The sequence below is a fragment of the Pseudomonas cavernae genome (assembly GCF_003595175.1).
Lineage (GTDB): Bacteria > Pseudomonadota > Gammaproteobacteria > Pseudomonadales > Pseudomonadaceae > Aquipseudomonas > Aquipseudomonas cavernae.
The window spans coordinates 227,253-282,674 of record NZ_CP032419.1; the positions used below are offsets into that span (position 1 = coordinate 227,253).

Below are 55,422 nucleotides of genomic sequence, written 5' to 3' on the forward strand. Positions count from 1 at the left end.
AGTACCAAACGGTGCTCGCCGGGCTGTTCGAGCAGTCGGCGGCGCTGGGCCTGCCGACGCCCTGGCACCTGTGCGGGCAGAGCACCGGCGGGGCGATCCTGATCGACTACCTGCTGCGCGGCGAGGTGCGCGAGGAAGTGGCCGAGACGCTGTTGCTGGCGCCGCTGGTACGGCCGCGCGCCTGGTGCTGGTCGAAGTTCAGCTATCGGCTGCTCAAGCCCTTCGTCGCCAGCATCCCGCGGCGCTTCAGCGCCAACTCCAACGATGCGGAATTTCTCGAGTTCATTCAGCGTGACCCGTTGCAGCCGCTGACCCTGCCGACCGCCTGGGTCGGCGCGCTGGCGCACTGGGTGCCCTATATCGAGGCGGCGCCGCCCAGCGGCCGGCGGCCGCTGATCGTCCAGGGCGAGGCCGACGAGACGGTGGACTGGCGGCACAATCTCGACGTGCTGGAGGACAAGTTCGCCGGCCCCGAGCTGCTGCTGCTGCCCGAGGCGCGCCATCATCTGGTCAATGAAAGCGCGCCGTTGCGCCGGTGCTACCTGGACTTCCTGCGCGAACGCCTGGCGTAGGGTGGGTTGAGCTCCGCGATCCCCATGGTTGCCGGCCGCTACGCCACTTGCTGAGTATCGCTGCGCTCAACGCCAGCCTACGGACGCGTCGACCGTCAGATGCTCGGCTGCGCCGGCGCCAGATTGGCGCTGCTCTGGCCCACCGCCAGGCCGGCGCGTATGGCCGCCAGGGCGGCCTGATAGTAGGCCTTGCCTTCGGCGGATTCGGCGAAGGTGGCGAACTCTTCCAGTTCCGGATCGGACAGCTCGCGATAGACGTGCAGCAGGGTATTGTCCAGGTCGGCGCCGATCTGCTCCATCAGCCGCTGGCGCTGGCTCTCCAGCAGGCCCTGGGCCTGAGCGCCGCCGAGCAGGCCGGGCATCATCTGGCTGAGGCTGTCGGCGGCGACGCCGGCCAGCGCCAGGCTGACCTCGGCGCCGGCTTCCTTGGCCGGCAGGGCCCGGGACAGGTGATTGATCAGCAGGCGCCGGGTGGCGTCGGCTTGGATCTTCGGCAGGCCATTGGCGTTCTGCAGCAGCTGTTCTTTGCTGGTGGCCTTGACCTCGGCGGCGACTATCTTGCGTCCCAGCGGCGACTGGAAGAACTGCAGGGCCGGGCGCGGGTCGCCGAGCTGCTGGCGCAGCATGGCCTGGGCGCGTTGGTCCATGGCCTGGGCGGCGAAGCGCTGGTTGCTGTTGTCGACCAGGGCCTGGTATACCGCCGGCGGCAGCGTGCTGCGGTAGCGCTGCTGGGCGGCCTGCAGGGCGGCGCTGAAGTGCGCGCGCTGCTGCGGCCAGCCGGCCACCTGATAGAGCTGGGAATGATCGTCGGCCAGGCTGGGCAGACTGAGCAGCAACAACACACAAGCGAGAAGGGCACGCATTAGGGACTCCTGTCGGGCAGGGGGCTATTTTCAGCGGCAGCACTGCGGCTTGTCGAGGCGCATGCGTGGCGCTGATAGAATCGGCGGCATGCCTATGAACGCCAACCACCCGCTATTTCTACGGATCGCCGACGACCTGGCCACGTACGGCTGGTCGCACCAGAGCATCTTCTTGCCTGAGGATCTGACCCGCGAACTGGCCTCGGAGTGCCATAGCCGCGCGCAACAGGGCGCCCTCAGTCCCGCCGGCATCGGCCGCGGCGCCGGTCAGCAGGTGCGCGAAGGCGTGCGCGGCGACCGCATCCAGTGGCTGGAGGCCGGCCAGTCGGCGGCCTGCGACCGCTACCTGGAACTGATGAACGGCCTGCGCCAGGCGCTCAATCAAGGCCTGTATCTGGGCCTGGCGGATTACGAAAGCCACTTCGCCTGCTATGCGCCGGGGGCGTTCTATCAACGCCATGTCGACCGCTTCCGCGACGACGACCGCCGCGTGGTGTCGGTGGTGCTCTACCTCAACCACGGCTGGCTGCCGCAGCAAGGCGGCGCTTTGCGCCTGTACCTGCCAGCGGCGGCGGGTGAGCGCAGCCACGAGATCGCCCCGCTGGGCGGCAGCCTGGTGGTGTTCCGCTCCGAACTGCCCCATGAAGTGCTGCCGGCCAGCCGCGAGCGCCTGTCGCTGGCCGGCTGGTTCCGCCGCCGCGGTGAGGGGCCGCTGTAGCCTGGGGTCAGTGGCCCCAGACTCTGATGGTGCCGCGCAGGTCGGTGATGTCGCGGATCGCTAATGTCCCCAGGCGGCTGTCGCCGACGTACAGGTCGCCTTCCACGCGCGCGCGGATGCGCAGCGGCGGCAGGCCGCTTTGCAGCATCTGCTCGTTGATGGTGGTCAGATCCGGCAGGGTTAGCTGCAGCCGCTGCTGGCCGTTGGCGGCGGTGACCACATCGACCTGCAGGGTCGGCACGTTGATGCCCAGGATTGGCACGCTCGCCCCGAGCTGCGCCGGGCCGAAGGCGAAGCTGCCGCCGGCGCCGTTGGGGCAGTCGCCGGGATTGACGCAGCCGTTGTCGATCTTGATGTTGCGCAGCGACAGGCTGCCGCCGTCGTCGTTCCAGCGGATCTGGCTGATCTGCGCCTGCAGGTCGATGCGCAGGTTGATCCCGGCTTGGCCGGCGATGGCGCTGAGGCTCTGGTTGTCGAGGTCGAGCAGCGCCGCCTGGCTAGGGCCGGCCAGCAGCGCGGTGAGACAGGCGACTGCGGGCAGCAGCGGGCGGAGCTGAAGTATGCTGGGCATGGCGGCGTTTCCTTCGCGGGTTCGCGGGAGTGCGCCGCAGTCTGGTCCTCTGCGCCGGGGCTGGCCATGGCTGGGGAACGCTTCCCGCCGAAGGATAGGTCGGGTGCGACCTGCGCCGGGCGGGACGGGCCGCTGCGGGCGGCAATCCGCGCCGCCAGCCTTACCTTAGTTCGGCCGTGGCGTTGGGCCGCAGGGCGGGATTGTTACGGCGAGTGACCGGATGGGCGCGGCGCCAGATGAAGAGGAACAGCGATGCACAAAATCCTGGTCAGCCGCTGCCTGCTCGGCCAGCGGGTGCGCTATGACGGCGGCGCCCACGGGCCCTTCGACCTGCTCGCGCAGTGGCAGGCGGAGGGCCGGCTGGTGCCGATCTGCCCGGAAGTGGCCGGCGGCCTGCCGACTCCGCGGCCGCCGGCGGAGATTCCCGGTGGTCAGGGCGGCGCGGTGCTCGACGGCCGCCAGCGGGTGCTGACGGCGGACGGCACGGATGTCAGCGCCGCCTTTGTCGACGGCGCCGAGCAGGCGCTGGCGCTGGTGCGGGCCCATGGCATCCGCCTGGCGGTGCTCAAGGCGCGCAGCCCGTCATGCGGCAACCGGGAGAATTACGACGGCAGCTTCAGCGGCCGCAAGGTCGCCGGCGAAGGCGTCACCGCCGCCCTGTTGCGCCGCGCCGGGGTGCAGGTGTTCAGCGAGGAGGAGTTGCCGGCGGCCGCCGAGGCGCTGGCGGCGCTGGAGGCGCAGGGCGGCTAGCGGGTTTTTTCCGGCCATGAAAAAGGGAGGCCGAGGCCTCCCTATTTCATATCCACCAGCCTTAAAACGGTTCTCAAAGCGTCGCGAGCGCCTGTCAGCTTGGGGCGGCCGGAGCACAGGAACCGCAATGTACTTCAGTACATGAGGATTCCGAGCACCGCCCGCACCGAGATCACGGGCGCGCAGCAGCTTTGTGGACTGTTTTTTAGAACAGCACGCGGCTGCGGATGGTGCCGGTGACGTGCTGGATCTTCTCCAGGGCCAGGTCGGAGTACTCGGCGTCGACGTCGATCACCACGTAGCCGACCTTGTCGTTGGTCTGCAGGTACTGGCCGGAGATGTTGATGCCGTTCTCGGCGAACACCTTGTTGATTTCGCTCATCACACCCGGGATGTTCTCGTGGATGTGCAGCAGGCGGTGCTTGCCCGGGTGAGCCGGCAGAGCCACTTCGGGGAAGTTCACGGACGATACCGAGGTGCCGTTGTCGCTGTACTTGACCAACTTCTCGGCCACTTCCAGGCCGATGTTGGCCTGCGCCTCGGCAGTCGAGCCACCGATGTGCGGGGTGAGGATCACCCGGTCCAGGCCCCGCAGCGGGCTCTCGAACTCTTCGTCATTGGACTTCGGCTCGACCGGGAACACGTCGATGGCTGCGCCGATCAGATGCTCGTCCTTGATCGCGGCGGCCAGGTGATCCAGCTCGACCACGGTGCCGCGCGCGGCGTTGATCAGGATGCCGCCCTTCTTCATCGCGCGGATTTCCTGCTCGCCGATCATCCACTGGGTCGACGGCAGTTCCGGCACGTGCAGGGACACGATGTCGGCCATGCCCAGCAGCTCGTGCAGGTTGCCGACCTGGGTGGCGTTACCGAGCGGCAGCTTGGTCACCGTGTCGTAGAAGTACACCTGCATGCCCAGGGCTTCGGCGAGCACCGACAGCTGGGTGCCGATCGAGCCGTAGCCGACGATGCCGAGCTTCTTGCCGCGGATCTCGAAGGAGTTGGCCGCCGACTTGATCCAGCCGCCGCGGTGGCAGGAGGCGTTCTTCTCGGGGATGCCGCGCAGCAGCAGGATGGCCTGGGCCAGCACCAGCTCGGCGACCGAGCGGGTGTTCGAATAGGGCGCGTTGAACACCGCGATGCCGCGCTCGCGGGCCGCGTTGAGGTCGACCTGGTTGGTGCCGATGCAGAAGCAGCCGACCGCGACCAGCCTCTTGGCGCAGTCGAAGACCTCGGCGGTCAGCTGGGTGCGCGAGCGGATGCCGATGAAATGGGCGTCGGCGATCTTTTCCTTCAGCTCGTCGTCGGACAGCGCGCCTTTCAGGTACTCGATGTTGCTGTAGCCGGCGGCTTTCAGGGTATCCACCGCGTTCTGGTGCACACCTTCGAGGAGAAGGAACTTGATCTTGCTCTTGTCGAGAGAGGTCTTGCTGCTCATCTGCGTACCTGTGATTCGCGGTAAAAATGTCAGGGCGTGCGGCGCATGGGCCGGTCCCGAAAGTCGGCTCAGGGCACAGTCAACGGGGGGGCTATGCTAGCATACGGCCCCCGCGAAAGACCCACCCCTGGCCGATGAAGCGTGCTCAGGGTGACCATGAATCGTTTGAGAGTTCCGCTGATGACCCACTCCGCCCTGATCGAAGAGCTGAAGACCCTGGTTGAGCCCGGCAAGGTCCTCACCGATGCCGACTCCCTGAATGCCTACGGCAAGGACTGGACCAAGCATTTCGCCCCGGCGCCGCTGGCCATCGCGTTTCCCAAGAGCATCGAGCAGGTGCAGGCGATCGTGCGCTGGGCCAACGAACGCAAGGTCGCCCTGGTGCCATCGGGCGGCCGTACCGGGCTGTCCGCCGCCGCGGTCGCGGCCAATGGCGAGGTGGTGGTGGCCTTCGACTACATGAACCAGATTCTCGCCTTCAACGAGTTCGACCGCACCGTGGTGTGCCAGCCGGGGGTGGTCACCGAGCAGCTGCAGACCTTCGCCGAAGAGCAGGGCCTGTACTACCCGGTCGACTTCGCCTCCGCCGGTTCCAGTCAGCTGGGCGGCAACATCGGCACCAATGCCGGCGGGATCAAGGTGATTCGCTACGGCATGACCCGCAACTGGGTGGCCGGGCTGAAGGTCGTCACCGGCAAGGGCGACCTGCTCGAGCTGAACAAGGACCTGATCAAGAACGCCACCGGCTACGACCTGCGCCAGCTGTTCATCGGCGCCGAAGGCACCCTCGGCTTCGTCGTCGAGGCGACCATGCGCCTCGATCGCGCGCCGCAGAACCTCACGGCGATGGTCCTCGGCACCCCCGACTTCGACTCGATCATGCCGGTGCTGCACGCCTTCCAGAACAAGCTGGACTTGACCGCCTTCGAATTCTTCTCCGACAAGGCCCTGGCCAAGATCCTCGCCCGCGGCGACGTACCGGCGCCGTTCGACAGCGAGTGCCCGTTCTACGCCCTGCTGGAATTCGAGGCGAGCACCGAAGAGGTGGCCAACGCCGCGCTGGCGACCTTCGAGCATTGCGTCGAGCAGGGTTGGGTGGTCGACGGGGTGATGAGCCAGAGCGAGCAGCAGCTGGCCAACCTGTGGAAGCTGCGCGAGTACATCTCGGAAACCATCGCCCACTGGACCCCGTACAAGAACGACATCTCGGTCACCGTCGGCAAGGTGCCGGCGTTCCTGCACGACATCGACGCGATCGTCGAGCAGAACTATCCGGACTTCGAGGTCATCTGGTTCGGCCACATCGGCGACGGCAACCTGCACCTGAACATCCTCAAACCGGACGCGCTGAGCAAGGACGAGTTCTTCGCCAAGTGCGCGACGGTCAACCAGTGGGTGTTCGAGACCGTGCAGAAGTACAACGGTTCGATCTCCGCCGAGCACGGGGTCGGCATGACCAAGCGCGACTACCTGAGCTACAGCCGTTCGGAGGCGGAAATCGCCTACATGAAGGCGATCAAGGCGGCGTTCGACCCCAACGGGATCATGAACCCCGGCAAGATCTTCCCGGTCTGATCGCGGCCTGGTGCTTGCGGTAGGTTGGGTCGAGCGCAGCGATACCCAACGTGACTGTGATGATGGGTATCGCTGCGCTCGACCCATCCTACGTAATGTGTGAGGAACCGGCATGAGCTACCAGCACCAATACCGCGACGGCACCCATATCCACTTCCCGCTCGGCAAGGTGGTGTGCATCGGCCGCAACTACGCCGAGCACGCCAAGGAGCTGAACAACCCGCTGCCCAGCGAGCCGCTGCTGTTCATCAAGCCGGGCAGCTGCGTGGTGCCGCTGGACGAGGGCTTCAGCATTCCCGCCGACCGCGGCGTGGTGCATTACGAGGCGGAGATCGCCGTGCTGATTGGCAAGCCGCTGTCGCGCACACCGAACCGCGAGGAGGTGCTGGACGCCATTTCCGGCTTCGCCCCGGCGCTCGACCTGACCCTGCGCGACGTGCAGGCCAAGCTCAAGGACAAGGGCTACCCCTGGGAAGTGGCCAAGGCCTTCGACGGCGCCTGCGTGCTGGCGCCCTTCGTGCCGGGCGATGCGGTGGAGGACCTGACCGACATCGGCATTCGCCTGACGATCAACGGCGAGCTGCGCCAGGACGGCAACAGCGGCGCCATGCTTAACCCGATCGTGCCGATGATCCAGCACATCTGTGGCCACTTCAGCCTGCAAGCCGGCGATGTGCTGCTCACCGGCACGCCGGCGGGCGTCGGCCCGCTGCACAGCGGCGACGAACTGCTGCTGGAACTGGTCGGTCACTCGCGTTTCGCCAGCCGGGTGTTGTAAGGTCGACCCACCCTGGCCCGCCAGGGCCGGGTGTTCCGTCAAGGATGACGCAGGGAACAATTTTCCAAGACGGCCGGGTTGCTCGCTGTCGCCGTCTCGAGCCGTTGTCGATGCCCCTCACTTTCTCTTCCATGTTGCGTCCGCGCTGGCTGGCGCCGGCGTTCTGCCTGTTGGCCGTTACGGTGCTGGCCAAGGCTTGGCACTGGGACGAGCGCGCCTGGCTGTGGCTGCAGGAGCTCGGCGTCGGCCAGAGCGCGCGCGCCGCCAGTGTCTGGCTACCCGGCTACCGGGCGGTGATCCAGGCCAAGCCGCTGGCCGGGTTGGACGACGACGAGCCTTCCGACCTGACCTACAACCCGGCGAGCCAGACCCTGTTCACCGTGACCGGGATGGATCCGCAATTGGTCGAGCTGAGCCTCACCGGCGAGGTGCTGCGGCGCATCGCCCTGGTCGGTTTCGCCAACCCCGAAGGGGTGGCCATGTTGGCCGACGGCAATATGGCGATCACCGACGAGCGCCGGCGCACCCTGTCGATCTTCAAGCTCAGCCCGCTGACCCTCGAGCTCAACGCCCTGGATACCGCCGAGCGCGACCTTGGCTTTGCCGATTCGGGCAACAAGGGCTTCGAGGGCATCGCCTGGGACCCGGCGCGCCAGCGCCTGCTGCTCGGCAAGGAGCGTACGCCGACCGCGCTGTTCAGTTGGAGTAGCGATGGCGGACCGAGCCTCAGCGGGGCGATGCAGCCGCTGCCCAGCGAGCAGCTGTATATGCGCAACCTCTCGGCGCTGAGCGTCGATCCGCGCACCGGCCACACCCTGGTGCTGTCGGCGCAGTCCAGCCTGCTGCTGGAGCTCGACGAGCGTGGCGAGCCGGTCAGTTTCATCAGCCTGCTCGGCGGCTTCAACGGCCTGCACCGCAAGATCCCGCGCGCCGAAGGCGTGGCCATCGACGAGCAGGGCACCATCTACATGGTCAGCGAGCCGAACCTGTTCTACGTGTTCCGCAAGGAGCCGGCGGCCGCCAAGGCGAATTAAGCCTGAATTCAGCTGCGGCGCTTAGGCTGATCCCGTCCACCACTGTTACGGGAACTGCCCTATGAAACGCCAAGCCCTAGCCCTGCTGTTCGTGCCCCTGCTGTCCACCGCCGCCCTGGCCGCGGGTGGCTACAGCGGCCCGGGCAACACCCCGCAGGTGACCACGGTCGCCGCCGCCCTGGAAGCCGCCGACGATACGCCGGTGCTGCTGACCGGGCAGATCGTCAAGCGCGTGAAGGGCGACAAGTACGAGTTCAAGGACGCCAGCGGCACCATCCAGGTCGAGATCGATGACGACGACTGGCCGCCGCAGACCATCTCGGAAACCGCCAAGGTCAAGCTGGCCGGCGAGGTCGAACGCGATCTGACCGGTCGCGAGGTCGACGTCGATCTCGTCGAGCTGGCCAAGTGAAGTCATGCCGTGCCGGTCTTGCGCCCGGCGCGGCAGCTGCTCAGGCGCCGGCGTCGAAGCCCTGCCGCACGTTCACCCATTGATGACCGCATACCCCCTCCATGACGAACAGCGGGCCGATGGTTTCGTCCATCCGCAAGTAGTCCGGGCTGTCCAGCTCGAACTGCGATATCGGCTCTGCCTTGCAGGTACCCACCCCGAGTGCCAGGCTCCAGCACGCCCAGTCGCTCTAGTGGCCTGTGCGGTTAGTTGGTTACCTCAAGTTCGGATGACTGAGGTTCTGAGACAAGGCGCTGCGACGAGTCATAGCCCGCTATGGCGAGGAGCAGCAACGCAGTATCAGGGCCTCAGGCGCCGAAATTGACTAATCGAATTAACCAAACAGGCCACTAGGCCTCGGCGAGGAAGTTGACGAAGCCTTTGCAGCGGCGCCAAGCCGAACGTCTGCGGCGTTTGTATGGTGCCGAGTTGCACCTCCTGCAGGCGCGCCAGGCCCCTGTCGGCGCGGCTAGGCATCTCGAAGCTGGGGGGTGAACTGGCCGTGGATCAGCTCGTACTGGCCGTGGTGCGGATGCTGGTCGTCGCTGTAGGAGGTCGACAGGCAGGGCTCCTCCCGGGCCTGCGTGCAGGCCCGTTACTCATGGGTTGGCGGGGCGGGTGGTGCCTCTCCCGGTCGCGGCAGAGGCGTGGCGCGAGGGCCTACTTCTTCAGCTTGGTCCACACCTTGCTGCGCAAGGCCAGGGCCTTCGGCGAGCAGAGCTTGAACGGCGTCAGGCGCGCGAGCTTGTCCTGCGGCGTGTTGATCGCCGGGTCATCGAACAGCGCCTTGTCCATGAACGGGTCAGAGCCGGCGATGGCGTTGTTGTACTTGGCGAAGTTGGAGGCAGCGGCGATGTTCTCCGGCTGCATCATCCAGTTGATGAAGACGTGCGCTTCCTCGACGTTGCTGGCGTCCTTGGGGATCGCGAAGTTGTCGATGAACAGGTTGATGCCTTCCTTCGGATAGACGTAGGTGAGGGTCGCGCGCTGCGCGTGGGCGCGGTGGAAGGCGCCGTTCCACTGCTGGTGCATGGCGACTTCGCCGGCGGCCATGCGTTCGATGGTGCCGTCACTGTTGTACATGGCCAGCAGGGGCTTCTGCTTGAGCAGCACTTCTTGGATCTTGAGCGCGACCTTGGGGTCTTCGGCGTTGGCGCTGGCCGACGTAGTAGGACAGGGCGACGAAAGCTATGGAAATCACGAGGATGATCGAGGAAATCGCGTTGATTTTCGGCGAGATACCCATACGGATGGAGCGGAAGATGTACACCGGCAGGGTGGTCGCGCCGGCGCCGGCGACAAAGTAGGTGATGACAAAGTCGTCCATGGAGATGATGAAGGCGAGCATGGCGCCGGAAAGGATGCCCGGCAGCAGCAGCGGAAAACTGACCTTCCAGAACGCCCGCCAGGGCGAGGCGTAGAGGTCGGCGGCGGCCTCCAGCAGCTGCGGGTTCATGCCCTCCAAGCGGGCGCGGATCGGCAGGTAGGCAAACGGGATGCAGAACACCACATGGGCGATGAGGATGGTGAACAGCGACAGCTTGAGGCCGACGAAGCTAAAGAACATCAGGGTCGCCACCGCGGTGACGATCTCCGGCACCAGCAGCGGCAGGCCGAGCACCCCGCTCATCAGCGTCTGCCCGCGGAAGGCGCCGCCGCGCATGCCCAAGGCGGCGAGGGTGGCCAGGCTGGTGGCGAGCAGGGTGGCGAGGCTGGCGACGATCAGCGAGTTCTGCGCCGCGCGGACGATCTCGGCGTCGTTGGCCACCACCGCGTACCACTTAAGGCTGAAGCCGTCCCATAGGGTCGCCGACTGCCCGCCGTTGAAGCTCAACACCACCAGCACCAGGATCGGCAGATAGAGGAACAGGAAGAACAGCCAGGCCGCCGGGCGCATGCCGGCGAAGCGCCACAGCGGGTTGTCGACGTTCATGGCCGGCCTCCGCCGTTGCCCGGTTTGAAGCGCAGGCTGTAGGTGAGCATCGCCAGCAGCACGAAGGCGAGCAGAGCGAAGGCCAGCGCCGCGCCCAGCGGCCAGTTGTGTGAGGCACCGAACTGCAGCTGGATGAGGTTGCCGATCATCAGCGTCTTACCGCCGCCGAGCAGCTCGGGAATGATGTAGTTGCCCAGCGCCGGGATGAACACCAGGATCGCCCCGGCGACTACGCCGGGCATGGCCAGCGGCACGATGATCCACTTGAGCGCCTGCCAGCGGTTGCCGCCGAGGTCGAAGGCTGCCTCCACCAGGCGCCAGTCGAGCTTCTCCAGGCTGGTGTAGATCGGCAGCACCATGAACGGCAGGTAGGTGTAGAGCAGGCCGATGATCACCGCCGCGTCGCTGTACAGCAGGCCCAGCGGTTGCGCGCTAAGGTTCAGGCCCTGCAGGCCGGCGTCGAGTAGCCCACCGTTGCGCAGCAACATCCAGGCATAGGCGCGCACCAGCAGGTTGGTCCAGAACGGCACGGTGACCAGGAACAGCAGCAGGTTGCGCTTGCGCTCGGGCTGCAGGGCCAGGTACAGCGCGGTGGGGAAGCCGATCAGCAGGCAGCCGAGGGTGGTCAGCACCGACAGCCAGAACGAGCGCTGGAAGATCTGCAGGTAGTCGGTGTTGAACACCCAGCTGTCGTCGAGATCGCGCTCGTAGAAGAAGTTGACGTAGGCGTCCGCCGAGTACTGGCCCCATTTCACCCCGCCGTAATCGCCGGACTGCAGCAGCGAGACGACGAACATGATGCCCAGCGGCAGCAGCATGAGCACCAGCAGGGTGAGCATCGCCGGGCTGCTCAGCAGCAGCCGGCGGTTGAGCTGGCGGCGCGCGGCGACGGCCTGCAGGCCACTCATTCGCTCAGCACCTTGATCGCCGTCGGCGCCACCTGCACGCGCACCTGCTCGCCTGGGGCATAGGCGCACAGCGCGCCCTCGGCGTTCTGCTGGCGCACGCGAAAGCCGCTCTGGCCGGCGACCTTGAGGTGATAGATGGTGTCGGTGCCGACATACACCACGTTCTCCACCGCGCCGACCAGTTCGCCGTTGTCGGCCAGGCGCGTGCGTTCCGGGCGGATCGCCAGGGTCACAGGCCCACGCGTGGCGCTGAAGGCGCTGAGCAGCTGGCCGTCGGCCAGGCGCACGCCGGTGCCGAGGGCCTCGCCGGCCAGGAAGTTGGTCTCGCCGATAAAGGCGGCGACCCGCCGATTGGCCGGCGCCTCGTAGATTTCCAGCGGCGTGCCGACCTGGAGGATCTGGCCCTTGTCCATCACCGCGATGCGGTCGGACATGGTCAGCGCCTCCTCCTGGTCGTGGGTGACGAAGATGAAGGTGATGCCGGTCTCGTGCTGCAGGCGCTTGAGCTCGATCTGCATGTCCTTGCGCAGCTTCTGGTCCAGCGCCGACAGCGACTCGTCGAGCAGCAGCACCTTGGGCCGGTTGGCCAGCGCGCGGGCCAGGGCGATACGCTGTTGCTGGCCGCCGGACAGCTGGTCGGCACGCCGCCCACCGACATCCGGCAGCTTCACCAGCGCCAGCATGCGCTGCACCGTCGCGCCGATCTCGGCCTTGCCCAGGCCGCGCATCTCCAGGCCGAAGGCGATGTTCTGCGCCACCGTCATGTGCGGGAACAGCGCGTAGCTCTGGAACACGGTGTTGACCGGCCGACGGAACGGCGGCAGGTCCTGCATGGCTTCGCCGTACAGGCGGATGGTGCCGGCGCTGGGCTGCTCGAAGCCGGCGATCAGGCGCAGCAGGGTGGTCTTGCCGCAGCTGGAGGGGCCGAGCAGGGTGAAGAATTCGTTGGCGTGGATGTCCAGCGAAACCTCGTCAAGCGCCTTGACCCGGTGCCCAGGCTCGCCGAACTCCATGCTGATGTGTTCGATGTTGATCGCGCTGGCCATGCTGATCCCAATCCCTAACTAGTTGTTCTTGTTGGGCTTTTCTTCTTGTGCGGAAATCCGTCCCGGCGTTCCCCGGATTCTGGCAGTGCGCCGGTGGCGGCAGAACGATAAATCCGGACAAAAGGGGACAATTGCGGCCAAGTTGCAGTGGGGCGTTGGGCTGGCGGAGCCGCCTGGGGTTTCTCCGCAGAGCCTGGGTGCTGGTGTTGGCCGCTGCTCTGGATCCCCGCCTGTGCGGGAATGACGGGGATGGGGGGGGCGCTGCTTCCGTCGTTCCCGCGGTTCGTAGGATGGGTCGAGCGCAGCGATACCCATCGGCGATTCGATGGGTATCGCAGGCTCAACCCATCCTACGGGCTGGATTCCTGCCAGCGGAGGAATGCCGAGCCGAAGGATTGCTTTCCGCCGCACCCTCGTCCCCGCGCAGGCGGGGAGCCAGTGAGGCCGTAGCCCGGATGCAATCCGGGGGGCCATCCCGGATGGCATCCGGGCTACGAAATGCTGAGGGCGGATGCCTCGTTCAGCGCCGGTACAGGCTCGGTGTCTGCCCGCTCCAGCGCTGGAAGGCGTGGCGGAAGCTGGCGGTTTCGCTGTAGCGGAGCTGCTCGGCGATCAGGTAGATCGGCAGGTCAGTCTGCATCAGCAACTGCCGCGCCTTGTCATAGCGCACCTCGTCGAGCAGGCGCTGGTAGCTGGTGTTCATCCGCTGCAGATGCCGGCGCAGGGTGCGTGCGCTGCGGTGCAGCTGGCCGGCGACGCGCTCCAGGCTGCCGGCTTCGCGCAGGTTGCTGGCCAGGTGCTGGCGGATCTGGCCGAGCACGTCGTGGCCGTTGTTCAGCTGGGCGTCGAGCTTCAGGCATTGCTGCAGGCCATGGTGGCAGGTCACCGGGTCGGCCAGTGGCAGCTCGCGATTGAGCAGCGCGGCGTCGAAGCACAGAGCGTTGCGCGACGCACCGAACTCGGTCGGGCAGCCGAGCTTGTCGCCGTAGGCCAGGGCGTGCAACGGCGGCCGGTAGGCCAGCAGCAGACGGCGCGGGCGCAGCGCCTGGCCGAGCAGGTCCTGGACCACGGTGAGCAGTGAGGTCAGGCACAGCTCGGTGTTGAGCACCGTCAGTTCCGGCGCATAGCGGTAGCCGACGGCGACCAGGCGCGCCTCGTCGCCGTCCTCTTCCAGGCTCAGCTTGAAATAGGTGCCGAGCAGTGCCGGGTGGACCAGGGCCAGCTGCAGCGCCTCGCGCAGGCTGCGGCTGGCGAGCATGGTGTAGCCGAGGATGCCGTAGGCCGAGACATGCATGCGCAGGCCGAGGGTCAGGCCCAGCGCCGGGTCGCGGGTATGCTGCAGGGCGTTGGCGAACACCCGCAGCTCCTGGGCGTGGCTGATCAGCTTGTCCGGGGTATCCAGATCGGCGCGGCGCAGGCCGCTGTCCTGCAGCAGGCGCTCGCAGGGTGCGCTGTCAGCGAGCTGGCTGACGGCCAGGGCGATGGTGTGCAGCGTGGTGAGGGCGCGCTCTTCCGCACGCAATGCCGAGGTCATGGTCTTCCTCTGGTTCGTCCCTGAGTGGCAGTTGTTAAGCTTCGCTTCAGTCTGCTTGTGTTATTTCTAGACGATTCTGTCCCGCTGAGCTTGCCCGCATGCGCCGATTGCTGACTCCGAAACGCCTGCTCTGGGCCCTGCTGATCGGCGTGCTGCTGCTGGCGGCGCTGACCGCCCAGGAGTTTCGCCTGTTCGAGCGGGCCTGGTTTCCGGTGCAGGAATGGCGGCATGCGGCCAAGTGGCGCGGCGAGTCGATCTGGTTGCCGGACTATCGGGTGGCGATCGAGGCCCTGCCGATCGCGGGCCTGAGCGACCTGTCGGCGCTGGCCTACGACCCCGAGCGCAAGACCCTATTCACGGTCACCAACAAGAACTCGCAGCTCATCGAGTTGTCGCTCACCGGCCAGGTGCTGCGGCGCATTCCGCTGCAGGGCTTCGGCGACCCGGAGGCCATCGAGTACATCGGTCCAGGGCTCTATGTGATCACCGACGAGCGCGCGCAGCGGCTGATCAAGGTGCGCCTCGGCGAGGGCGAGGCACCGGTGAGTGCCGCGGCCACCGAACAGCTGACGCTGGGTATCGGCATGAATGGCAACAAGGGCTTCGAGGGCCTGGCCTATGATGCCGCCGGGCAGCGGCTGTTCGTCGCCAAGGAGCGCGACCCGGTACGCATCTATGAGGTGCACGGCTTTCCGCAACTCAACCCGGAGCTGCCCTACGCGGTGCATGTGGTGGACGACCCGGCGCGCGACGCCCGGTTGTTCGTCCGCGACCTCTCCAGCCTCGACTACGACGCGCGCACCGGCCATCTGCTGGCGCTGTCCGACGAGTCGCGGCTGGCGCTGGAGCTGAATGGCGACGGCCGGCCGATCAGCAGCCTGTCGCTGCTGCGCGGCCAGCATGGCCTGCGGCGTTCGGTGCCGCAGGCCGAAGGCATCACCATGGACGATGCCGGCACTATCTACCTGGTCAGCGAGCCGAACCTGTTCTACGTGTTCCGCAAACAGGCCGACTGATCAGCTCTCGTCGACCAGCGCGGCGCCCGGCGCGCTGCTGATCACCGACTGGATGCCGGCGTCACGGCTGGTGGCGCTGGCGTACATCTGGCTCTGGCCGACCACCTGGCCGTTGCTGGCCTTGAGCACGAAGTAGGGCTTGCCGCCGCTACCGTCCTTGGCTTCGAAGGCGCCGTCGCGCGCGACGTTTTTGCGCACCGACTCGATGCCGTTCAGCGCCGAGTCCTTGGCCTTGTACAGCTCGCTGGTGAGGATGATCTCACCGTTGCCGGCGAGCAGGTTGAAGTGGAACTGGCCGTCTTTGGCCTTTTTCAGATGGAATTTTCCGGCCATCGGGGGTCTCCTGGCGTAATGGGCTGGCGCGCCTCGGGCTGAGCTGGCGCCATCCCCAGTAACGCTAGACGACTCCGCCGGGCGCGGGCCGGCAGCCGATCAGCGGCGCAGGGTCTTCACGCCTTCAGGCGTGCCGAGCAGCAGCAGGTCGGCCGGGCGCGCGGCGAACAGGCCGTTGGTGACCACCCCGACTATGGCGTTGATCTGCGCTTCCAGCTCCAGCGGATTGACGATGCTGAGGTTGTGCACATCGAGGATGACGTTGCCGTTGTCGGTCAGCACGCCCTCGCGATACACCGGGTCGCCGCCGAGTTTGACCAGCTGGCGGGCGACGTGGCTGCGCGCCATCGGGATCACCTCCACCGGCAGCGGGAAGGCGCCGAGCACCGGCACCAGCTTGCTGGCGTCGGCGATGCAGATGAAGGTCTTGGCCACTGCGGCGACGATTTTCTCGCGGGTCAGCGCGGCGCCGCCGCCCTTGATCAGGTTCAGGTGCGCGTCGCTCTCGTCGGCGCCGTCGATGTAAAACTCCAGTTCGCTGACCGTGTTCAGCTCGTACACCGGGATGCCGTGGCCCTTGAGACGCGCGGCGGTGGCTTGCGAGCTGGCGACGGCGCCGTCAAATTCGGCCTTGTGCTTGGCCAGGGCGTCGATGAAGCAGTTGGCGGTGGAGCCGGTACCGACGCCGACCACGCTCTTGCTGTCGAGCCGGGGAAGAATGAAGTCGACGGCGGCCTGGGCGACGGCCTGCTTGAGCTGATCCTGGGTCATGAGCGGATTTCCGGGCGGGATGACAGGGGGCGAATTATAGCGGCACCGCCCTCCAGACCGCGTGAAAACTACTGCGCTCGGTCATGCTGCGTTAAAAACAGGCTCAGAATGCTCATTTACCGCTCGTAAGCTGCGCTTCTTCGCCTGTTTTTGCCTGGCCTGACCTTCGCTCGCTACGTTTTCACACGGCCTGGCTGCGCCAAGGTTGGCTTGCCAAGCGACGGCCGGGGTAGACTGCCGGCTTCCCGCAATTCCGCCAGCGATACCGCCATGCTCGAACAGTACATCAAGAAGACTCTCACCTCGCGCGTCTACGACGTCGCGGTGGAAACCCCGCTGCAGCCTGCGCGCCAGCTGTCCGAACGGCTGAACAACCAGATTCTGCTCAAGCGCGAGGATCTGCAGCCGGTGTACTCGTTCAAGATTCGCGGCGCCTACAACAAGCTGGCGCAGCTGACTGCCGAGGAGCGCGCGCGCGGGGTGGTCACCGCCTCGGCCGGCAACCACGCCCAGGGCGTGGCGCTGGCGGCCAAGCAACTGGGGGTCAAGGCCACCATCGTCATGCCGCGCACCACCCCGGAGCTCAAGGTCCAGGGCGTGCGTGCCCGCGGCGGCAAGGCGGTGCTGCACGGCGATGCCTTCCCCGAGGCGCTGGCGTACTCGCTGAAACTGGTCGAGGAAAAGGGCTACGTCTATATCCACCCCTACGACGACCCGGACGTGATCGCCGGCCAGGGTACGGTGGCGATGGAAATCCTCTGGCAGCACCCGGGCCAGCTGGACGCCATCTTCGTGCCGGTCGGCGGCGGCGGTCTGATCGCCGGGATCGCCGCCTACGTCAAATACCTGCGCCCGGAAATCAAGGTGATCGGCGTCGAGCCGGACGATTCCAACTGCCTGCAGGCGGCGATGGCCGCCGGTGAGCGGGTGGTGCTGCCGCAGGTCGGGCTGTTCGCCGACGGCGTGGCGGTGGCGCAGATCGGCCAGCATACCTTCGACATCTGCCGCCAGTACGTGGACGAGGTGATCACCGTCTGCAGCGACGAGATCTGCGCGGCGATCAAGGACATCTACGACGACACCCGCTCGATCACCGAGCCGGCCGGCGCCCTGGCGGTGGCCGGGATCAAGAAGTACGTCGAGCGCGAGGGCGCTAGCGGCCAGGTGCTGGTGGCCATCGATTCCGGTGCCAACATCAACTTCGACCGTCTGCGCCATGTCGCCGAGCGCGCCGAACTGGGCGAGAAGCGCGAGGCGATCATCGCCGTGACCATCCCCGAGCAGCCGGGCAGCTTCAAGGCCTTCTGCGAGGCGATCGGCAAACGCCAGATCACCGAGTTCAACTACCGCTATCACACCAACAAGGAAGCGCACATCTTCGTCGGCGTGCAGACCCACCCGGAGAACGACCCGCGCGCGAAGCTGGTGGCCAGCCTGCGCGAGCAGGGCTTCCCGGTGCTCGACCTGACCGATAACGAGCTGGCCAAGCTGCATATCCGCCACATGGTTGGCGGTCACGCGGCGCGGGTCAGCGACGAGGTGGTGTACCGCTTCGAGTTCCCCGAGCGGCCGGGCGCCTTGTTCAACTTCCTGCAAAAGCTCGGCGGACGCTGGAACATCTCGATGTTCCACTACCGCAACCACGGCGCCGCCGACGGCCGCGTGGTCGCCGGCCTGCAGGTGCCGGCCGAGGAGCGCCAGCTGGTGCCGGCGGCGCTGCGGGAGATCGGCTACCCCTATTGGGACGAGAGCGACAACCCGGCCTACCAGCTCTTCCTTGGTTAACGGAGCACAGTGATGGAACACTACCAACTGCTGAAGTACGCCCACCTGATTCCCGCCGTGCTGGTCTTGGCGGGCTTCATCGCCCACAGCTTCATGCTGTGGAAGGCGCACCGCTCGGGCGACGCCGCCGTGCTGACCCGCAAGCTGCGTCTCACCCGGCTGTACAGCCTGCCCGCCATGGGCCTGGTGGCGCTGAGCCTGCCGGTCAGCGGCTGGTGGCTGGTGCACACCCTGGGCCTGCCGCTGGGCGCCAGCTGGCTGCTCTTCAGCGCCTGCCTGTTCGCTCTGCTGGTGCTGTTCGGCCTGCTTCTGCACGGCCGCCTCGGGGCCTGGCAGGAGGTGGTGGGCGGCGCGGTTCCGGCCAGGCTGCTGCGCTTCGTGGTCGCCTACGCGGCGTTGGCGCTGATCCTGTTGCTGGCGATCTTCGCCCTGATGGGCGCCAAGCCGGCCTGAGGCCTTGCCGGCGGGAAGGCTTTCAGCGCAGCGAAATAACCGGCCAGCCGCGCGCGGTGGCGGTGGCGCGCAGCACCTCGTCCGGATCCACCGCCACCGGGTTGGCCACGATTTCCAGCAAGGGCAGATCGTTGCGCGAGTCGCTGTAGAAATAGCTGCCTGCCAGGCTCAGCCCGGTTTCCTCCAGCCACTGGTTCAGGCGTACCACCTTGCCCTGCTGGTAGCAGGGGATGCCGCTGATCTGTCCGGTGTAGCGGCCGCCCTGCATGCCGCATTCGGTGGCCAGCAGGGTCCCGACGCCCAGGCGCGCGGCGATGGGGGCGGTGACGAAGCGGTTAGTGGCGGTGATGATCACCAGCTGGTCGCCTGCGGCGCGGTGCTCTTCCAGCAAGGCTTCGCCCTTGGCCAGGATCATCGGCTCTATCACTTCCTGCATGAACTCGCGGTGCCACTCGGCCAGTTGCCGCATGTCGGTGCGGCCGAGGATCGCCTGGCTGAAGTTCTGGTAGGCCACCACGTCCAGCTTGCCGGCGCAGTAGTCGGCATAGAAGGCATCATTGCGCGCCTCGTACTCGGCGGCATCCACCAGGCCGCGCCGGCAGATGAAGTCGCCCCAACTGTGGTCGCTGTCGCCAGCCAAGAGGGTGTTGTCGAGGTCGAATAAAGCCAGGCGCACGGTGCTCGCTCACTGCAATAACGGAAAAGGCGCACAGAATACGGGCTTTTCCGCGGCCTGCCCATAAGCCCGGGAAGCCGCGTTGCTGCTGTCACAACCTTTATGGAACAATGCCGGAACATGCGTTTGCGAGGTTGTGTGCCGTGATCGATTCCGATGGTTTTCGCCCGAATGTCGGCATCATTCTGACCAATGACATCGGTCAGGTACTCTGGGCCCGGCGGATTAATCAAGATGCCTGGCAATTTCCGCAGGGCGGGATCAACGCGCAGGAAACGCCGGAACAGGCGCTGTACCGCGAGTTGAACGAAGAAGTCGGCCTCGAAGCGGGCGACGTGCAAATTCTTGCCTGTACCCGTGGCTGGTTGCGCTATCGTCTGCCGCAGCGTCTGGTCCGCACCCACAGCCAGCCGCTGTGCATCGGCCAGAAGCAGAAGTGGTTCCTGCTGCGGCTGAAGTCCGCCGAAGACCGGGTGCGCATGGACGTGACCGGCAAGCCGGAGTTCGACGACTGGCGCTGGGTCAGCTATTGGTACCCGCTGGGCCAGGTGGTGACATTCAAGCGCGAGGTCTACCGCCGCGCCCTCAAGGAATTAGCGCCGCGCCTGCTGGCGCGCGACTGACAAACGGAGTTCGACCCCGAGCCATGCTCAATACGCTGCGCAAGATCGTCCAGGAAGTAAACGCCGCCAAGGATCTCAAAGCGGCGTTGGCGATCATTGTGCGGCGGGTCAAGGAGGCCATGGGCAGCCAGGTCTGCTCGGTCTACTTGCTCGATCCGGAAACCGGGCGCTTCGTGCTGATGGCCACCGAAGGCCTCAACAAGCGCGCGATCGGCAAGGTCAGCATGGCGCCGAGCGAGGGCCTGGTCGGCCTGGTCGGCACCCGCGAGGAACCGCTCAACCTCGAGCACGCCTCGGAGCACCCGCGCTACCGCTATTTCCCGGAAACCGGCGAGGAGCGCTATGCCTCCTTTCTCGGCGCGCCGATCATCCACCACCGGCGGGTGATGGGTGTGCTGGTGGTGCAGCAGAAGGAGCGCCGCCAGTTCGACGAGGGCGAAGAAGCTTTCCTGGTGACCATGAGCGCGCAGCTCGCCGGGGTCATCGCCCATGCCGAGGCGACCGGCTCGATCCGTGGCCTCGGCCGCCAGGGCAAGGGCATTCAGGAGGCCAAGTTCGTCGGCGTCGCCGGCTCGCCGGGCGCCGCCATCGGCACCGCGCTGGTGGTGTTGCCGCCGGCCGACCTGGAAGTGGTGCCGGACAAGCCGGTCGACGACATCGACGCCGAGCTGCAGCTGTTCCATAACGCCCTCGAGGGCGTGCGCACCGACATGCGCCAGCTGTCGGCCAAGCTGGCCACCCAGCTGCGCCCGGAAGAGCGCGCGTTGTTCGACGTCTACCTGATGATGCTCGACGACGCCGCCCTCGGCAGCGAAGTGACCAAGATCATTAAGACCGGCCAGTGGGCCCAGGGTGCCCTGCGCCAGGTGGTTAACGAGCACGTCACACGCTTCGAGCTGATGGACGACGCCTACCTGCGCGAGCGCGCCGCCGACGTCAAGGACCTCGGCCGGCGCCTGCTCGCCTACCTGCAGCAGGAGCGCAAGCAGAAGCTGGTGTATGCGGACAACACCATCCTGGTCAGCGAGGAACTGTCGCCGGCGATGCTCGGCGAAGTGCCAGAGGGCAAGCTGGTCGGCCTGGTCTCGGTGCTCGGCTCGGGCAACTCGCACGTCGCCATCCTCGCCCGCGCCATGGGCATTCCCACGGTGATGGGCGCGGTCGACCTGCCCTATTCCAAGCTCGACGGCATCAACCTGATCATCGACGGCTACCACGGCGAGGTGTTCACCAACCCCAGCGAAATGCTGCGCAAGCAGTACGCCGAGGTGGTCGAGGAGGAACGCCAGCTGTCCCAGGGCCTCAGTGCCCTGCGCGAGCTGCCCTGCGAGACGCTCGACGGCCACCGCCTGCCGCTGTGGGTCAACACCGGCCTGCTCGCCGACGTCAAGCGCGCGCAGGAGCGCGGCGCCGAGGGCGTCGGCCTGTACCGCACGGAAGTGCCGTTCATGAACGGCGAGCGCTTCCCCAGCGAGAGGGAACAGCTGGCCACCTACCGCGAGCAACTGGCCGCCTTCCATCCGTTGCCAGTGACCATGCGCACCCTCGACATCGGTGGCGACAAGGCGCTGTCCTACTTCCCGATCAAGGAAGAGAACCCCTTCCTCGGTTGGCGCGGCATCCGCGTCACCCTCGATCACCCGGAAATCTTCCTGGTGCAGACCCGCGCCATGCTCAAGGCCAGCGAGGGCCTGGACAACCTGCGCATCCTCCTGCCGATGATCTCCGGCACCCACGAGCTGGAGGAGGCGCTGCACCTGATCCACCGCGCCTGGGGCGAGGTGCGCGACGAGGGCGTGGACATCCCCATGCCACCGGTGGGGGCGATGATCGAAGTGCCGGCGGCGGTCTATCAGGTGCGCGAGCTGGCCCGCCAGGTGGATTTCCTCTCGGTCGGCTCCAACGACCTGACCCAGTATCTGCTGGCGGTGGACCGCAACAACCCGCGGGTCGCCGACCTCTACGACTTCCTCCACCCGGCGGTGCTGCAGGCACTGCGCCTGGTGGTCGACGGCGCCCACGCCGAAGGCAAGCCGGTGAGCATCTGCGGCGAAATGGCCGGCGACCCGGCCTCGGCGATGCTGCTGATGGCCATGGGCTTCGACAGCCTGTCGATGAACGCCACCAACCTGCCCAAGGTCAAGTGGCTGCTGCGCCAGATCAGCCTGACCAAGGCCAAGGAACTGTTGGCCCAGCTGATGACCATCGACAACCCGCAGGTCACCCACAGCAGCCTGCAGCTGGCCCTGCGCAACCTGGGCCTCGGCCGGGTGATCAACCCGGCGGCGACCCTCCAGGTCTGAGCGTGGTCGGGGCGATGAGCGATCACCCCAGTCTCTCCCTCACCCATCTGGCCGACCTGCAGCTGTCGGCGGCCAGCGCCTTGGTGTGCCAGGGCGACAGCCTGTGGCTGGTGGCCGACGACGCCCTGGTCCTGCAGCGCTACAGCCTGAGCGGTGCGCCCCGCGAGGAGATCGTCCTGCTGGTGGGCGAATTGCCGCGCGAGGCCGCCGAACGCAAGGCGTACAAGGCGGATTTCGAGGCGCTGCTCCAGTTGTCGGATGACGCCCTGCTGGCGCTGGGCTCCGGCTCGACCGCTCGGCGCCGGCGCGGCTGCCTGATCCAGGCGGGCCAGGTGCGGCGCGTCGATCTCAGTCCGCTCTACCTCGAGCTGGAGCAGCACTTTGCCGAGCTGAACGTCGAGGGCGCGCTGGTGCTGGGCGAGCAGCTGCTGCTGGCGCAACGCGGCAACGGCGCGACGGCCCAGAACGCGTTGGTTTTTCTCGATCTGCCCCAGGTCTTGACCGATCTCGCCGCCGGCCAGCTGAGCGCGGCGGCGCTGCGGCGGATCTTGCCGCTGGCGTTGGGAGCGCTGGACGGCGTGCCGCTGGGTCTCACCGATCTGGCGCTCGACCCGCAGGGCCGGCTGTATTTCAGTGCGGCCGCCGAGGCCAGTGCTTCCACCTATCTGGACGGCGCCTGCGCCGGCAGCCTGCTCGGACGTCTCGATCAAGACTTCCGCATCGCCTGGCGGGCACGCCTCGCGCCGTCGGCGAAGATCGAAGGGCTGGCCTTCCAGGCCGACGGTCGTCTGTTGCTGGTCGCCGATGCGGATGACCCGCAGCGGCCGGCACCGCTGTTTGCCCTGGATGGCCTGAGCGGAGGCTAGAGTCGCAAGCTGACCTCGCCCAGATGCGCGCCATAGGGGCCGAAGCTGCGCTCGACCAGGGTCTGGGTGCCGTCGGCGCGGCGGATCAGGGCGGTGCTGGCGCGGGTGCCGTAGTTCGGGCTGGCGATGAACATGCTCGACAGCAGGCGTTCGGTGGCGAGGCCGACACCGGTGTCTGGCAGGGCACTGTCGGCGGCCGCTTGAGCATCGCCGAGCAGCTCCAGCAGCGCCTGCGGCTGAGCCGCGTCGAGGCAGGCGGCGAGGCCGGCCTTGGCCCGCTGCAGCTTCGGCCAGGGCGTATCCAGGCTGGCGTTGGATAACCCGTAGAGCCCGGGCGCCAGGCGCTGTGGCTGGCCCTCATGGGAGTTCAGGTAGCAGAGCTGGTCGGCATCGCCGACCAGCAGGTTGAAGCCGCTGTAGGCGTCCGCTCGCGCCGCCACCTCGGCCAGATAGCTGCTCGGGCTCAGCCGGCCACGGAGGAACTGCGCCACCAGCTCGCCGCGCGAGTGTCGGCCCAGCGGCTGGCCAGGCTTGCGGATATTGGTCAGCGCGGCGAAGCGGCCGTTGACGGTGACCCCCAGCCAGGTGCCGCCGGCCTCCAGATCGCGCCCGGCATGCAGGCCCGGCGCATCCTCCCAGGCGGCCAGCGGCAGGCTCGGGCGGGCATAGAACTCGTCGCGGTTGGCCGCGACCACCAGCGGTAGAGCGTGGTCGGGGCGCCAGGCGAAGACAATCAGGCACATCAGGCAGTTTTCCAGAGGGCGAAGTTCAGAGCATAAAGGCTGCGCGGCGGTGCGGCGAGGGTTCGATGGGTGCGTCCGCGGCCAGTCGATCACCTGCGGTGGAGGCGGCTGGGCGCATCCGTTACCATGCCGGATCGTTTTCGGGGGTGTCGATGGAATTCCTGCTGTATTTGCTGCTGGGCGCCGGCGCGGGCGTGCTGGCCGGGCTGTTCGGCGTCGGTGGCGGGATGATCATCGTGCCGGTGTTGGTGTTCAGCTTCAGCGCCCAGGGTTTCGATCCGGCGATTCTCACCCACATGGCGGTCGGCACCTCGCTGGCCAGCATCATCTTCACCTCGGTCAACTCGGTGCTCGAACACCAGCGCAAGGGCGCGGTGAACTGGACGGTGTTCGCCTGGATGGCGCTGGGTATCCTGGTCGGCGCCGGCCTCGGCGCGCTGACCGCCAAGGCGATCGCCGGGCCCATGCTGCAGAGGATCATCGGCATATTCGCCATCAGCATCGCCGTGCAGATGGCCTTCGAGCTGCGCCCCAAGGCCAGCGGCGGCCTGCCCGGCAAGCCCGGGCTGAGCGCGGCCGGTGGCGTGGTCGGCTGGGCCTCGGCGATCTTCGGCATCGGCGGCGGCTCGCTGACCGTGCCCCTCCTGGTCTGGCGCGGACAGAGCATGCAGCAGGCGGTGGCCACTTCGGCGGCCTGTGGTCTGCCGATTGCCTTGGTCGGCGCCCTGAGCTTTATGCTATTGGGCTGGCACAGCCCGAGCCTGCCACAGTGGAGCCTGGGCTTCGTCTATCTGCCGGCGCTGGTCGGTATCGCGGCCGCCAGCATGCCGTTCGCCCGCGTCGGCGCGCGCTTGGCACATCGGCTGCCGCAACGGGTACTCAAGCGCCTGTTCGCCCTGTTGCTGTTGAGTGTTGGTCTGAACTTTCTGATTTAAGGAGTAGTGATGCTGCCTTACCCGCAGATCGACCCGGTGGCGATTGCCCTCGGTCCGCTGAAAATCCACTGGTACGGCCTGATGTACCTGGTCGGCATCGGCGGCGCCTGGTGGCTGGCGTCGCGCCGGCTTAAGGCCTTCGATCCGGCCTGGAGCAAGGAGAAACTCTCCGACCTGGTGTTCTGGGTGGCCATGGGGGTGATCCTCGGCGGCCGCCTCGGCTACGTGCTGTTCTATGACCTGTCGGCCTACGTCGCCAACCCGCTGCTGATCTTCGAGGTGTGGAAGGGCGGCATGTCGTTCCACGGCGGCTTCATCGGCGTGATGCTGGCGACCTGGTGGTTCGGCAAGCGCAACGGCAAGAGCTTCTTCGCGCTGATGGACTTCATCGCCCCGCTGGTACCCATCGGCCTGGGCGCCGGGCGCATCGGCAACTTCATCAACGCCGAGCTGTGGGGCAAGGCTACCGACCTGCCCTGGGCCATGATCTTTCCCACCGACCCGCAGCAGCTGCCGCGCCATCCCTCGCAGCTGTATCAGTTCGCCCTCGAGGGCGTGGCGCTGTTCGTCATCCTCTGGTTGTTCTCGCGTAAGCCGCGGCCGACCATGGCGGTGTCCGGCGTGTTCGCCCTGTGCTACGGGCTGTTCCGCTTCGCCGTCGAGTTCGTTCGCGTGCCGGATGCTCAGCTCGGCTATCTGGCCTTCGGCTGGCTGACCATGGGCCAGGTGCTGTGCCTGCCGATGATCCTCGGCGGCATCGCCCTGATCGTCATCGCTTACAAGCGCCAGGCGGCGCCAGGAGTTGCCGGATGAAACAATATCTCGACCTGATGCGCCTGGTGCGCGACACCGGCACCTTCAAGAGCGACCGCACCGGCACCGGCACCTACTCGGTGTTCGGCCACCAGATGCGCTTCAATCTGGCCGACGGTTTCCCGCTGGTGACCACCAAGAAGTGCCACCTGCGCTCGATCATCGTCGAGCTGCTGTGGTTCCTCCAGGGCGACACCAACATCAAGTACCTCAAGGACCACGGCGTCAGCATCTGGGACGAGTGGGCCGACGATAACGGCGACCTCGGCCCGGTGTACGGCTACCAGTGGCGTAGCTGGCCGGCGCCGAACGGCGCGGCGATCGACCAGATCGGCAAGGTTGTCGAGATGATCAAGAAGAGCCCGGACTCGCGGCGGCTGATCGTCTCCGCCTGGAACCCGGCGCTGGTCGACGAGATGGCCCTGCCGCCGTGCCACGCGCTGTTCCAGTTCTATGTCGCCGACGGCAAGCTCAGCTGCCAGCTGTACCAGCGCTCGGCCGACATCTTCCTCGGCGTGCCGTTCAACATCGCCAGCTACGCGCTGCTGACCCTGATGGTCGCCCAGGTCTGCGACCTTGCGCCTGGCGAGTTCATCTGGACCGGCGGCGACTGCCACCTGTACGCCAACCATATCGAGCAGGCCGACCTGCAGCTGACCCGCGAGCCGCTGCCGCTGCCGACCATGAAGCTCAATCCGGCGGTCAAGGACCTGTTCGCCTTCCGCTTCGAGGACTTCGAGCTGGTCGGCTACCAGGCGCACCCGCATATCAAGGCGCCGGTCGCCGTTTAGCGCGGAGCGCGGCCATGCTCGCCGAGCTGAAGGCCTTCTACACCGTCGCCCGCCTGGGCAGCGTGACCCAGGCGGCGAAGAAGCTCAGCCTCAGCCAGCCGACGGTGACCACCCAGATCCGCAACCTCGAGAGCCAGTACGGCGTCGAGCTGTTCTACCGAGGCGGCCGTGGCCTGAGCCTGAGCGAGGAGGGCGCGCGGCTGCTGCCGCTGGTCAAGGACCTGCTGCAGCGCGAGGCCGACATCGACTTCCACCTGCGCAACGCCGGCCAGCTGCAGGGCCGCCTGCGCATCGGCGCCACCGCGCCCTATTACGTCCTCGACCTGATCAAGCTGTTCCGCGAGCGCTTGCCGCAGATCGCCGTGTCGGTGGAGATCGGCAACTCGCAGCAGGTGCTCGAGGCGCTGGAGGAGTACCGCGTCGATCTGGCCGCCTCCTCGCAACTGCTCGACGACGCGCGCCTGACCCGCCTGCACCTGGGCCGCGATCCGCTGGTGCTGGCGGTGCACCGCGCGCATCCGCTGGCGGCGCAGACCTCGGTGCCGCTGAGTGCGCTGAGCGGCCATTGCCTGCTGCTGCGCGAGGCCGGCTCGACCACCCGCCAGCTCACCGAGGCCATGCTCCGTGACGCCGGCGTGGCGCTCGGCCCGCTGCTGGAGATCGGCAGCCGCGAGTCGATCCGCGAGGCGGTGCTGCGCAACATCGGCGTCAGCATCATCGCCCGCCACGAGGTGCCGGATAACCCCGAGCTGCGGGTGATCGAGCTGCAGGGCGCGGCGCAGATCGACGAATACCTCTATTGCCTCAAGGAGCGCCGCCAGGCGCGCCTGCCGGCGGCGTTTTTGGCGCTGGCGCGGGAGTTGGCGGGCGCCTGAGCAACGCCACTTCATCCGGGCTGCGGTAGCTGACGCTTTTGTAGGTTGGGTTGAGTCGCGGAGCGACGATACCCAACAGCGCGCCCCGTTGGGTATCGCTGCGCTCAACCCAACCTACGGACCTGCGTCCGCCACATCCCCCAAAAATCCCAATCCCCCTATCGCCGGCTTTTGCCTCGCTGCCACATAGCCTTCGCATTCGCGCTCTAGCATGACCCTCGTCGCGTAACGTTCCACGAGGTCGTCAGCATGTCCAGTTCAGTCCCCGCCGCCCATTTGCAGGTGCGTGGTATCCACAAGCGCTTCGGCGCCTTCACCGCGCTCGATGGGGTGTCGCTAGACGTCGCCCAGGGCGAGCTGGTGTGCCTGCTCGGCCCCTCCGGTTGCGGCAAGACCACGCTGCTGCGCTGCATCGCCGGCCTCGAGCGCCAGGACGGCGGCAGCCTGCACAGCGGTGCGCGCGACATCTCGAGCCTGCCGCCGCAGGCGCGCGACTACGGCATCCTGTTCCAGTCCTACGCGCTGTTCCCCAACCTGACGGTGGCGCAGAACATCGGTTACGGCCTGAACAACCTCAGCCGCGACGAGCAGCGCGCGCGGGTGGCGGAAATGCTCGAGCTGGTCGACCTGGCCGGCAGCGAGCAGAAATATCCCGGTCAGCTCTCCGGCGGCCAGCAGCAGCGGGTCGCCATGGCCCGCGCGCTGGCGCCGGCGCCGTCGCTGCTGCTGCTCGATGAGCCGATGTCGGCGCTGGATGCGCGGGTGCGCGAGCATCTGTGCGGCGAGTTGCGCCAGCTGCAGCAGCGCCTCGACATCACCACCCTGATGGTCACCCACAACCAGGACGAGGCCATGCTGATGGCCGACCGCATCGCGGTGATGAACCACGGCCGCATCGAGCAGTACGCCAGCCCCCAAGAACTCTACTGCCAGCCGGCCACGCCGTTCGTCGCCGAGTTCGTCGGCCAGGGCAACTGGCTGCCGTTCGAGCGCGACGGCCAGGGTCAGGCCTGCATCGGCGGTCAGCCGGTGCAGCTGAGCGACAGCCGCGGCGGCATGCGCGGCCGGCTGTTCTGCCGCCCGGAGGCGATCGGCGTCAATCCGGCCAGCCATGCCGACAACCGCTTCCGCGCCCAGGTGCGCGAGATCACCTTCCTCGGCAACCGCTGCCGGATGAGCTTCGAGCTGGCGCAGCTGCCCGGCCATGCGCTGCTCGCCGAGCTGGCGCCGGAGCACATGCCGCAGCTGGCCGGCCCGGAGATCTGGGTGTCGCTGCCGCCGCGCAGCCTGCAGGTGTTCGCCTGAGATGGAACGCGCGATGAAGATCAGCCCGCTGTTGCCGTTGCGCGTGGCGCGCGGCGATCTGGGCGACCGCCTGTTCGTCGTTGGCGGCCAATGGCTGCTGCTGGTGCTGCTGACCGGCGCCGTGCTGCTGCCGCTGCTGGCGATCTTCTGGCGCGGCTTCAGCGCCGAGGCCGGGCAGGGCGGCGGCCTGCTCGCCGCGCGCGAGCTGCTGGCCAGCGCCAACTTCCACTGGCTGCTCGGCAACAGCCTCAAGGTCTCGCTCTGCGTGGCGCTGATCGTGGTGCCGCTGGCCTACCTGTTCGCCTATGCCCTGCAACGCACGCGGATTCCGGCCAAGGGCCTGTGGCGCGGCATCTCGCTGCTGCCGCTGCTGGCGCCGTCGATGCTGCCGGGCATCGCCCTGATCTACCTGTTCGGCAACCAGGGCGTGCTGCGCGGGCTGTTCGCCGACAACATCTACGGTTTCTGGGGCATCGTCCTCGGCGAGGCCATCTACACCTTCCCGCATGCGCTGATGATCCTCCTCTCGGCGCTGGCGCTGGCCGATGCGCGCCTGTTCGACGCCGCCTCGAGCATGGGCGCCTCGCCCTGGAAGGCGTTTCGCAGCATCACCTGGCCGGGCAGCCGCCAGGGCGTGTTCGCCGCCTTCTGCCTGGTGTTCACCCTGTGCATCACCGACTTCGGCGTGCCGGTGGTGGTTGGCGGTGATTATCAGGTGCTGGCGCTGGAAGCCTACAAGGCGGTGGTCGGCCAGCAGCAGTTCGGCCGCGGCGCGCTGATCGGCATGGTCCTGCTGGTGCCGGCGCTGTTCAGCTTCGCCGTCGACCTGTGGCTGCGCCGCCGTCAGCGCGAGGCCATGAGCGGCCGCGCCCAGGTGTTCCAGCCGCAGCCGGCGCGTCGCCGCGATGCGGCCTTCCTGCTCCTCGTCGGCCTGCTGTGCAGCGTGCTGCTGCTGGTGTTCGGCATGGCGGTGTATTCCTCGCTGGTACGGTTCTGGCCCTACGACCTCAGCCTGGCGCTGGATCACTACAGCTTCGCCGACCTGCCCGGCGGCTGGCTGGCCTACCGCAACAGCCTGCTGCTGGCGGCCGGCACCGCGCTGTTCGGCAGCCTGCTGATCTTCACCGGCGCCTACCTGATCGAGAAGACCCGCCAGAGCGCCTTGACCCAGGCCCTGCGCCTGCTCAGCTTCGTGCCGATGGCGGTGCCCGGCCTGGTTCTCGGCCTCGGCTACGTGTTCTTCTTCAACCTGCCGAGCAACCCGCTGAGCGGCCTGTACGGCAGCCTGAGCCTGCTGGTGGTGTGCACCATCGCCCACTTTCTGACCACCGCGCAGCTGACCGCCAGCACCGCGCTGCGCCAGCTCGACGGCGAGTTCGAGGCCGCCGCGCTGTCGCTGAAGATGCCGCTGTACCGCCACTACCTGCGCGTCACCCTGCCGATCTGCCTGCCGGCGCTGCTCGACATCGTCCGCTACCTGTTCGTCTCGGCGATGACCACGGTGTCGGCGGCGATCTTCCTCTACAGCCCGGACAGCCTGCTCGCCGCCGTCGCCGTGCTGAACATGGACGACGCCGGCAACGTCGGCGGCGCCGCCGCCATGTCGACCCTGATCCTGCTCACCTCGGCCGCCGTCTCGCTGCTGCTGGCCTGGGCCTCGCGCGGTCTGTTGCGCCGCTCGCAGGCCTGGCGCCACGGCGGCGCGCCGGCGATCGCCTGAATCCACCCTGCCAAACCAACACCGTCTAGGAGCTCCGCATGTTCAAACGCACCGCCGTCGCCGCCGCCCTGCTTGCCGGCATCAGCCTGCAGGCCAGCGCCGCCACCGAGCTGACCGTGTACACCGCCCTCGAGGTCGAGCAACTCAAGGCCTACAAGGAAGCCTTCGAGAAGCGGCACCCGGACATCGAGATCAAGTGGGTGCGCGACTCCACCGGCATCATCACCGCCAAGCTGCTGGCCGAGAAGGAGCGCCCGCAGGCCGACGCGGTGTGGGGCCTGGCCGGCTCCAGCCTGGCCATCCTCGACCAGCAGGGCATGCTGCAGCCCTACGCCCCGGCCAACCTCGGCCAGATCGGCGCCAACTACCGCGACGCCGCCAACCCGCCGGCCTGGGTCGGCATGGACGTGTGGGCGGCGACCATCTGCTTCAACACGGTGGAAGCCGAGAAGCAGGGCCTGCCCAAGCCGACCAAGTGGGAAGACCTGACCAACCCGGTGTACCAGGGCAAGATCGTCATGCCCAACCCGGCGTCCTCGGGCACCGGCTACCTCGATGTCAGCGCCTGGCTGCAGACCTTCGGCGAGGCCCAGGGCTGGGCCTACATGGACAAGCTGCACGCCAACATCGGCCAGTACACCCATTCCGGCTCCAAGCCGTGCAAGCTGGCCGCCGCCGGCGAGTTCCCGATCGGCATCTCCTTCGAATACCCGGCCGTGCAGCTCAAGCGCAAGGGCGCGCCGCTGGACGTGGTGCTGCCCAAGGAAGGCTTGGGCTGGGAAATCGAGGCCACCGGCATCATCAAGGGCACCGAGCATCAGGCGGCGGCGCAGAAGCTCGCCGACTTCTCCGCCAGCCGCGAGGCCATGGACCTGTACAAGGCCAACTTCGCCGTGCTCGCCCAGCCGGGCATCGCCGAGCGCTTCCAGGAACTGCCGGCCGACTACGAGCAGCGCCTGATCAAGAACGACTTCGCCTGGGCCTCGAAGAACCGCGACAGCATCCTCGCCGAGTGGCGCAAGCGCTACGACGGCAAGTCCGAGCCGGTGGTGCAGTAAGAAAAGCGCCCTCTCCCTAACCCTCTCCCGTAAACGGGAGAGGGGATAAGAGCGCTCCGTGCCCGCCCACTGCGCGGAGCTGGCGTATGAGCTCCCCTCGCCCATTTATGGGAGAGGGGCCGGGGGAGAGGGAAAACCCGCGAGCACCCTCTTTCAAGCCCGTAGCCTGCACCAACGCCCTCGCTCCTTGGGAGAGGGGCGGGGGCGAGCTTGCCCAAGATTCCAAGGAATTCTCCATGACCCAACACGACTGCGACATCGCCATAGTCGGCGCCGGCATCCTCGGTCTGTCCCACGCCCATGCCGCCGCCCGCCGCGGCCTGCGCGTGCGGGTCTACGAGCGCAGCGGCACGCCGCTCGGCGCCTCGATCCGCAACTTCGGCCAGGCCCTGGTCAGCGGCCAGCCGCCCGGCCCGATGCTCGACCTGGCCCGCGCCAGCCGCGCGATCTGGGGCGGCTGGGCAGCTGCTGCGAATTTTTCGCTGCTGCGCAACGGCGTGCTGCTGTTCGCCCGCACGCAAGCCGAGGAGGCGCTGCTCGAGGCCTTCTGCGCCGGCCGCGCCGTCGAACACGGCTACCGCGCCGAACTTCTGCGCGGCGCGCCGCTGGCCGCCCTGTACGCCGGCCGTTTCCGTCACCACCGCGCCGCCCTGCACGGCCTGGACGACCAGCAGCTGTATTCGCGCGAGGCGATCCCGGCGCTGATCGAGCATCTGCGCCGCGACCTCGGCGTCGCGTTCCACTTCTCCACCCTGGTCCGCGAGGTCGAGCCGGGCCTGCTGCAGACCACCGCCGGGCGCTGCACGGCGCGGCAGATCCTGGTTTGCTCCGGCCACGACTACCAGACCCTGCTGGCTGACCATTTCGCCGCACTGCAGCCGCAGGTGTGCCGCCTGCAGATGCTGCGCGTGCGCCCGCCGGCCGACTTCGGCCTGCGCCACGCCGTGCTCACCGGCCTCAGTTGCGTGCACTACGGCGCCTTCGCCGACCTGCCGGAGGCGGCGGCGGTGCAGGCGGAGATCCGCCGCCAGCGGCCGGAGCTGGAAGCGCACGGCATCCATCTGCTGGTCAGCCCGACCCCGCATGGCGAGCTGATCGTCGGTGATTCGCATCATTACGGCAGCGATGCCGCGCCGTTCAATGCCGAGGAGGTCGACGAGCTGATGCTCGGCCTGGCCGAACACACCCTGGCCACCCCGCTGAAGGTGCTCGAGCGCTGGCAGGGTGTGTATGGCGCGCGCGGCGCCGAGCCGTTCTCCGTCGTGCGCGCGGCGCCCGGCGTCACCGCCGTGCTGATGCGCAGCGGCGTCGGCATGAGCGTCGGTCCGGCGCTCGGCGAGCGCACTGTCGCCGCGCTGCTCGGTGAGGGTGATTGGCCTGCCTAGACGCTTTTTTGTAGGCTGGCTTAGCCGCGCCGCGGTGTAACCCACCGGCGGCGCTCCCCGGCCACGCGGCGAGTCGCCGTGGGGCGCTTTTTGGGCTATCGCTGCGCTCCCCCCAACCTACCTGTCGAACCTCGGAAATACCGCCATGTCCAGTGCCGAACCACGCCTCGCCGAGCTTTTCGCCCTCTACGCACAACACGGCAGCGCCGACTACATCGGCGAGCCGGTGTCGCAACTCGAACACATGTCCCAGGCCGCGCAACTGGCGCTGGCCGAGGGCGCCGACGACGAGCTGGTGTTGGCCGCCTTCTTCCATGACCTCGGCCATCTCTGCGGCCTGCGCACCGCGGCCAACGACATGGGCGGCTACGGCGTGCGCAGCCACGAAAAGCTCGGCGCCGATTACCTGCGCGCGCTGGGCTTCGGCGAACGCCTGGCGCGGCTGGTGGAAAACCATGTGCAGGCCAAGCGTTACCTGTGCTTCAAGGAGCCGGCCTATTTCGCCCGCTTGAGCGAGGCGAGCATCTGCACCCTCGGTTACCAGGGCGGGGTGATGAGCGCGGACGAGGCGGCGGCCTTCGAGCGCGACCCGCTGTTCGCCGCCAGCCTGCGCCTGCGCGGCTGGGACGAACAGGCCAAACTGACCGGTGTGCCGCCGCTCGATCTCGCCGCGCTGCAGGCCATGGCGCTGCGCTTGCTCAAGCGGAGTTGAGGTGCATGGCTGGGGTCGCCACCTCTAAGGCGGCTTCGCATCTCCGTTGTGTGCGTCACCCGCAAGACCTAGGTGCTTTGGGAGGCTGGGTTAGCCGCGCAGCGGGGTAACCCAGCGGGGCGCTTCCGGCCTCCGCGCACGCCGACCCTGCGGCGCGCTGGGCAGCTTGCCACCCGCCCTAGGCTTGCAGCAGGCGCTGCGCCAGCGCGGCGATCTGCTCCTGGCGTTCGGCCTGCTCCAGGCGCGCACCGGGGTTGAGCGCCGACCACTGGGGGTGCGCGCGCGCCTTGCCCAGCGCCTCCGGCAGCTTGCCGCTGCGCCAGCTCGACTCCTGCGGCGCGCTCAGCTTGATCGCCTCCTGCGCGGCATGCCCGCGGGCTTCCAGGGCTTGCAACAGCTGCTGCTGACGCAGCGCGAGCAGGCGCAGCACGGCGTCGTCGACGCTCAGCTCGCGCCGGCCCTTGAGCTTGCCGAGCAGGCGCTGGCCGTAGTGGCGGGCGGTCTGCGCGCCGCCGCCGGCAATGGCGCCGAGCAGCGCGGCGGCGCCGAGGGTGACGCCGCCGACCAGCAGGTCGACCCCGGCGCCGGCCGCCGCGCCGGCGGCGATCCCGCCGCCGAGCTGCAGGCCCAGTTGCTTGAGGGTTTCCGGGTTGAACAGGTCGTCGCCCCAGCGGCCGTCCAGCAGCGGTAGCTCGCCGGCGTGGGCATCGTCCTCGCGGAAGGCGTACAGGCGCAGCAGCGCCTCCACGCACTGCTGTTCGCGCTGACGGATACCCTGGTGCAGGTCATGCAGTGCGTCCTGTTCCAACGCTGGCTGGGCGGCGACGCTGCGCCGGCAGGCGGCGGCATCGACTAGCAGCTCGGCGACCAGCCGGGCGCCGCTGTCCCGCCGGGCCAGGACCTGTGCCTCGTGATCGGCGATCAGTCGTTCCAGCGGCGCCCGTGCCGGCTCCAGCAGCAGCGCCAGGCTCTCGTACAGGCGCCGTTCGCCGTCCAGCGGCGGCGCCACGGTGTCGAAGCGCACCAGTGCGTGCAGGCCCAGGCGGGCCAGCGCTTGACGCCAGTCGCTCTCGCGCTGCTGTTCGCTGTGGACGAAATTGAGCACCGGCAGCAGCGGCTTGCCGCAGCCGGCCAGCACCGCCAGTTCGTCGCGGTACTTGGCCAGCACCGGCTCGCGGGCGTCGATCACGTACAGGCCGGCGTCCGAGGCGAGCAACTGGCGCAGCACCTTGGCCTCCTGTTCGAAGCGCTGGCGCGCCTCGCTGCCGTCGAGAAAGCGCGCCAGCCGCGCCGGGCCGTCCAGACGTTCGCCCGGCCGGTCGAGGCGCTCGAGGTAGGCGAGCAGGGCGATGGCGTCTTCTAGGCCGGGGGTGTCGTACAGCTCCAGCAGCGCCTCGCCGGCCACCGACAGGCGCGCGCCCTCGACGTGGCGGGTGGTGCTGGGCCGGTGCGACACCTCGCCGAAGCCGACGTCGCGGGTCAGGGTGCGCAGCAGCGAGGTCTTGCCGACGTTGGTGTGGCCGACCACGGCGAGCTTCAGCGGCTTGCTCATGGGCGGCCCTCTCCCCCGGCCCCTCTCCCGTAAACGGGCGAGGGGTGACGCGCGCCCGACTGGCCGGGCACGGACAGCCCCCTCTCCCATTGACGGGCGAGGGCGACAGGCAGTCCGGTCTTCGGACTGGTAGCCCGGAAAAGGGCAAGCAGTGCGCTAGTCATGCCCCGTCTCCAGCCAGCGCAACGGCGCGCTGTCGGCATGCACCAGCTGCAACTGCTCCAGCGCCGCGTGCCAGTCGCCCAGGCGTTCGCTGTCCAGCGCTTCGCCGGGCGGCGGGGCGAGCAGCCAGACCCGTGTGCTGGCGGCGCTGCGGGCCAGCTCGCCGAGCAGCGCCAGGGTGCCGCGATCCGGCGAGCGGCGCGGGTCGCAGGCGATCGCCAGGCGTGCCGGCGGGAAGCGGCTGAGTTGCTCGAGCAGGTGCTGGCGTTGCTCGCGGCTGTCGAGCACGCCAGCGTCGGCGACCCCGGCCGGCAGCTTGGGCGGCCAGGCGCGGCGTTCATCCAGTTCGACGGCCACCAGCAGGGCGCCGTCGCTGTCCGTCGCCAACCTGGCGGCTGGCCCGCCAGCCAGGGGCGCCGGCGCCGGATCGAGCACGCCGAGGCGTTCGCTGGACGGCAGCAGGCGTTCGCGCAGCAGCTGGTAGCCGGGCAGGCCGAGGTCGAGGCCCAGGCGGGCCCGGCCGGCATACCAGCGGACGGCACAAAAGGCGCCCAGCAACAGGCGCGGCAACAGGCCGTAGACCAGCAGCACGCCGAGCAGCCAGCTCGACCAGGCCTGCCGCGCGCCGGGCTCGGCGAGGGCGGCGGCGCCGCTGGCGCGGATGGTTTCCGGCGCGGGCACGGCGAAGCCGAGCAACGCCGGCAGCGCGCCGAGGCCCTGGGTGAGGGCGACGAACAGCTCGTCGCCGAGGATGGTGGTTTCCCAGACGAAGCCGTAGCGGCGGGTGGCGAGCAGTGCCAGGAGGATCAGCAGGGCGCCGAGCAGGGCCACCAGCCACAGACCGTGGACCAGGCTGCCGAGCGCCCAGCGGCCGAGGCGCTGGCGTTGCAGCACCAGCAGCAGCGCCGGCGCCAGTTGCGCGACCTGGGCATCGCGCGCCAGCTTGCCGCTCAGCCACAGCCACAGGCGGCCGAGGGCGCCGCCGCTGTCGCCGGCGAAGGCCAGGCCCAGGGCCCAGCCGAGCAGGGTCAGCAGGTGCAGGCCGAGCAGGCTGCCGAGGGCCCAGAACACGTTGACCGGGCGCTGGCCGTCGCCCAGCGCGGCGAAACCGAGGCCGGCGCCGCTGAGCAGGGCGAGGACCAGCAGGGCCAGCAGCGCCAGGCGCGCACCCTGGCGCCAGTGCTGCAGGGCTTCGAGCTGGCCATCGCGCGCGGCGAGAAAGCCGGCACGGGCCTGGATGCGCTGGCCGAGCGCGCCACCGGCGGCCACGGCGCGGCGGTTGGCTTCGCCGTCTTCCAGCGGGCCGGCATGTTCTTCGCGCAGGCGGATGGCTTCGCACAGCCACAGGCGTTCGAGGGTAGTCATGAGCGCTGCGTGACGCCTGTCGCGACTTCGCGCAAACGCTGGGTGAAAGGCGATGACTGGCTCGCAGTGAGCAGCAAATGATCGGTCGCGCGGGTCATGCCCACGTACAGCAGGCGGGCTTCATCCGCCACCGATTTGGCCTTGGCGTGGGGCAGGCGGCCGATGAAGGGAATGGCGACACTATCGAATTCGAGCCCCTTACTGCTGTGCAGGGTGACGACCTTGACCGAGTCGGCGCCAGGATCGAGTGCGGTGTTATTACCTTTGCTATTGACTTGCTCGACCGGGATTCCGGCTTGCTGCAGAGCGCGGACGATGCTGACGTTGTCGTCGTTGGTACGCCCTAACACGGCCAATTGGCTCCAGTCGCCGAGTTGCCCATGACGCGTGGATAAGAACTGGATGATGCGTTGCAGTTCCTCGGCGTCGTTGTCACATTCTTCCCAGCGTGGCGGCTCGCCGTGGCGGCCGATGCTTTCCGGCGGCACCAGGGGCACGCCATCTTCTTCGGCATCCTGGGGGGCCAACCATTCGCGTGCGAAGTCCATGGCCAGGCGCAGCACTTCGGCGGTGTTGCGATAGTTCAGGCGCAGGATGGTGGTCCGCCCGCGGGCTTGAATGCCGACGCTGGAAAAGCTGAACTGCCGGCGATTGCCATACAGCGCTTGGGCATCGTCATAGAGCACCAGCAGCGAGTTGGTTTGCGGGTCGACCATGCCGACAATCAGGCGGAACCAGTCTGGCTCGAAGTCATGGCCTTCGTCGATCAGCACTGCGCCGTACTGGTTGCGGGGAATCTGCCCGTGTTCCAACCCCTGCATGACCGCATCGACCAATGACTTCAGGTAGCTCGGACCATAGCCGGGGGGCGTGACCTGATACAGCCGCAGTTGCTCTCCACACCAGCCATGAAAGTGCTGCACGCTGACTTTGTCGGTGACACCGTGGCTGGCCATCATGTGTTGCAGCTTCGCTGCCAAGGCCTTGTTAAAGCACAGCACCAGGATGGGTTTGTTCTGGGTGCGGGCCAGGTGCAAGCAGCGGTAACCGAGAATCATGGTCTTGCCCGAACCCGCCACGCCATGGATGACCCGGTGGCCGTCGCCGAGATTGCGGGCGACCTGCTCTTGTTGCAGATCCATCACCCGAATCAGGTCGGGGATGGCAGCGAGTATTTGTTCCGGGCTGTCCGACTCGGCGAACAGCGAAGCCTGGGCGCCTTGCAGGCGCAGCTCGGGGAACAGGTGCCAACGGATGCGTTCGATTTCCGGCGCGCTTAACAGACAGGTGAAGCGCACGGTGAACATCTGCCACAAGCGCTGCTGGAAGGTTTCGGCGTCCTGCTGCGGGGACAGTTCGTCCGCGCAGATGACCTGGCTGGGGTTGAGCACTTCGTGCAAGTCGGTGCTCTCGAACTGCTTGCGGGTGATATTGCCCAACACCAGGCCGTAGCCCCAGGCGAAGCGCAGATTGCCTTGGTAGTCCCCTTGCTGTTGCACCAGCGCCGGATCACGCCGCAGCAGCCCGGCCAGTACATGGGCGTACTGGCGGGCTTGTTCGAGCGGATTGCCGGTGCGTTTGGGTCCGCTCGAGGTCAGCAATACCGCTTCTTGGCGAGTCAGTTGCTGGATGCTCTCCAGCTTCCAGTCCTTGACCTCAAGGATCAGCAGCCCCCGGCGCGGGTTAAGAATCACGAAATCCGGGTGCAGATTGCGCGGTCCGACCGGCACGTCGTACCAGCACATGTAGTCATCTTCGAGCAGGCTTTCCAGAGCTCGGGCCAGACGTTTTTCCCCGGCGGTCATGCGCGGCAGGCAGCTGTTCAGTGAGGGGAGCAAGTTGGCCATAGCGGACGTTCCCTGATGGTGGCGCAATTCCTAGAGGTGAGCGTAGGTAACCCAAGGATACCCGCTCATCGGAATGGTGCCATGCCGCGGGCTATGCAGCGAGAAATGGCTGCGCAAGCAGCTCGGGCATGTCCACAGGGGCTCCCGCGTCAGGCGCGCCAACCCGCTGTGAAGCGCCGGCGCGGCTGGTATGCTGCGCCGGTCCTGCTTGTTGAACCTCCGGAGTACCCATGGCTGAAGCCCCCTCCCGCCTGCCGCTGGCGCTGATCGCCGCGCTGGCCGCGAACCGCGTGATCGGCATCGACAACCGCCTGCCCTGGCACCTGCCGGCCGACCTCAAGCACTTCAAGGCGCTGACCCTCGGCAAGCCGATCATCATGGGCCGCAAGACCTGGGACTCGCTCGGCCGCCCGCTGCCGGGCCGCCTCAACCTGGTGGTCAGCCGCCAGCCGGGCCTGCGGCTGCAAGGCGCCGAAGTGTTCCCGAGCCTGGAGGCGGCGCTGCAACGCGCCGACACCTGGGCGCGCGAGGAAGATGCCGAGGAACTGATGCTGATCGGCGGCGCGCAGCTGTACGCCGAGGCCTTGCCGCTGGCCCGGCGCCTGTATCTGACCCGGGTCGGCCTGAGCCCGGAGGGCGACGCCTGGTTTCCCGAGGTGCCGGCGGCCGACTGGCACCTGGCCTCGAGCATCGAGCACGCAGCCGGCGAGGGGACGCCGGCCTATGCCTTCGAGGTGTGGGAGCGTGTCTAGGGTCTGTTGACGTTTCGTCGCGAACCGCGTTGCCGCGCCAAATGGCGCCAGGCTAGGCGCGGGACGCCGGGAATGGTCGTTCCCTTGCCAAGTCCCGCAACGACGCATGGCGCCATTTGCCGCGCAACCCGCAGGGACGGGCCTATTTTTGTGCGGCGCGTCGTTGCTCGACGCTCATTTGGAACGACCAAACTTCGCGTCTCGCGCCTAGCCCCGCGCAAAAACAGGCTCCGTCGCGGCCGTGACGAAACGTCAACAGACCCTAGCGGCCTGTGTGGCTAGTTCAATCAGGACGTAGGATGGGTTGAGCGAAGCGATACCCATCGGCGGCGGTGTGCTGGGTATTGTCGCTACGCTCCTCGACCCATCCAGCGGGACTTCGAGGTGGGGGAGCGACAATAGAAAAAGGCCGGCATCGCTGCCGGCCTTTTCGTTTTTCTACCGCTAGTGTGTGCTGGCGACCGCCGAGGCGCTGTGCCGGGGCGGTGGCACGCCGTGGTCGTCGGTGCCGAGGATCTGCACCTCGTTGCCCTCGGAGTCATACAGTTTGCCGTCGCGGAAGTAGTCGCCGTCGTTCAGCGCGGCGATGTCCTGGTAGTGCAGGGTGCGCTCGCTGGCGGCGACGAACACCGACTGCTGGTCCGAGTTGCCGGCCTTGAAGTGGTTGAACAGCAGGTTCAGGGCGATGGCCATGATCGCCGCCGAGCTGATGCCCGAGTGGAAGATGGTCTCGAACCAGGCCGGGAAGTGGTGGTAGAAGGTCGGCGCGGCGATCGGGATCATGCCGAAGCCGATCGAGGTGGCGACGATGATCAGGTTCATGTTGTTGCGGTAGTCGACCTGCGCCAGGGTGCGGATGCCGCTGGCCGCCACGGTGCCGAACAGCACCACGCCGGCGCCGCCGAGTACCGAGGTGGGTACCGCGGCGATCAGTCGGCCCATCACCGGCAGCAGGCCGAGAGTCACCAGGATCAACCCGGCGAAGGCCACCACGTAGCGGCTCTTGATGCCGGTGACGGCGACTAGGCCGACGTTCTGGGCGAACGCGCTCTGGGTGAACGAGCCGAAGATCGGCGCCAGCGAGCTGGAGATCATGTCGGCGCGCAGGCCGTTGCCGAGGCGCTTGGAGTCGACCTTGGTGCCGATGATCTCGCCGACCGCGAGGATGTCCGCCGAGGTTTCCACCAGGGTGACGATGATCACGATCAGCATCGACAGGATCGCCGCGATGTGGAACTCCGGCATGCCGAAATGCAGCGGGCTGGGCATTGCCACCAGCGGGCCGTCGAGGACCTTGGAGAAGTCGGCCATGCCGCAGAACACCGCGACCAGGGTGCCGATGACCATGGCCAGGAGGATTGACAGGCGCGAGATGCTGGCGCTGCCGAGCTTGCTGAGCAGCAGCACGAAACCGAGGGTGACGGCGGCCAGGCCGATGTTGGCCACGCTGCCGAAGTCCGGCGACTGGCTGTTGCCGCCCATCGCCCAGCGCGCGGCGACCGGCATCAGGGTCAGGCCGATGGTGGTGATGACGATGCCGGTGACCAGGGGCGGGAAGAACTTGGTGATCCGCGAGAATATCGGGGTGATCAGCAGGCCGATGATCGAGGCGGCGATCACCGCACCGAGCACCACGGGGATGCCGCCGGCGCCGTTGCTGCCGATGATCGCGATCATGGTCGCCACGCCGGCGAAGGACACGCCCTGCACCAGCGGCAGCTGGCAGCCGAAGAACGGCAGGCCGAGGGTCTGCAGCAGGGTGGCGAGGCCACCGGCGAACAGCGAGGCGGCGATCAGCAGGCCGATGTCCGCCGGCGACAGCCCGGCGGCCTGGCCGATGATCAGCGGCACCGCGACGATGCCGCCGTACATAGTCAACACGTGCTGCAGGCCATAGGCGAGGTTGGCGCCGATGCCGAGGTTTTCGTCTTCGGGGCGTTGCTCCGGGGACGTTCTAGCAGGAGAGGTGGTCATGGTTGCTCTACTCGCTGTTGTTCTTGTGCGAAGCAATGTAGACAATTTGTCACAGGTTTGACCATAGTTTTGTATACATTTTTTCTGGCGGCGATCTGGGGAAAATTTCGTCGATTCGGCAGGGAATGCACGGAGTTCTAGCGGGACACGTTATAGCGCTCGGGAAGCGCCGGCGCGGCAGGCGACGAATGGTGCGGTGCTGCCGGGGCGCGGACGGGCAGCTGGCGGACGGCGGCGCGCTTCACCCAGCCGGCGCGGTACACAGCTCGACCAGCTCGCCACGCGCCTGGCCCTGGTCGATATGCAGCAGGGCCACCGCGATGGGCAGCCGGAAGCGTCGCGGCCCGGCGCTGCCGGGATTGATCCGCAGCAGGCCGTCCCGCTCTTCGATCAGCGGCTGGTGCGAATGCCCGCAGATGGCTACGCGGAAGCCGCGTGCGGCCAGATCCGCCGGCAGATGCGCCGCGTCGTGGACGACGAACAGGCGCACGCCTTGCAGTTCCAGCTCCAGGCTATGCGGCAGGCTGGCGGCCCAGGCCTCGCGGTCGTTATTGCCGCGCACCGCCTGCAGCGGGGCGAGTTCAGCCAGCGCCGCGAGAATCTCCGGCTTGCCGATATCGCCGGCGTGGATCAGCCGCGCGCAGCCGGCCAGCGCCGCCAGCGCCTCAGGACGCAGCAGACCGTGGGTGTCGGAGATCAGGCCGATTTTCATAATTCATTCCTTCGACGAGCCTGGTATGGAGGAGCCAGCTTGCTGGCGATCCGGGCTACAGGTCTGGGGCGAGAGTTAGGAAGTTGGCCGAGTTGCCGGTTTTCCCTCTCCCTCTCCCCCTCTCCATAAAAGAAGGGCGGGCGAGGGGAGAAAAGCCAGGTCTGTAGGATGGGTTGAGCGTAGCGCTACCCATCGCATTCGCGGTCGGCAGAAAGCAAAAGCCCGGCGCTGGGCCGGGCTTTCAACAACGCTCAGCGGCTCAGTCGCCGAGCAGCGCCTTGTCGCGCACCGCGCCCTTGTCGGCGCTGGTGGCCAGCAGGGCGTAGGCCTTCAGCGCGGTGGTGACTTTGCGCGGACGGGCTTCGACCGGCTTCCAGCCTTTCTGGTCCTGTTCGACGCGGCGCGCGGCCAGCTCGTCGTCGCTGACCAACAGGTTGATCGAGCGATTGGGGATGTCGATCAGCACCTTGTCGCCGTCGCGCACCAGGCCGATGGCGCCGCCGGCGGCGGCTTCCGGCGAGGCGTGGCCGATCGACAGGCCCGAGGTACCGCCGGAGAAGCGGCCGTCGGTGAGCAGGGCGCAGTCCTTACCCAAGCCTTTGGATTTCAGGTAGCTGGTCGGATAGAGCATTTCCTGCATGCCCGGGCCGCCTTTCGGGCCTTCGTAGCGGATGATCACGATGTCGCCAGCCTTCACTTCGTCGGCGAGGATGCCGCGCACCGCGCTGTCCTGGCTCTCGAAGATCTTCGCTTTGCCTTTGAACACGTGGATCGACTCGTCGACGCCAGCGGTTTTCACCACGCAACCGTCGAGGGCGATGTTGCCGTACAGCACGGCCAGGCCGCCTTCCTGCGAGTAGGCGTTGGCGACACTGCGGATGCAGCCTTCGGCGCGGTCGTCGTCGACGGTGTCCCAACGGGTCGACTGGCTGAACGCCGTCTGGGTTGGGATACCGGCCGGGCCGGCCTTGAAGAAGGTGTGCACGGCTTCGTCTTGGGTCTGGGTGATGTCCCACTGGGCGATGGCATCAAGCATCGACGGGCTGTGAATGGTCGGCACGTCGGTATGCAGCAGCCCGCCGCGCGCCAGTTCGCCGAGGATCGAGAAGATCCCGCCGGCGCGGTGTACGTCTTCCATGTGGTACTTCTGGATGTTCGGCGCCACTTTGCACAGCTGCGGCACTTTGCGCGACAGGCGATCGATGTCGCGCAGGTCGAAGGCCACTTCGCCTTCTTGAGCGGCGGCCAGCAGGTGCAGGATGGTGTTGGTCGAGCCGCCCATGGCGATGTCCAGGGTCATGGCGTTCTCGAACGCCTTGAAACTGGCGACGTTGCGCGGCAGAACCGACTCGTCGTTCTCGCCGTAGTAACGCTGGCACAGCTCGACGGCCAGGCGCCCGGCGCGCAGGAACAGCTGCTCGCGGTCGCTGTGGGTGGCCAGTGTCGAACCGTTGCCCGGCAGCGCCAGGCCGAGGGCTTCCATCAGGCAGTTCATCGAGTTGGCGGTGAACATCCCGGAGCAGGAGCCGCAGGTCGGGCAGGCGCTGCGCTCGTATTCCTCGACCGTCTCGTCCGAGCAGGAATCGTCGGCGGCGGCCACCATGGCGTCGACCAGATCCAGGCCGTGGCTGGCCAGTTTGGTCTTGCCGGCTTCCATCGGCCCGCCGGAGACAAACACCACCGGGATGTTCAGGCGCAGCGCGGCCATCAGCATGCCGGGGGTGATCTTGTCGCAGTTGGAGATGCACACGATGGCGTCGGCGCAGTGGGCGTTGACCATGTACTCCACCGAGTCGGCGATGATCTCGCGGCTCGGCAGCGAATAGAGCATGCCGTCGTGGCCCATGGCGATGCCGTCGTCGACCGCGATGGTGTTGAATTCCTTGGCCACGCCGCCGTGCTTCTCGATCTCGCGGGCGACCAGCTGGCCGAGGTCCTTCAGGTGCACGTGGCCGGGCACGAACTGGGTGAAGGAGTTGGCGATGGCGATGATCGGCTTCTTGAAGTCTTCGTCCTTCATCCCGGTGGCGCGCCACAGGGCGCGGGCGCCGGCCATGTTGCGGCCGTGGGTGGAGGTTTTCGAGCGATAGTCAGGCATGTTCGGTGTCCTGCGGCTAATCAGGTAGCGGTTATGGGGTGTCGCGAGCATCCTGGCGCGGCCGATTACCGCGCGCTGCGTGAGGGCTGCATGGCGAGACGGGGTTACCGCCCGCAAGGCCCAGGCTCATAAGCCCGCCGGAGGATGTTTGGCGAGGGATGGCCTGATTCTACGCCGCGCAGGGCGGGCGGGGAAAGGCTGGCGGTCGGGCTGGGAACGCCCGTGCGCAGCGCTGGTGGATGTAAAAAGCGCCATCCCTCTACGGCCGGGTGGTTCGGCGCGTTCGGGCGCGCCGTCGATCCAGCGAGGTAGGGCGCGTAGCGAACAGTCCGTAGGATGGGTTGAACGCAGTGATACCCATCGATTTGCCACGTGTTGGCTATCGCTACGCTCAACACCAAAACCTGCGGTGCGCGCTGCCGAGCCAGCCGCCTTAGAACCTGTCTACGATCTGCTGCGCGTCGGTCAAACTACGTTGAAAACGGCTTCGGAATGCTCATTTACAACACGTAAACTCCGCTTCCTCAGCCGTTTTCGCCTTGTTTGACTCTAGCTCGCGAGATCGTAAACAGGTTCTTAGGCGTTGGGCAGCAGGCGGAAGGTCAGGCTCTTGATGTAACGGGTCTCGGCGATCGCCGGATGCACCGGGTGGTCCGGGCCCTGGGCGCCGCGTTCGAGCAGCTGGATGTTGCGGTCCAGGTGGCGGGCGCTGCCGAGCACGAGGTTCTGCAGGTCGTCTTCCGGCAGGTGCATGGAGCAGGAGGCGCTGACCAGGATGCCGTCCTTGTTGAGCAGGCGCATGGCCTGTTCGTTGAGGCGGCGGTAGGCGGCCTCGCCGTTTTTCAGGTCCTTCTTGCGCTTGATAAAGGCGGGTGGGTCGGCGATCACCACGTCGAAACGTTCCTCGGCGGCCTTGAGTTCCTTCAGCGCCTCGAACACGTCGCCTTCCACGCAGCTGAGCTTTTCCGCCACGCCGTTGAGCGCGGCGTTGCGCTCGACGCCATCGAGGGCAAAGGCCGAGCCGTCCACGCACATCACCTCAGTGGCGCCGAACGCCGCGGCCTGCACGCCCCAGCCGCCGATGTAGCTGAACAGGTCGAGCACGCGCTTGCCCTTGACGTAGGGCGCCAGGCGCGCGCGGTTCATGCGGTGGTCGTAGAACCAGCCGGTCTTCTGGCCTTCGATCACTGGCGCCTCGAACTTGACGCCGTTCTCCTCCAGCGCCACCCACTCCGGCACCAGGCCGAAGGCGGTTTCCACGTAACGCTCGAGGCCTTCGGCGTCACGCGCCGCGGAGTCGTTTTTGAGCAGGATGCCGCGCGGTTTGAGCACCTGCACCAGGGCGGCGAGCACCTCGTCCTTGTGGCGTTCCATGGTCGCGGTGGCCAGCTGGACCACGAGGATGTCGAAGAAGCGGTCGACCACCAGCCCCGGCAACAGGTCGGAATCGCCGAATACCAGGCGGTAGCAGGGCTGCTCGAACAGGCGCTCGCGCAGGCTGAGGGCGACGTTGATCCGGTGCACCAACAGCGATTTGTCGAACTCGTGCTTGAGGTCGCGCGACAGCAGGCGGGCGCAGATCAGGTTGTTCGGGCTGATGCCGACGATGCCCAGCGGCTTGCCGCCCGCGGCTTCGAGGATCGCCTGGTCGCCGGCCTGGAAGGCTGCCAGCGGGGTGGCGGCGACGTCGATCTCGTTGCTGTAGACCCACAGATGGCCGGCGCGCAGGCGGCGGTCGGCATTGGCTTTGAGGCGCAGGCTGGGCAGCGACATGGGACGGGACTCCGGAAAAAAGAGCGCGATTATAGCCCAAGCGCCGCGTGCTCCGGGGCCCCGCTCGGCTGTCGCCGCGCGGGCCGCGGCCTCAACTTCCGCGCCCCGGCGCCGACACAGCGCTCATCCCGGGTACATGGCTGGCGCGATTGGCCATGTGTGAGCTGGCGCACAGTTGCTAGACTGCGCGCGTATCGTCGAGCAGTCGTTATGAACCGAGAAATTTCCGCCGAACAGATTCAGCAGGTGCTGCAGGGCATCAGCGTGCCGCCGCAGCCGCAGATCATGGTCGACCTGCAGATGGAGCAGGTCATGCCCAATCCCGACCTGAAGACCATCGCCCGCCTGATCGGCCAGGATCCTGGGCTGTCCGGGGCCTTGCTGAAGATCGTCAACTCGCCGTATTTCGGCTTGGCCAACAAGATCAGCTCGATCCAGCGTGCGGTCAACCTGCTCGGCAGCCGCTCGGTGATCAACATGATCAATGCGCTGTCGATCAAGGGCGAGATGAACGACGAGACCATCGTCACCCTCAACCGCTTCTGGGACAACGCCCAGGACGTGGCGATGACCTGCCTGACCCTGGCCAAACGCATCGGCTGCGAAGCGGTGGACGAGGCCTACACCCTCGGCCTGTTCCACAACTGCGGCATCCCGCTGATGCTCAAGCGCTTCCCCAATTACATGGCGGTGCTCGAGGAGTCCTACGCCAGCGCCAGTGGCGAGCGGCGCATCGTCGACACCGAGAACCGCCTGCTCAACACCAACCATGCGGTGGTCGGCTACTTCACCGCCAGGTCGTGGAACCTGCCGCAGCACCTGTGCGAGGCGATCGCCAGCCACCACAACTGCCTGTCGCTGTTCAGCGACGACTCCGGGCGCGACGTGCAGCTGAAGAACCTCTTGGCGATCCTCAAGATGGCCGAGCATATCTGCGAGTCGTACCGGGTGCTCGGCGACCAGGAGGTCGACCTCGAGTGGGCGGCGATCCGCGCGCCGGTACTGGAATATGTCGGCCTCTCCGGGTACGACTTCGATAACCTCAAGGAAAGCATCCGCGAACTGGGCCGCTATTGAGCGCCCGCTGCCATTGAAGCTGAACCATGCCTGAACTGCCTGAAGTCGAAACCACCCGCCGCGGCATCGAGCCCTACCTCAAGGGCCGGCGCGTCAGCCGCGTGATCGTGCGCGAACGCCGGCTGCGCTGGCCGGTCCCCGAGGACCTCGACGTGCGCCTGTCCGGTCAGTGCATCGTCAGTGTCGAGCGGCGCGCCAAGTACCTGCTGATCGGCGCCGAGGTCGGCACCCTGATCAGCCATCTGGGCATGTCCGGCAGCCTGCGCCTGATCGAGCAGGGTCTGCCGGCGGCCAAGCACGAGCACGTGGATATCGAACTGGAGTCCGGCCTGGCGCTGCGCTACACCGACCCGCGGCGCTTCGGCGCGCTGCTGTGGAGCGACGACCCGCTCAACCATGAGTTGCTGCGCAGGCTGGGGCCGGAGCCGCTGACCGAGTTGTTCGACGGCGAGCGCCTGTACCAGCTGGCGCGCGGCAAGAGCATGGCGGTCAAGCCGTTCATCATGGACAACGCGGTGGTGGTCGGGGTCGGCAACATCTACGCCAGCGAGGCGCTGTTCGCCGCCGGCATCGACCCGCGCCGTGCCGCCGGCTCGATCTCGCGGGCGCGCTATGTGCGCCTGGCGCAGGAGATCAAGCGCATCCTCGCGCAGGCCATCGAATGCGGCGGCACCACCCTGCGCGACTTCGTCGGCGGCGATGGTCGGCCCGGTTATTTCCAGCAGGAGCTGTTCGTCTACGGGCGCGGCGGCGAGTTCTGCCAGGTCTGCGGCAGCACCCTGCGCGAGATCAAGTTAGGTCAGCGCGCCAGCGTGTATTGTCCGCGCTGCCAACGCTAGCGCCCGGCGCATCGGCTTCAATCCCAGTCGTATCGTTCAACCTGGCGGTCAGTCAGGCCGCTGGGATTTTCGCTATTCACCAACACCGAGGCTCAGATGTCCGGTAATTATCTGCCCGCCAACCCTTTGCCGAGTGGTTCGGACGCAGTTTGTTGCAACTCATGGGTTGGCGCTTCGAGGGCGCGCTGCCGAAGCTCGACAAGTTCGTGATCATCGGCGCGCCCCACCGCTCGAACTGGGACTTCGTGCTGTTTCTCGCGGTCAAATTCGTCCTGCGCCTGAACGCCGCTGGTTCGCCAGGCACTCGCTGTTCCGTTGGCCGTTCGCCAATCTGCTGCAGCGGCATCGCCGTTGAACATGGTCGAGCAGGCGGCGCAGCGCTTTCGCGAGGAGCGCGAGTTCATGCTGGTGATCTCCCCGGAGGGCACGCGCAAGAAGGTCGAACGCTGGAAAATGGGTTTCTACCATATCGCCCGCGACGCCGGCGTGCCGGTGGTGCCGGCGGCCCTGGATTACCGCACGCGGCGCATCGTGTTCGGCGCGGCGCTCACCCCGAGCGGCGACGAGGCCGCCGACTTGCGGCAGATGCTGGGGTTCTATCGGGAATACCAGACGAAAAAACCGCACTACGCCTTCTTCGGCGATTGAAGGCCATCACGCTGACATCTGCCAGGGCACTGTTATAGTTACTGGCACTGCCCTCATAACATCAGTTGAAGGACCACCGCCATGAACCTGTTCCGCGCAACCGCCGTTGTCCTGGCTCTGACCACTGGCCTGCTGGCGCTGCCGGCCCAGGCGCAGGAGGTCATGCGCCAGAATGTCAGCGGTGACCCGCTCTACACCGCCGATGCGCCGCCGGGCTATGCCATGGTCGGCGACCTGCTGATCGCCCGTCCGCTGCTGATCGGTGCCACCCTGATCGGCGCCGCGGTGTTCATCGTCGGCCTGCCGTTCAGCGCGCTGGGTGGTAACGTCGAGGCGTCGGCGGACGCGCTGATCGGCCAACCCGGTCGGGAAGCCTTCGTCCGCTGCCTGGGTTGCACCATCAGTGGTTACAACAAGCAGGACTATTACCAGCGCTAGAACGCCGCGTTAGGTTCTACGAGCCCCGGGTGCCCCCGGGGCTTTTTATTGCGCGCGATTTGCCCGCGCCGGGGCGCTCAGCGTGCTGCCGGCGCCTGTTCGGGAAGCAGGGCCGCTGCGCCGATGCCGCGCGGGTCGCTGGCGGGTTCGACGCGGGCCGCGCGCTTGTCCCACAACAGCACCTGTTGATCGCCGTAGCGGCGCTCGAGCTTTTCCAGCCGGTAGCCGCGGCCTTGCAACGCCTGGGCCTGGGCCGGGCTGAAGGTGCCAGGTTCATATTGCAGCACGTCCGGCAGGTATTGATGGTGATAGCGCGACAGCGCCGGCCAGTTGGCCACCGGTTTGCCGTCCAGGTAGTCGAGCATCGCCAGCAATACCATGCTGGGAATCCGGCTGCCGCCGGGGGTGCCGAAGGCGGCGAACTGCTCGGCGCTCTCGATGAAGCTCGGGCTCATGCTCGACAGCGGGCGCTTGCCGCCGGCGATGGTGTTCGCCGGGCTGCCGGCCAGGCCGTAGGCGTTGCTGCCCTGCGGGTCGGCGGCGAAGTCGTCCATCTCGTTGTTGAGCAGCACGCCGGTACCGGGCGCGGTGAAGGCGGCGCCGAACGGCAGGTTGATCGACAGGGTGGCGGCCACCGCGTTGCCGGCGCGGTCGAGGACGACGAAGTGCGTGGTGTGCTGGCCTTCGCGCCAGGCCGGCGCCGGCGGCAGCACGCTGCTGGGGGTGGCGCGCTGCGGGTCGATGCCCTTGGCCAGGCCCTGCAGATAGGCCGGATTGAGCAGCTGCTTGAGCGGGCTGGCGACGAAGTCCGGATCGCCGAGCAGGCCACGGTCGCGATAGGCGCGGCGCAGCGCCTCGATCACGTAATGGCTGCGCTGCACCGGCTCGGCGCCGCGCCAGGGCAGCTGCTGGAGGATCGCCAGGCTCTGCGCCAGGGCCACGCCACCGGCCGAGGGCGGCGGCGCGCTGATCAGCTCGCGGCCGTCCTGGAGGGCGAAGCGCAGCGGCGCGCGTTCCACCACCTGGTAGTCGGCGAGGTCGCGCAGGGTCCAGATGCCGCCACCGGCGTGCACGGCGCTGACCAGTTTCTCCGCGGTCTCGCCTCCGTAGAAGCCGCTACTGCCGTAGCGCGCCAGGCGCTCGAGGGTGTTGGCCAATTGCGGCTGGCGCAGCAGGCCCCATTGTTCCGGCACTTCGCCCTGGTCGAGGAACAGGCGCGCGCTCTCGGCATCATCGCGCAGCGCGGCCAGCCGCCCCAGCGCCCGCTCGCGGTAGATCCGATCGACTGACACGCCGTCGCGCGCCAGGCGGATCGCCGGGGTCAGGCTGTCGGCCAGCGGCAGGCGGCCGTAGCGCGAGGCCAGATGCACCAGCCCCGCCGGCAGACCGGGGATGGCGGCGGCGAGGGGGCCATCCAGCGACAGCCGCGGGTCGGGCTTGCCGCCGCGCCGATAGAGATCGGCCCTGGCCGCCAGCGGCGCGCGCTCGCGGGCATCGATAAAGCGGTAGGTCGGCGGCTCGCCGGCCTGGCGCAACAGGAAGAAACCACCGCCGCCGAGGCCGGACGCGTAGGGCTCGGCGACGGCCAGTGCGGCGCTGATCGCTACCGCGGCATCGAAGGCGTTGCCGCCGGCGCTGAGGGTTTCCAGGCCGGCCACCGTGGCGGCCGGATGGGCGCTGGCCACCGCGGCCTTGCCCGGCGCCTCGGCGGCCCAGGCGCTGCAGGTGACCAGCAGCAGGAGGAATAGCAGGGAAAGTCGTTTCATCGTCGGTCCGGACCAGGGGCGATCGGTGCAGTATGGCCGATGGGGGCCGTGGGCGGATCGTTACGTTTTGATCGTTCCCAGGCTTTGCGTGGGAATGCAGCCAGGACGCTCTGCGTCCTTACCGTGCGGGATAGGGACGCGGAGCGTCCCTGCAGAGGTTCCCACGCTGGAGCGTGGGAACCATCGGCGTCAGTCCTGGGCTCAGGCCTTGCCGGTGAGTTTCAGGTACTTCTGCATCAGCTCGTCCTTGCTTTCCACGTGGGCGTCATCCAGCGGGATGCAGTCGACCGGGCAGACCTGCTGGCACTGCGGCTCGTCGTAGTGGCCGACGCATTCGGTGCACAGGTTGGGGTCGATCACGTAGATCTCCTCGCCCTGGGAGATCGCGCCATTGGGGCACTCGGGTTCGCAGACGTCGCAGTTGATGCAGTCGTCGGTGATTTTCAGGGACATGAACAGGCAACTCCTGTCGTGGCGCGATGCCGCGACATTCAGAACACAATATATGAATTGTGCCGCATCGACGCCCGGCTTGCACGCCGGGCGGATGTCCTGCCCTTAGCGCTTGAAGCGCTGGGCCAGTGCTTCGGCCACCGCCGGATGGACGAACTTGCTGATATCGCCGCCCAGCGCGGCGATTTCGCGCACCAGGGTCGAGGAGATGAAGGAGTACTTTTCCGACGGAGTGAGGAACATGCTCTCCACGTCCGGCACCAATTGGCGGTTCATGTTGGCCAGTTGGAATTCGTATTCGAAGTCGGACACCGCGCGCAGGCCGCGCAGGAACACGTTGGCGTTCTGTTCCTTGGCGAAGTGCGCGAGCAGGGTGGAAAAGCCCACCACCTCGACGTTCGGCAGGTGCTTGGTGACCTCGCGGGCCAGTTCTACCCGTTGCTCCAGGGAGAACAGCGGATTCTTCTTCGGGCTGGCAGCAACCGCGATGATCACCGTATCGAACAGTCGCGAGGCGCGGTCGATCAGATCGCCGTGACCCTTGGTGATCGGGTCGAAGGTACCGGGGTAGAGCACTCGATTCATCGTGACGTCCTGGCGGAGTCAGTGGGGGAGTCGGATGGTAGCGCAGCGACACCCCAGCGGCCAAGCCGCCGGGGTGTCCTGTCTGCTCAGGCTTTGCCGAGGCGTTCGGCCAGGGCCGTGGCCAGCTGCGCGCTGAGGCCGTAGACCGACAGCTGCGGGTTGGCGCCGATGCTGGTGGGGAACAGCGAGCCGTCGTGGATCGACAGGTTCTCCAGCTGGTGATGACGGCCGAGGCTGTCGGCAACCGCCAGGCTGGCGTCCTCGCCCATCGCGCAGCCGCCCATTACGTGGGCGCTGCCCAGGCGCGTGCGGTACAGCTCCAGCGACAGGCCGTCGATCACCTGCTTGGCCTCGCTGAGAGTTTTCACGAAGCCAGCATCGTTATGCATCGGCATCACCGCTTTAGCGCCGGCGGCGAACTGGATCTCGGCCATGCTGTGGAACGCGCGACGCACGCCGTCCCAGGTGTAGTCGGTCATCCGGTAGTCGAGTACCGGGCTGCCGTCGCTGCGCAGCTCCACGCTGCCCTCGGCGCTGTCCGGGTGGAAGCCGTCGCGCATCAACGCGAGGACCACGTTGGTGTGCGGCAGTTGCTCCATGCGCAGCGCATTGTCGACGCCGAAGCGGCCGAGCAGGGTGGCGGTCAGCGCCGGGTGCAGCGGTGGCACTTCGAGCTTGTAGGACATGCGCCCGCTGGCGCCTTGATCCCACTGGAAATGATCGGAATAGATCGACTGCGGTGCGCCGTAGAACGGGTTGATGACCTGCTCGAAGTGCGCGGCGGAGAAGTTCACCAGGTGCAGGAAAGTGCGCTTGCCGACGCGCTGGTGCGGGTCCGGCGCCTGCGAGCGCAGCAGCAGCGCCGGGCTGTTGATGCCGCCGCCGGCCAGCACGTAGTGCCTGGCCTTGATGGTGATCTTGCGCCCGGTCAGCGCCACGCAGCGCTCGTCGAGGCCGACGCACTCGATCCCGCTGACCTTGTCGCCGTCCAGCAGCAGGCGTTCGGCGCGCGCCAGATAGAGCAGCTCGCCGCCCTTGTCGAGGGTCGCCGGAATGGTGGTGACCAGCATCGACTGCTTGGCGTTGGTCGGGCAGCCCATCCCGCAGTAACCGAGGTTCCAGCAGCCGCGCACGTTGCGCGGGATGACTTTCCAGGGATAACCGAGCTTTTCACAGCCGCTGCGGATCACGTCGTTGTTGGGGTTGGGCGGAATCATCCACGGCGCGACGCCCAGGCGTTGCTCCATCTTCTCGAACCACGGCGCCATGTCGGCGACGCCATGGCCCTTGACGTTGTGTTCCTTGGCCCAGTGTTCCAGGGTCGGTTCCGGAGTGCGGAAGCTCGAGGTCCAGTTGACCAGCGTGGTGCCGCCGACGGCGCGGCCCTGGAGGATGGTGATGGCGCCGTCCTTGCTCATCCGCCCGATGCCTTCCTGATAGAGGCTCGGGTAGGCCTCGGCCTCCTGCATCTTGAAGTCGGAACTGGTCTTCAGCGGCCCTTCCTCGATCAGCAGCACCTTGAAGCCGGCGGCGCTGAGAATCTCGGCGGTGGTGCCACCGCCGGCGCCGCTGCCGACGATGGCGACATCCGCCTCGAGGGTCAGGTCGCGGTCCAGGCGTGAGCCGTCATAGGTTTTCCAGCCGCGGGCGAGGCCTTCGCGGAACAGATCAGGTACGGGCATGGGTGAGCTCTCAGGCAGATTCTTCTTATAGGTGTGGGTGCCGCGTCAGACGGTCGGTGGGCCGGGATAGCCGCAATGTGCCCAGGACTCGGGGCGGCTGTACCAGGCCATCATCACTAGTTGCAGCAAGGCGGCGTGGCCCATGCGCAGCAGGCCGATCGAGCTGTGCTCCCAGCGCGTCAGGAAGGCTTGCAGGTCAGCGTTGGACGCCTTCTCCCAGCTGCCCCACACGCCAGTTAGCGGACCGCGGGTGACCGGCAGGGCGAGCAGGTCGAAGAGCTGCTGGGTCTGCTTGAGCAGCGCCGGGGACACATGGTTGAGGCTGGCGTCGAGGCTGTTCAGGGTGCCCTGCACGGCCTGCAGCAGCTGCTCGGCCTTGACCGCGCCGGTGAGCATCACCGGGATCAGGGCACGCAGGAACGGCAGATCGGAGTCGCGCAGCACGGCGAAGCCGTTGGCTGGGGTGCTGGCCGAGCAACCGCTGAGGCTGGCGGTGACGCCGGCGGTGGCGAGGAACGCCGAGCCGAGCAGGCCGACCTTGAGCAGCCCGCGCCGCGACAGGCCGGGGGCGGCGAGAGTGGTGTCTGTCATTGTTGTATTCACCAGTGATGAGCGGAAACGCGGGCGCCGGCCGGCGCCCGCCAGTTGACCTTTAGCGGATGAACAGTTTGTAGGCCAGTTTCTGCAGCGCCTTGCCGTATGGCGGGTAGATGGTCTTGGAGGCGTTGAAACGCTGCTTGACCAGCACGCCCTTGGCCTTGCTGAAGGTCAGGAAGCCTTCGTGGCCGTGGTAGTGGCCCATGCCCGACGGGCCGACCCCGCCGAACGGCATATCATCCTGGGCCACGTGCAGCAGGGTGTCGTTGATGCACACGCCGCCGGAGTGGGTCTCGTGCAGCACGCGCTGCTGCTCGCCCTTGTCGTAGCCGAAGTAGTACAGCGCCAGTGGCCGCGGCCGGTCGTTGACGTAGGCGAAGGCATCTTCCAGGCGCTCGTAGGGCACGATCGGCAGCAGCGGGCCGAAGATCTCGTCCTGCATCAGCTTCATGTCGTCGTTGACGTTCAGCACCAGGGTGTGTGGCAGGCGCCGGCCCTGGGCCTGCGGGTACAGCGGCACCAGCTTGGCGCCCTTGCCCTCGGCGTCGCTCAGGTAGCCCTGCAGGCGCTGGACCTGGCGCTCGTTGATGATCGCGGTGTAGTCCGGGTTGTCGGTGAGCTGCGGGTAGAAGCCCTGTACCACCTGGCGATAGGCCTCGACGAAGCCGTCGACGCGGTCCTTGGGCACCAGCACGTAGTCGGGCGCCACGCAGGTCTGCCCGGCGTTGACGGACTTGCCGAAGGCAATGCGCTCGGCGGCATCGGCCAGCGGCACGTCCGCGGAAACGATGGCCGGCGACTTGCCGCCCAGCTCCAGGGTCACCGGGGTGAGGTGCTCCGCCGCGGCGCGCATCACGTGCTTGCCGATGCTGGTGGCGCCGGTGAACAGCAGGTGGTCGAACGGCAGCTTGGAGAAGGCCATGCCGACTTCCGCCTCACCGAGCACCACGCTGACCAGGTCCTCGGGGAAGATCTTCGCCATCAGCTGCTTGAACAGCAGCGAGGTGGCCGGGGTCGACTCGCTCATCTTGATCATCACCCGGTTGCCCGCGCCCAAGGCACCGATCAGCGGGCCGACGGCGAGGAACAGCGGGTAGTTCCACGGCACGATCACCCCGACCACGCCGAGCGGCTGGTAGACGACTTTGGCGCTGGCCGGCTGGAATGCCACGCCGACCGCGCGCTTGGACGGCTTCATCCATTTCTTGATGCGTTTGCTGGCGTAGTGGATGCCGAGCATGCTCGGCATCAGTTCGGCGAGCAGGGTCTCGTCGGCAGAACGGTTGCTGAAGTCCGCGGAGATCGCCTGGATCAGCGCCTGCTGTTCATTCTTGAGCAACTGGCGCAGCGACTGCAGCCACTGGATGCGCTGCTCGGCGGCCGGCATCGGGTTGGCGCGGAAGGCCGCGCGCTGGCGCTGGAACAGGACATCCAGTTCGTTGATCTGTTGCTGGTTCTGAAGGGGAAAGGCGGCGATATCGGCAACCATGATGCGGCTCCTTGGTGGACCGTCGGGTTATTGTGGGTTGCTGGATTTTTAGAGCAATTGCTCTAATGTGTCAAACAGGATGCCGCCCCGCGCGTCACCTGGCAGCCCAACGAAATGCTGGGGCCTGCTTTGCCACGCTTCCGGGGGTAACACCCGGAAGCCAGGAAGCGGTACCTTTGCCGCCGTCCCCGAACCGCCGTTTTCAGTCCAGAACCTAACCTATGGCCGCCCAGATCAAGACCCGCGAGCGCATCGTCCAAGCCAGCCTGGAACTGTTCA

Annotated in this window: 51 protein-coding genes, 1 other RNA gene and 3 pseudogenes (2 of these 55 running past the window's edge); 28 read left to right on the plus strand and 27 right to left on the minus strand. The window is 67.3% G+C overall.

Annotated elements, in window-relative coordinates:
- Positions 1–572 carry the 3' portion of a phospholipase BipL gene (gene bipL, locus D3880_RS01030; RefSeq protein ID WP_119891690.1) on the plus strand. The gene continues 355 nt to the left of window position 1, outside the view, so 572 of the gene's 927 nt are visible here — the last part of the coding sequence; the start codon falls outside the window, past its left edge; its stop codon occupies positions 570–572.
- 95 nt (positions 573–667) lie between these two features.
- Here bipL and D3880_RS01035 read toward each other — a convergent pair whose 3' ends face one another.
- A complete protein-coding gene (locus D3880_RS01035) occupies positions 668–1,435 on the minus strand; it encodes a DUF2059 domain-containing protein (RefSeq protein WP_119891691.1) in 768 nt (255 codons plus the stop codon).
- Positions 1,436–1,523: 88 nt separating this feature from the next.
- Here D3880_RS01035 and D3880_RS01040 point away from each other — a divergent pair, with 88 nt between their 5' ends.
- Complete coding sequence (locus D3880_RS01040) at positions 1,524–2,153, plus strand: 2OG-Fe(II) oxygenase (protein ID WP_119891692.1); 630 nt, start codon at positions 1,524–1,526, stop codon at positions 2,151–2,153.
- Positions 2,154–2,160: 7 nt separating this feature from the next.
- Here the strand turns inward: D3880_RS01040 and D3880_RS01045 are convergent, their stop codons facing one another.
- Positions 2,161–2,715, minus strand: a complete 555-nt coding sequence (locus D3880_RS01045; RefSeq protein ID WP_420800888.1) for a DUF6160 family protein — start codon at positions 2,713–2,715, stop codon at positions 2,161–2,163.
- A 261-nt stretch (positions 2,716–2,976) separates the two neighbouring features.
- Here D3880_RS01045 and D3880_RS01050 point away from each other — a divergent pair, with 261 nt between their 5' ends.
- On the plus strand, positions 2,977–3,474 hold the full coding sequence (locus D3880_RS01050; RefSeq protein ID WP_119891694.1) for a 2-thiouracil desulfurase family protein: 498 nt from the start codon (positions 2,977–2,979) through the stop codon (positions 3,472–3,474).
- A 68-nt stretch (positions 3,475–3,542) separates the two neighbouring features.
- Here the strand turns inward: D3880_RS01050 and D3880_RS01055 are convergent.
- Positions 3,543–3,617: non-coding RNA, sX9 sRNA (locus tag D3880_RS01055), on the minus strand.
- A gap of 62 nt (positions 3,618–3,679) precedes the next feature.
- A complete protein-coding gene (serA, locus tag D3880_RS01060; protein WP_119891695.1) occupies positions 3,680–4,912 on the minus strand; it encodes a phosphoglycerate dehydrogenase in 1,233 nt (410 codons plus the stop codon).
- A 180-nt stretch (positions 4,913–5,092) separates the two neighbouring features.
- On the opposite strand from serA, the gene D3880_RS01070 reads away from it, so the two are divergent.
- The 4 genes from D3880_RS01070 to D3880_RS01085 all read left to right on the plus strand — a co-directional run bounded on the left by D3880_RS01070 (position 5,093) and on the right by D3880_RS01085 (position 8,711).
- Positions 5,093–6,487 (plus strand): FAD-binding oxidoreductase, encoded by a 1,395-nt coding sequence (locus D3880_RS01070; RefSeq protein ID WP_119891697.1) that lies wholly within the window; start codon positions 5,093–5,095, stop codon positions 6,485–6,487.
- Positions 6,488–6,599: 112 nt separating this feature from the next.
- Positions 6,600–7,265 carry a fumarylacetoacetate hydrolase family protein gene (locus D3880_RS01075; RefSeq protein ID WP_119891698.1) on the plus strand — a complete coding sequence of 222 codons (666 nt, stop codon included), beginning with the start codon at positions 6,600–6,602 and terminating at the stop codon, positions 7,263–7,265.
- Between the two features lie 110 nt (positions 7,266–7,375).
- A complete protein-coding gene (locus D3880_RS01080) occupies positions 7,376–8,299 on the plus strand; it encodes an SdiA-regulated domain-containing protein (RefSeq protein ID WP_119891699.1) in 924 nt (307 codons plus the stop codon).
- 61 nt (positions 8,300–8,360) lie between these two features.
- Positions 8,361–8,711 (plus strand): NirD/YgiW/YdeI family stress tolerance protein, encoded by a 351-nt coding sequence (locus tag D3880_RS01085; protein WP_119891700.1) that lies wholly within the window; start codon positions 8,361–8,363, stop codon positions 8,709–8,711.
- 40 nt (positions 8,712–8,751) lie between these two features.
- Here D3880_RS01085 and D3880_RS23280 read toward each other — a convergent pair.
- The 6 genes and pseudogenes from D3880_RS23280 to D3880_RS01110 all read right to left on the minus strand — a co-directional run.
- Positions 8,752–8,919, minus strand: a pseudogene (locus D3880_RS23280) (histone deacetylase family protein); the annotation flags it as partial.
- Between the two features lie 491 nt (positions 8,920–9,410).
- Complete coding sequence (locus D3880_RS22845) at positions 9,411–9,863, minus strand: extracellular solute-binding protein (protein ID WP_177412149.1); 453 nt, start codon at positions 9,861–9,863, stop codon at positions 9,411–9,413.
- Positions 9,864–9,897: 34 nt separating this feature from the next.
- A pseudogene (locus D3880_RS22850) lies at positions 9,898–10,683 on the minus strand (ABC transporter permease); the annotation flags it as partial.
- The gene (locus D3880_RS01100; protein WP_119891701.1) at positions 10,680–11,591 is read right to left on the minus strand and encodes an ABC transporter permease; all 912 of its coding nucleotides are present in this window, start codon (positions 11,589–11,591) and stop codon (positions 10,680–10,682) included. The pseudogene D3880_RS22850 and the gene D3880_RS01100, both read right to left, overlap by 4 nt.
- Positions 11,588–12,637: an ABC transporter ATP-binding protein gene (locus D3880_RS01105; protein ID WP_119891702.1), complete on the minus strand. Its 1,050-nt coding sequence runs from the start codon at positions 12,635–12,637 to the stop codon at positions 11,588–11,590. The genes D3880_RS01100 and D3880_RS01105 overlap by 4 nt, the downstream gene beginning before the upstream one ends.
- 520 nt (positions 12,638–13,157) lie before the next feature.
- Positions 13,158–14,171, minus strand: coding sequence for an AraC family transcriptional regulator (locus tag D3880_RS01110; protein WP_119891703.1), 1,014 nt, complete (start codon positions 14,169–14,171; stop codon positions 13,158–13,160).
- Positions 14,172–14,269: 98 nt separating this feature from the next.
- Here D3880_RS01110 and D3880_RS01115 point away from each other — a divergent pair, with 98 nt between their 5' ends.
- Complete coding sequence (locus tag D3880_RS01115; protein ID WP_119891704.1) at positions 14,270–15,187, plus strand: SdiA-regulated domain-containing protein; 918 nt, start codon at positions 14,270–14,272, stop codon at positions 15,185–15,187.
- On the opposite strand, the gene D3880_RS01120 is transcribed toward D3880_RS01115, so the two are convergent.
- Together D3880_RS01120 and rpiA are read right to left on the minus strand one after the other, a co-directional pair.
- The gene (locus tag D3880_RS01120; protein WP_119891705.1) at positions 15,188–15,520 is read right to left on the minus strand and encodes a YegP family protein; all 333 of its coding nucleotides are present in this window, start codon (positions 15,518–15,520) and stop codon (positions 15,188–15,190) included. It lies immediately after the preceding gene.
- Positions 15,521–15,619: 99 nt separating this feature from the next.
- Positions 15,620–16,291, minus strand: coding sequence for a ribose-5-phosphate isomerase RpiA (gene rpiA, locus D3880_RS01125; RefSeq protein ID WP_119891706.1), 672 nt, complete (start codon positions 16,289–16,291; stop codon positions 15,620–15,622).
- 270 nt (positions 16,292–16,561) lie between these two features.
- Between rpiA and ilvA the strand changes: the two genes are divergently transcribed.
- Positions 16,562–18,076, plus strand: coding sequence for a threonine ammonia-lyase, biosynthetic (gene ilvA, locus D3880_RS01130; RefSeq protein ID WP_119891707.1), 1,515 nt, complete (start codon positions 16,562–16,564; stop codon positions 18,074–18,076).
- 12 nt (positions 18,077–18,088) lie between these two features.
- Positions 18,089–18,529 (plus strand): DUF2269 family protein, encoded by a 441-nt coding sequence (locus D3880_RS01135; protein WP_119891708.1) that lies wholly within the window; start codon positions 18,089–18,091, stop codon positions 18,527–18,529.
- Between the two features lie 22 nt (positions 18,530–18,551).
- On the opposite strand, the gene D3880_RS01140 is transcribed toward D3880_RS01135, so the two are convergent.
- On the minus strand, positions 18,552–19,205 hold the full coding sequence (locus D3880_RS01140; RefSeq protein WP_119891709.1) for a histidinol-phosphatase: 654 nt from the start codon (positions 19,203–19,205) through the stop codon (positions 18,552–18,554).
- A gap of 143 nt (positions 19,206–19,348) precedes the next feature.
- Between D3880_RS01140 and D3880_RS01145 the strand changes: the two genes are divergently transcribed.
- Genes D3880_RS01145 through D3880_RS01155 form a run of 3 tightly spaced genes read left to right on the plus strand, consistent with a single transcriptional unit; the run spans position 19,349 to position 22,997 of the window.
- Positions 19,349–19,828 (plus strand): RNA pyrophosphohydrolase, encoded by a 480-nt coding sequence (locus D3880_RS01145; RefSeq protein WP_119891710.1) that lies wholly within the window; start codon positions 19,349–19,351, stop codon positions 19,826–19,828.
- A 23-nt stretch (positions 19,829–19,851) separates the two neighbouring features.
- Positions 19,852–22,131, plus strand: a complete 2,280-nt coding sequence (gene ptsP / locus D3880_RS01150; protein ID WP_119891711.1) for a phosphoenolpyruvate--protein phosphotransferase — start codon at positions 19,852–19,854, stop codon at positions 22,129–22,131.
- Positions 22,132–22,145: 14 nt separating this feature from the next.
- The gene (locus tag D3880_RS01155; RefSeq protein WP_119891712.1) at positions 22,146–22,997 is read left to right on the plus strand and encodes a DUF6929 family protein; all 852 of its coding nucleotides are present in this window, start codon (positions 22,146–22,148) and stop codon (positions 22,995–22,997) included.
- Here the strand turns inward: D3880_RS01155 and D3880_RS01160 are convergent.
- A complete protein-coding gene (locus D3880_RS01160; protein WP_119891713.1) occupies positions 22,994–23,740 on the minus strand; it encodes an NRDE family protein in 747 nt (248 codons plus the stop codon). The genes D3880_RS01155 and D3880_RS01160 overlap by 4 nt on opposite strands.
- A gap of 152 nt (positions 23,741–23,892) precedes the next feature.
- Between D3880_RS01160 and D3880_RS01165 the strand changes: the two genes are divergently transcribed.
- The 9 genes from D3880_RS01165 (at position 23,893) to D3880_RS01205 (ending at position 33,334) form a co-directional block, all read left to right on the plus strand.
- Positions 23,893–24,675 (plus strand): sulfite exporter TauE/SafE family protein, encoded by a 783-nt coding sequence (locus D3880_RS01165; protein WP_119891714.1) that lies wholly within the window; start codon positions 23,893–23,895, stop codon positions 24,673–24,675.
- 9 nt (positions 24,676–24,684) lie between these two features.
- The gene (gene lgt, locus D3880_RS01170; protein ID WP_119891715.1) at positions 24,685–25,488 is read left to right on the plus strand and encodes a prolipoprotein diacylglyceryl transferase; all 804 of its coding nucleotides are present in this window, start codon (positions 24,685–24,687) and stop codon (positions 25,486–25,488) included.
- A complete protein-coding gene (locus D3880_RS01175) occupies positions 25,485–26,279 on the plus strand; it encodes a thymidylate synthase (protein WP_119891716.1) in 795 nt (264 codons plus the stop codon). The genes lgt and D3880_RS01175 overlap by 4 nt, the downstream gene beginning before the upstream one ends.
- Positions 26,280–26,293: 14 nt before the next feature.
- Positions 26,294–27,154, plus strand: coding sequence for a LysR family transcriptional regulator (locus D3880_RS01180; RefSeq protein ID WP_119891717.1), 861 nt, complete (start codon positions 26,294–26,296; stop codon positions 27,152–27,154).
- A gap of 249 nt (positions 27,155–27,403) precedes the next feature.
- Positions 27,404–28,459: a putative 2-aminoethylphosphonate ABC transporter ATP-binding protein gene (locus D3880_RS01185; RefSeq protein WP_119891718.1), complete on the plus strand. Its 1,056-nt coding sequence runs from the start codon at positions 27,404–27,406 to the stop codon at positions 28,457–28,459.
- A 13-nt stretch (positions 28,460–28,472) separates the two neighbouring features.
- Positions 28,473–30,179 (plus strand): putative 2-aminoethylphosphonate ABC transporter permease subunit, encoded by a 1,707-nt coding sequence (locus D3880_RS01190; protein WP_238474392.1) that lies wholly within the window; start codon positions 28,473–28,475, stop codon positions 30,177–30,179.
- Positions 30,180–30,217: 38 nt separating this feature from the next.
- A complete protein-coding gene (locus D3880_RS01195; RefSeq protein WP_119891720.1) occupies positions 30,218–31,237 on the plus strand; it encodes a putative 2-aminoethylphosphonate ABC transporter substrate-binding protein in 1,020 nt (339 codons plus the stop codon).
- 236 nt (positions 31,238–31,473) lie between these two features.
- Positions 31,474–32,622, plus strand: a complete 1,149-nt coding sequence (locus D3880_RS01200) for a TIGR03364 family FAD-dependent oxidoreductase (protein WP_119891721.1) — start codon at positions 31,474–31,476, stop codon at positions 32,620–32,622.
- Positions 32,623–32,767: 145 nt separating this feature from the next.
- Entirely contained in the window at positions 32,768–33,334 is a 567-nt protein-coding gene (locus D3880_RS01205; protein WP_119891722.1) for a phosphonate degradation HD-domain oxygenase, read from the plus strand.
- 178 nt (positions 33,335–33,512) lie between these two features.
- Here the strand turns inward: D3880_RS01205 and D3880_RS01210 are convergent, their stop codons facing one another.
- The 3 genes from D3880_RS01210 to D3880_RS01220 form a co-directional block, all read right to left on the minus strand.
- On the minus strand, positions 33,513–34,886 hold the full coding sequence (locus D3880_RS01210) for a DUF3482 domain-containing protein (protein ID WP_119891723.1): 1,374 nt from the start codon (positions 34,884–34,886) through the stop codon (positions 33,513–33,515).
- 156 nt (positions 34,887–35,042) lie between these two features.
- Positions 35,043–36,413, minus strand: coding sequence for a DUF2868 domain-containing protein (locus tag D3880_RS01215; protein ID WP_119891724.1), 1,371 nt, complete (start codon positions 36,411–36,413; stop codon positions 35,043–35,045).
- Positions 36,410–38,260: a 3'-5' exonuclease gene (locus tag D3880_RS01220; RefSeq protein WP_218567589.1), complete on the minus strand. Its 1,851-nt coding sequence runs from the start codon at positions 38,258–38,260 to the stop codon at positions 36,410–36,412. Before D3880_RS01220 ends, D3880_RS01215 begins: the two co-directional genes overlap by 4 nt.
- Positions 38,261–38,490: 230 nt before the next feature.
- Here D3880_RS01220 and D3880_RS01225 point away from each other — a divergent pair, with 230 nt between their 5' ends.
- Positions 38,491–39,012, plus strand: coding sequence for a dihydrofolate reductase (locus tag D3880_RS01225; RefSeq protein WP_119891725.1), 522 nt, complete (start codon positions 38,491–38,493; stop codon positions 39,010–39,012).
- Between the two features lie 444 nt (positions 39,013–39,456).
- Here D3880_RS01225 and D3880_RS01230 read toward each other — a convergent pair whose 3' ends face one another.
- From D3880_RS01230 to D3880_RS01245, 4 genes are all read right to left on the minus strand, one after another.
- A complete protein-coding gene (locus D3880_RS01230) occupies positions 39,457–40,986 on the minus strand; it encodes a nucleobase:cation symporter-2 family protein (protein ID WP_119891726.1) in 1,530 nt (509 codons plus the stop codon).
- A gap of 241 nt (positions 40,987–41,227) precedes the next feature.
- Positions 41,228–41,698: a metallophosphoesterase family protein gene (locus tag D3880_RS01235; protein WP_119891727.1), complete on the minus strand. Its 471-nt coding sequence runs from the start codon at positions 41,696–41,698 to the stop codon at positions 41,228–41,230.
- A 259-nt stretch (positions 41,699–41,957) separates the two neighbouring features.
- Positions 41,958–43,796 (minus strand): dihydroxy-acid dehydratase, encoded by a 1,839-nt coding sequence (ilvD, locus tag D3880_RS01240; RefSeq protein WP_119891728.1) that lies wholly within the window; start codon positions 43,794–43,796, stop codon positions 41,958–41,960.
- A 576-nt stretch (positions 43,797–44,372) separates the two neighbouring features.
- Positions 44,373–45,569 (minus strand): class I SAM-dependent rRNA methyltransferase, encoded by a 1,197-nt coding sequence (locus tag D3880_RS01245; protein ID WP_119891729.1) that lies wholly within the window; start codon positions 45,567–45,569, stop codon positions 44,373–44,375.
- Positions 45,570–45,833: 264 nt separating this feature from the next.
- Between D3880_RS01245 and D3880_RS01250 the strand changes: the two genes are divergently transcribed.
- From D3880_RS01250 to D3880_RS01265, 4 genes and pseudogenes are all read left to right on the plus strand, one after another.
- Positions 45,834–46,646 (plus strand): HDOD domain-containing protein, encoded by an 813-nt coding sequence (locus D3880_RS01250; RefSeq protein WP_162935037.1) that lies wholly within the window; start codon positions 45,834–45,836, stop codon positions 46,644–46,646.
- A gap of 26 nt (positions 46,647–46,672) precedes the next feature.
- Complete coding sequence (gene mutM, locus D3880_RS01255) at positions 46,673–47,485, plus strand: bifunctional DNA-formamidopyrimidine glycosylase/DNA-(apurinic or apyrimidinic site) lyase (RefSeq protein WP_119891731.1); 813 nt, start codon at positions 46,673–46,675, stop codon at positions 47,483–47,485.
- 96 nt (positions 47,486–47,581) lie between these two features.
- Positions 47,582–48,133, plus strand: a pseudogene (locus tag D3880_RS01260) (1-acyl-sn-glycerol-3-phosphate acyltransferase).
- An 81-nt stretch (positions 48,134–48,214) separates the two neighbouring features.
- Positions 48,215–48,571, plus strand: coding sequence for a multidrug transporter (locus D3880_RS01265; protein ID WP_119891732.1), 357 nt, complete (start codon positions 48,215–48,217; stop codon positions 48,569–48,571).
- A 77-nt stretch (positions 48,572–48,648) separates the two neighbouring features.
- On the opposite strand, the gene ggt is transcribed toward D3880_RS01265, so the two are convergent.
- The 6 genes from ggt to D3880_RS01295 form a co-directional block, all read right to left on the minus strand.
- Complete coding sequence (ggt, locus tag D3880_RS01270) at positions 48,649–50,337, minus strand: gamma-glutamyltransferase (RefSeq protein ID WP_119891733.1); 1,689 nt, start codon at positions 50,335–50,337, stop codon at positions 48,649–48,651.
- Positions 50,338–50,538: 201 nt separating this feature from the next.
- Complete coding sequence (locus tag D3880_RS01275) at positions 50,539–50,790, minus strand: YfhL family 4Fe-4S dicluster ferredoxin (RefSeq protein ID WP_089390982.1); 252 nt, start codon at positions 50,788–50,790, stop codon at positions 50,539–50,541.
- A gap of 105 nt (positions 50,791–50,895) precedes the next feature.
- Positions 50,896–51,375 carry a pantetheine-phosphate adenylyltransferase gene (gene coaD, locus D3880_RS01280; protein WP_119891734.1) on the minus strand — a complete coding sequence of 160 codons (480 nt, stop codon included), beginning with the start codon at positions 51,373–51,375 and terminating at the stop codon, positions 50,896–50,898.
- Between the two features lie 86 nt (positions 51,376–51,461).
- Positions 51,462–53,057 carry a GMC family oxidoreductase gene (locus D3880_RS01285; RefSeq protein ID WP_119891735.1) on the minus strand — a complete coding sequence of 532 codons (1,596 nt, stop codon included), beginning with the start codon at positions 53,055–53,057 and terminating at the stop codon, positions 51,462–51,464.
- A gap of 45 nt (positions 53,058–53,102) precedes the next feature.
- The gene (locus D3880_RS01290) at positions 53,103–53,648 is read right to left on the minus strand and encodes a twin-arginine translocation pathway signal protein (protein ID WP_119891736.1); all 546 of its coding nucleotides are present in this window, start codon (positions 53,646–53,648) and stop codon (positions 53,103–53,105) included.
- A 61-nt stretch (positions 53,649–53,709) separates the two neighbouring features.
- The gene (locus tag D3880_RS01295) at positions 53,710–55,143 is read right to left on the minus strand and encodes a coniferyl aldehyde dehydrogenase (protein ID WP_119891737.1); all 1,434 of its coding nucleotides are present in this window, start codon (positions 55,141–55,143) and stop codon (positions 53,710–53,712) included.
- 221 nt (positions 55,144–55,364) lie between these two features.
- On the opposite strand from D3880_RS01295, the gene D3880_RS01300 reads away from it, so the two are divergent.
- On the plus strand, positions 55,365–55,422 hold the 5' end (the start) of the coding sequence (locus D3880_RS01300) for a TetR/AcrR family transcriptional regulator (RefSeq protein ID WP_119891738.1). 608 nt of this gene lie beyond the right edge of the window; only the first 58 of its 666 coding nucleotides appear in the window; its start codon is at positions 55,365–55,367; its stop codon lies beyond the right edge, outside the window.

Bases quoted from the DNA above. Each gene is read 5' to 3' on its own strand.
- D3880_RS01035 (WP_119891691.1), bottom strand. From the start codon at position 1,435: ATGCGTGCCCTTCTCGCTTGTGTGTTGTTGCTGCTCAGTCTGCCCAGC.
- D3880_RS01040 (WP_119891692.1), top strand. From the start codon at position 1,524: ATGCCTATGAACGCCAACCACCCGCTATTTCTACGGATCGCCGACGAC.
- D3880_RS01050 (WP_119891694.1), top strand. From the start codon at position 2,977: ATGCACAAAATCCTGGTCAGCCGCTGCCTGCTCGGCCAGCGGGTGCGC.
- serA (WP_119891695.1), bottom strand. From the start codon at position 4,912: ATGAGCAGCAAGACCTCTCTCGACAAGAGCAAGATCAAGTTCCTTCTC.
- D3880_RS01070 (WP_119891697.1), top strand. From the start codon at position 5,093: ATGACCCACTCCGCCCTGATCGAAGAGCTGAAGACCCTGGTTGAGCCC.
- D3880_RS01075 (WP_119891698.1), top strand. From the start codon at position 6,600: ATGAGCTACCAGCACCAATACCGCGACGGCACCCATATCCACTTCCCG.
- D3880_RS01080 (WP_119891699.1), top strand. From the start codon at position 7,376: ATGCCCCTCACTTTCTCTTCCATGTTGCGTCCGCGCTGGCTGGCGCCG.
- D3880_RS01085 (WP_119891700.1), top strand. From the start codon at position 8,361: ATGAAACGCCAAGCCCTAGCCCTGCTGTTCGTGCCCCTGCTGTCCACC.
- D3880_RS01100 (WP_119891701.1), bottom strand. From the start codon at position 11,591: ATGAGTGGCCTGCAGGCCGTCGCCGCGCGCCGCCAGCTCAACCGCCGG.
- D3880_RS01105 (WP_119891702.1), bottom strand. From the start codon at position 12,637: ATGGCCAGCGCGATCAACATCGAACACATCAGCATGGAGTTCGGCGAG.
- D3880_RS01110 (WP_119891703.1), bottom strand. From the start codon at position 14,171: ATGACCTCGGCATTGCGTGCGGAAGAGCGCGCCCTCACCACGCTGCAC.
- D3880_RS01115 (WP_119891704.1), top strand. From the start codon at position 14,270: ATGCGCCGATTGCTGACTCCGAAACGCCTGCTCTGGGCCCTGCTGATC.
- D3880_RS01120 (WP_119891705.1), bottom strand. From the start codon at position 15,520: ATGGCCGGAAAATTCCATCTGAAAAAGGCCAAAGACGGCCAGTTCCAC.
- rpiA (WP_119891706.1), bottom strand. From the start codon at position 16,291: ATGACCCAGGATCAGCTCAAGCAGGCCGTCGCCCAGGCCGCCGTCGAC.
- ilvA (WP_119891707.1), top strand. From the start codon at position 16,562: ATGCTCGAACAGTACATCAAGAAGACTCTCACCTCGCGCGTCTACGAC.
- D3880_RS01135 (WP_119891708.1), top strand. From the start codon at position 18,089: ATGGAACACTACCAACTGCTGAAGTACGCCCACCTGATTCCCGCCGTG.
- ptsP (WP_119891711.1), top strand. From the start codon at position 19,852: ATGCTCAATACGCTGCGCAAGATCGTCCAGGAAGTAAACGCCGCCAAG.
- D3880_RS01155 (WP_119891712.1), top strand. From the start codon at position 22,146: ATGAGCGATCACCCCAGTCTCTCCCTCACCCATCTGGCCGACCTGCAG.
- D3880_RS01160 (WP_119891713.1), bottom strand. From the start codon at position 23,740: ATGTGCCTGATTGTCTTCGCCTGGCGCCCCGACCACGCTCTACCGCTG.
- D3880_RS01165 (WP_119891714.1), top strand. From the start codon at position 23,893: ATGGAATTCCTGCTGTATTTGCTGCTGGGCGCCGGCGCGGGCGTGCTG.
- lgt (WP_119891715.1), top strand. From the start codon at position 24,685: ATGCTGCCTTACCCGCAGATCGACCCGGTGGCGATTGCCCTCGGTCCG.
- D3880_RS01175 (WP_119891716.1), top strand. From the start codon at position 25,485: ATGAAACAATATCTCGACCTGATGCGCCTGGTGCGCGACACCGGCACC.
- D3880_RS01180 (WP_119891717.1), top strand. From the start codon at position 26,294: ATGCTCGCCGAGCTGAAGGCCTTCTACACCGTCGCCCGCCTGGGCAGC.
- D3880_RS01185 (WP_119891718.1), top strand. From the start codon at position 27,404: ATGTCCAGTTCAGTCCCCGCCGCCCATTTGCAGGTGCGTGGTATCCAC.
- D3880_RS01190 (WP_238474392.1), top strand. From the start codon at position 28,473: ATGAAGATCAGCCCGCTGTTGCCGTTGCGCGTGGCGCGCGGCGATCTG.
- D3880_RS01195 (WP_119891720.1), top strand. From the start codon at position 30,218: ATGTTCAAACGCACCGCCGTCGCCGCCGCCCTGCTTGCCGGCATCAGC.
- D3880_RS01200 (WP_119891721.1), top strand. From the start codon at position 31,474: ATGACCCAACACGACTGCGACATCGCCATAGTCGGCGCCGGCATCCTC.
- D3880_RS01205 (WP_119891722.1), top strand. From the start codon at position 32,768: ATGTCCAGTGCCGAACCACGCCTCGCCGAGCTTTTCGCCCTCTACGCA.
- D3880_RS01210 (WP_119891723.1), bottom strand. From the start codon at position 34,886: ATGAGCAAGCCGCTGAAGCTCGCCGTGGTCGGCCACACCAACGTCGGC.
- D3880_RS01215 (WP_119891724.1), bottom strand. From the start codon at position 36,413: ATGACTACCCTCGAACGCCTGTGGCTGTGCGAAGCCATCCGCCTGCGC.
- D3880_RS01220 (WP_218567589.1), bottom strand. From the start codon at position 38,260: ATGGCCAACTTGCTCCCCTCACTGAACAGCTGCCTGCCGCGCATGACC.
- D3880_RS01225 (WP_119891725.1), top strand. From the start codon at position 38,491: ATGGCTGAAGCCCCCTCCCGCCTGCCGCTGGCGCTGATCGCCGCGCTG.
- D3880_RS01230 (WP_119891726.1), bottom strand. From the start codon at position 40,986: ATGACCACCTCTCCTGCTAGAACGTCCCCGGAGCAACGCCCCGAAGAC.
- D3880_RS01235 (WP_119891727.1), bottom strand. From the start codon at position 41,698: ATGAAAATCGGCCTGATCTCCGACACCCACGGTCTGCTGCGTCCTGAG.
- ilvD (WP_119891728.1), bottom strand. From the start codon at position 43,796: ATGCCTGACTATCGCTCGAAAACCTCCACCCACGGCCGCAACATGGCC.
- D3880_RS01245 (WP_119891729.1), bottom strand. From the start codon at position 45,569: ATGTCGCTGCCCAGCCTGCGCCTCAAAGCCAATGCCGACCGCCGCCTG.
- mutM (WP_119891731.1), top strand. From the start codon at position 46,673: ATGCCTGAACTGCCTGAAGTCGAAACCACCCGCCGCGGCATCGAGCCC.
- D3880_RS01265 (WP_119891732.1), top strand. From the start codon at position 48,215: ATGAACCTGTTCCGCGCAACCGCCGTTGTCCTGGCTCTGACCACTGGC.
- ggt (WP_119891733.1), bottom strand. From the start codon at position 50,337: ATGAAACGACTTTCCCTGCTATTCCTCCTGCTGCTGGTCACCTGCAGC.
- D3880_RS01275 (WP_089390982.1), bottom strand. From the start codon at position 50,790: ATGTCCCTGAAAATCACCGACGACTGCATCAACTGCGACGTCTGCGAA.
- coaD (WP_119891734.1), bottom strand. From the start codon at position 51,375: ATGAATCGAGTGCTCTACCCCGGTACCTTCGACCCGATCACCAAGGGT.
- D3880_RS01285 (WP_119891735.1), bottom strand. From the start codon at position 53,057: ATGCCCGTACCTGATCTGTTCCGCGAAGGCCTCGCCCGCGGCTGGAAA.
- D3880_RS01290 (WP_119891736.1), bottom strand. From the start codon at position 53,648: ATGACAGACACCACTCTCGCCGCCCCCGGCCTGTCGCGGCGCGGGCTG.
- D3880_RS01295 (WP_119891737.1), bottom strand. From the start codon at position 55,143: ATGGTTGCCGATATCGCCGCCTTTCCCCTTCAGAACCAGCAACAGATC.